The sequence below is a fragment of the Symmachiella dynata genome, assembly GCF_007747995.1.
Lineage (GTDB): Bacteria > Planctomycetota > Planctomycetia > Planctomycetales > Planctomycetaceae > Symmachiella > Symmachiella dynata.
The window spans coordinates 5,196,536-5,254,206 of sequence record NZ_CP036276.1; the positions used below are offsets into that span (position 1 = coordinate 5,196,536).

A 57,671-nucleotide genomic window follows, 5' to 3' on the forward strand; every position below is an offset into this window, starting at 1 on the left:
ACCGCTCGATCGGCACCGGGTTGGGGGTTTCAATCAATTTTTTGAGCGCATTGACCGGCATGGCAAATCCCAGGTTGGCCGTGTATTGCGCCTTCATCGTCAATAAGCCCAACACCCGCCCCCGCATGTCGAGCAACGGACCACCGCTATTACCGGTCTCGATCGGAATCGCCAATTGCAGCATGTTGCGGCCATCGATTTCACGCGTCCCGGAGATCACGCCGCTGACCACACTGTTGTTCAGTCCATAGGGATTGCCCAACGCGATCACTGGCTGGCCGTTTTCCACACTGTCGGAATCCCCCAGCGGCAGCGCGGGTAAATTCTCGGCTTTGATTTTGATCAACGCCAAATCGAGTTTGCGGTCCGACGCGTGCACAACCTCTGCAGGGTAAGAGTCCCCTTGGGAGGTCTTGACGGTGATCGGCCGCGCTTCGGCGATGACGTGCAGATTCGTTGCAATCAAGCCGTCCGGCTCAATCACAAATCCCGTCCCCAAACCCACGCGGTCTCCCCGCCGTCCCGTGACGGTGATTTCAACGACCGCTTTATCGGCAATTTTTGCTAGCTGTTGAACCGTCAGCGGCGATTCGCTGGGAAGGCGGATCTTTGAATCTGCGGCTGTTGGTTTTGCGGTCTCGATCTCCTCCGCCGAGAACAACGGCTCCGTGAGCAACGAGGCTAAGAGAAACCAACAGCAACAACATGCAACGCGCTTTCGCATTCCCATCAACAACTCCTCAAACCGGGGGAGGGTGCGTCCGTGAATTCGGAACTCGACCGTGGTTTCATCGTAGCTGGCAGCCAAGATCTCCGCAATCGCGCTCTCTGTTTTGAGTCGTTGTATGTATCGCGACGCACCTTTCGATGTAGGACAATTCGTTATCACCACGAATCAACATGCTGCACATACATTCGACAAATGGGTAAGCAAAGTTCTTTCGCGATTCGTCATGCACAGCATGACCTACCTGCTCGTACCGCGTTAAAACTCGATTTCGAGCGTGCTCGTATCGTCTGCGGCCACCGACTTGACGCCCGTCAATTCCTGCCGCTGGTCTCCTTCACCGACGCGAATCGTATACACGCCTTCCTTGAAGACTCCCGGGCGAAATTTTGTGCCATGGATGCGGAGCGTGTAGACGACTTCGTCCAATGCTTCGTCAACGACCTGCACCACCGGGTTCTCTTGGCCGCTGATGTTCAGCGTCGGGAGATACGCGAGCGGCTGGCGGTGATAGTTGTCTTGTTGAGTGATCGTGATCGGCCAACCGGGATGTTGCTTGGTGCCTGGTTCGGTCACATCCACATGCCGCGGCCAACATTCCATCACGATGTTCCGAGCAGGTTTTTGAAATCGCACGATGCCGTAACCGGCGGCGTTGTGGTTTTCCATCTTGGGATTGGCATAGGCCTGCATCGTGAGCTTGTTTCCCAACCCGTCGTAGTACCGCCCGGTGAAAGGGAGCGGATTGTCGGCCGGGTGATTTTCCGGTTTTTCCAGCGGCCACCACCAACGTCCATAAAAATTGACAATCGAGGGGACGCAAAACGACACGCCCGCATCTTCCCAGGAATTGATCCCGTGATGGATCACCGTCGCCAAGTGCTGATCACCAGCGATATGAAACGCAAAACTTCGTCGCATTTCCTCCAACGCTCGCGCGCGTCCTGCTTGCGGCCAGCCGTTGGAATCGAGATCGGCCAGCAACCGACCATTGTGACTACCATGAATGTGCGCGCCGCCGGCAAATATGGTTTGCGACAGTACCGCCTTCATCTCCGCACTACCCCACGACTGGCCCCACTCCCGCAAAAACTTCAACTGCCGGTCGCCCAACAACCGTGCTTCAGGAACATCGACTGAGGCGCGGTCGTAGCTGGGATTATTGATGTGGTCGGGACGCGGGCCTTGTTGCGGAATCAACCCCGCCGGTCCGGTCTTCCATTTGCGATCTTCGATGATGGCAAAATCGATGCCCCCCACGTTCAGCGATGTGTAATAGACCGTAATCCCCTGCCCGATCGGCGTCGCATCATACGGGTCGGGCAGATGGCTGGTTTGGGCCCGCTGCACCATGTTCACATACTCTGGCGACATGATATATCCACCATCCGCTCCGCCGCGGAGTTTCGACACCTTACCTGCTTCGCCCCACAGGTTCCCCTGCCCCACGTCGTGGTCGTCGGGGATCGTAATCGTCGGCCGGTCCTTGATGATCTCGCCAAACTGGCGGCCGAACAACAACCACGCCGCCGTGTGTGCGCGGTGGTCATAACTTTGATCGCCGGAGAAAAACAACAGGTCCGGATCCTGCGCTTTGACGTTCCGCACAATGTCTTCCCGCATGCCACGATCGCTGTTGGAATTGCCGGTGAAGGCGGCAACCACAATTTCGTCTTTGTCGCGGGGATCCTTACGAATGCGGCCTGCAAATTTCGCCCCGCCGGGATGCGTGACGCGATACTGGTGATCGCGGGAATGATCCCAATCTTCGATGCGAAACGTCGCCAACCAACCGGTCTCGTCGACGTTGGAGCGAGCAATCGTTTTCCAATTCGTGCCATCGTGAATCTGCAGCGTCACCTCGCGCGATTCGCCGTCACGGAGCGGATAAAGCTGCGCGGACAATTTGAGGATGTTGTCCTGCACCGTATACAGCGCAAAACAAATCGCCTCATCCCGCGGCACCTCGGGAATCGTTGGCTTGCCCCCTTTGCGATCAATCGTTATCGGCTCGGGAATGGAGTCCGAGGGGAACGCCGCAGTGGCCGTCGCCGTGATGGTGATCACTGTGGCGAATAAGGTGATGTATTTTCTGATGAGGCGTGAGTGGTTCATCGTGGCGCTCGTGTGGCTAGTGGTCGATGCTAACGGTTTGTGGTCATTGTACGAGGGTTGCGGTCGTTGTGCCAATACATCAGGCCGCACACCCATGAATGGATATTTTCTCCCTCTCCCTCTGGGAGAGGGCCGGGGTGAGGGGCAAGCCAAGTGTGACAAACCTTCACAGCAACCGCCAAGAATGCGAACGGCGAATCAATACCGCCATACAACCGTCAGCGAAGCCGCTACTTCGCCGCCACCTTCGGCAGCGCGTCGCACATTTGCAGCGCCAACAACGGATAGGCCGTTCCGCTGAACGTGATGAAATGCCATTTGTCGGTGTTCAGCGAACGGGTCCACCAGCGGCCCGATTCTCGCTGGTTGGCCAATAGCCAAGCGATGCCCTTTTGAATCCGCGGATCATCCGCTGCAAGGCCTGCTTCACGGAGTACGATGATTGCCAGGCCGGTTTGATGTCCGTCGCTGGGAGGATTGGCGAATTCCGGTTCGCTGCGGAGTTTCTCGGCGCGGTTGCCTTTGCCCCAACTCTCCGGAGCGGCGAACGTGCGAATCGACCAGCCACCATCCTCGCGTTGATGCGACAGTAACATTTCGATCAGCTCTTGTTTTTGCGTGGCATCGATCAGGTCCGGCATCCGTGTGGAGGCCCACAACAGTAACGCCTTGCCGTAATCGTGCGGCGGTGTTTCGCTGCGCAGAAACTTCTTGAGCTTGCTGATTCCCGTTTTCGCTTGTTCGTCCGGAGGATTTTTTAAATACCCAGGTGCCGTCGCCAGTGCCATGGCAGCGGCTGTGGCAACGTGGTAGGTGTCCGATTCATACGGCGGCCAGCAATCGGTATTTGCCCAGGTGCCGTTTTCGAGTTGAATTTCAAACAAAAACGAAAAGGCATCAATGGTCTCCGGCGACAACTGCCCCGTGATGTGTGCATCCCATTCCGCCAAGCCCCCGGCAGCGTAGACCACTTTGACAGGGTTCACGCCTTTAAGCAATGTTTCACGCCGCATCATCTTCAGGTCGATGATTTGCTCCAGCGCGAATTGTCGCAAGTTGTCATCCGGTTTTCCCAACGACGCGGAGAGTGCAGGCCGCGTGACCAAGTGCACCCCCGTTGTGTGGCAGGCGATGCACTTGCGTGTTCCGATCCAGGCCGCTGCGCTTTGCTGCAAATAGGTCGCCGCTTTGTCCGTCGAAAACGCCGCTGCAACCGGTTCGTCTGCCGAGGCCGCGGGAACCAGAATATCATCGTATTGGTACTGATAATCGGTCTGAGCAAGGGTCGTCGATGCTGACATCAGCACAACAACCACTGGTCCGGCAAAGGCAATAAAGCGGCTCGATATCATCGTCGATGCTCCGAAAGCTTTGGCACTTCCGCTGGTAGAATTCGCACCGCCAATGGACAATTCCACGCAAATCCCGACGGGATGGCTGTGCACAGAATTTTTCAACGTGGCAGGCGGAAATCGACGCTGCGGTCGTTTCACACGGGGTGGGTCAGTGGGTGGGAGCATCCATGCCTATGTAGTCCAGTGAGCGTCTAATCAGAATGGTACACTTTCGACACGTTGCAATCCAGCAAGCCAACTAAACAAAATCCATTTCGACACTGGATTTTAGGCAGTTTAACAGCACCCCTGTCGCCTCGCGCTGTCGCTCGCTGCGCGTCGAAGTCGCTAAGACAACCCGCTCGACGCTGGTGACCCGAACCGTCTGTGCTTGCCGCTGCGCCACGGCGACATAGACCACGCCATCGAGTTCCGCCGGTGCATCGGGCCCCAAGTGCCCGGTAATGGCGGCCGAAACGTCGGCCTCCACGGTGTTTTCCAACACACCGGCCGCCATTTGCCGCGCTACCGGTTCGCTGACCGCTGTAAACCGGGCCAAGTCCTCAGCTGATACTCTCAACCAGTCCTGCTTGGTTTGTTCACGATAGGTCACCGCTGAGCCGCACAAATACGCCGATATCCCCGGGACGGACGCCAACGTTGCCGCTGCCAATCCCGCGGTACAACTCTCAGCAAAGACCACCCGCAACTGCCGGTCGGCCAAAGTGCGGGCTAATGCTTGTGTGATTTCGTCCAGCGATTGCATACGATCCTCAATTCAAACGGCCCTGGGATTTTCAGCTTTTCGCATGATAACAGGTCATCCATACGACTGTCGTCGTCCAACACTTGACCGCGCCGCCGGAGCGACATACAAACAACTGCAGCGCTCGTCTCGAACCAGCGGCGGCATTTTATTACAAGGAGTCTCATCATCATGGCAATTGACCCGGCTGACTTGCGCGGCGTGCATTTGGTGCCGCTGACGGCATTTGATCAATCTGATCAAATCAACGAAACCCTGCAAGCGCAACATTCCCGCAATATGTACGACGCCGGTGTGCGTCTCTATTTGCCGGCAGCCGGCACCAGCGAATTTCAAAGTCTCTCGTTGGATGAAGTCGTCAAACTCGTGCAAATCACCCGCGAGAATACCGGGCCGGATGCACTGATCTTTGCGCCGGTGGGATTGCAACTACAGCACTCCATTGAAGTCGGCCGCCGCGCGCTGGAAGTCGGAGCGACAGGGATCATGTTCATGCCCTTCGTGCATCCCTATCTCAGCGACGAGGGTGCCCGCGATTATTATTTGCAGGTGATCCAAGCCACGCAATGCCCGACGTTGATCTACAAAAAAGCGGCCATCCCCAGTGACGCCCTGCTGTTGGAGTTATCCGACAACGAACACGTCGTCGGCATCAAGCATGCCACGAATGCGATGCACGAATTCCGCAAAGTGATCCAAGCCGACGGTGGACGCACGGAGTGGATTTGCGGTTCGGCGGAACGATTCGCGCCGTACTACATGTTGGCCGGCTCTCCAGGTTTTACCACCGGGGCGGGTAACTTGTGTCCCCATTTGAGTCTGGCCTGCCACGCAGCCTTTGCCGCTCAACAATGGGATGAAGGCATGCGACTGCAGTCGATCATTCAGCCCATCGAAGATTTCCGTGCCCGTAGCGGCGACAGTTACAACGTGAGCATGCTGAAGTACGCCATGAGCCTCATCGGCCCCGACTTCGGCCCCGCCCGCGCACCACAACGACAACTCACCGCGCAAGACCGCAGCGAAATCGATGCACTGATGCAACCGATTCTCGCCGCCGAAGCGGAAGTCAAAAACGAAGCCCAAAGCGTGGGTCTGTCGCGGTGAATGGAGGCTTGAGGCTTGGGGGGACAGGCTTGAGGGCAAGTAGACCGAAGGCTTTTGACCTTAGGCTGTCGGAGGGCATGGGAGATTATGTCTTGGCGAGTTGAGTCGTCTTGTTGGTCTCCAATGCGAGTCGTAGAATGGAGAGTACGACTGTTTCCCTCCTCGACTAAGTCGGATTCGCCATGGCCTCAGCTGCCGACAATTCCGCAAAAAACGGCCCCCTCTCGGATACGATTCCGCCGCTTGCTTCCGGTGATCGCCTGACGCGCCCCGAATTTGAACGCCGCTACGCTGCCGCGCGCAACGTACGGGCGGAGTTAGTAGAAGGGGTGGTCTACGTGCAAGCTGCGATTCGTCATCAACAACATGGGCAACCACATGCGCTCTTATCAGGGTGGTTGTCCTCTTATTTTATGGCCACACAGGGAACAGATGTCGGCGATGCCAGCACTTTGAGACTCGATGCGGACAACGAGCCGCAGCCCGATATCCTATTGCGCATCGATTCCGCATGTGGCGGCGCGTCGTCGATCGACGCGGAAGGCTACCTGACCGGGCCGCCGGAGTTGGTGGTGGAAATTGCGGCGAGCACGGCGAGTTATGACTTGCACGACAAACTCAACGCCTACCGCCGCAACGGGGTGCAGGAGTATCTGGTCTGGCGGGTTCTGGACGATGCCTTTGACTGGTTCGTGCTTCGCGAAGGACGCTACGAACGTTTACCGGTGACCGAAGCGGGTGTGATTCAGAGTGAACTCTTTCCCGGCCTGTGGTTGGACACCGCTGCACTGCTGCGTGGCGATTTAGCGGCGGCGATCGAGACGCTCAATCCGGGACTGGACTCCGCTGAGCATGCGGCGTTTTGCCAGCGGCTCGCGGAGTTGCGGACCAAAGAAAACAGCAAGGACGACCGATAACATTCGGCCGTCCTTGCTGCGTATCTTCAAGCGACATGCATCCGCGTTAGCGGGCCATCGCCAATTTTTCTTCCTTCTCCGCACGACGACGTTCCACCACTTCTTCTTGCACCGACTTCGGCGTTTGCTTGTAGTGTGAAAACTCCATGCTAAACGAGCCTTTGCCTTGCGTCATGCTCCGCAGTTCGTTGGCATAATCAAACATGCTAGCCAACGGAACCTCGGCCAAAATGAAGCAGCTTCCCGAACGGTCTTCGCTGGAGGTCATAATTCCCCGCAGGCCGGACAGATGTCCGACAACGGGTCCTTGGTACTCCGTGGGGATTTCGACGTCTAACTTCATGATCGGCTCTAACAATGCCATTTTGGAATTCTTCAGAGCATCTCGCATGCAGTTGAACGCCGCAATATTAAACGCCATGTCCGATGAGTCGACATCGTGGTAGCTACCATCTTGCAGCACCATCTGTACGCCCACCACTTCGCATTCGCACAGCGGTCCTTTGACCAATGCACGTTGAAAACCTTGGTTGACGGCCGGGATATATTCCTTGGGAATACGGCCACCGGTCACTTCATCAATAAACTCGTACGGCTCCGGGGCATCTTCCGGCAATGGAACCAGTTTGCCCACGATGTGTGCAAATTGTCCGGAACCACCCGTTTGCTTTTTATGCTTGTGATTGAACTCAACCGGCCTTGTCGGACTTTCTCGATAGGCCACCCGCGGCTCACCCACAAGGCATTCCACTTTGTATTCGCGGCGAATACGTTCGAGGTAAACCTCCAAGTGCAACTGGCCCATCCCTGCGATGATCGTTTGGGCCGATTCTTGGTCCGTTTCCACGCGGAACGTGGGATCTTCGCGGCGGAACCGCTGCAACGCCTTCGCCAGTTTGTCCGCACCGTCCCGCTTGATCGGTTCTACGGAAAGTCGAATGACCGGTTCGGGCACGAAAATGTTTTCCAACGCATAGTCGACACCGTCGCCGCAGAACGTATCACCCGACGCACAATCGACACCGATCACCGCGACAATATCGCCGGCTTCGGCCAAATCGACATCTTCGCGATCGTCAGCGTGCATCCGGACAATCCGGCCAAATCTCACGTTGTTCCCGGTCCGGGTGTTGCGGTAGGTTTGCCCTTTGACCAACGAACCTTGGTAGATTCGCATGTAGGTCAATTGACCGAACGTTTCGACAACCGTTTTGAAGGCCATCGCTACCAGCGGTTTTTCGGAATCCGATTCCAAGATGACCGACTCACCCTCTTCGCCTTCCTTGACGTTGGAAACATCCATCGCCGTGATTTCGCGATCCAACGGGCTGGGAAGATAATCATAAACAGCGTCGAGCAACGGCTGAACACCTTTGTTCTTAAATGCGGTCCCCATCATGACCGGCGTCAGATCTTGACGGAGGGTCACTTCGCGGATCAACGCTTTAATGGTGGCGACATCCACGTCGCCCTCTTCGAGCAACGTTTCCATCAACTCATCGCTGAACAGCGACAAAGTCTCCAGCATGTGTTCGCGATATTCGTTTGCCAAGTCGGCGACTTTCTCCGGGATCTCTTCGTAGCGAACAATCTCGCCGTCCGTGCCGTCGAAATAAATCGCCTTCATATTGACGAGATCAACGATGCCTTCGAGGTCCTGCTCTTTGCCGATCGGAATTTGCAAAGGCAGCGGGGTGCATCCCAACTTCTCTTCGATTTGCTGAATCACGCTGAACGGATCGGCACCGGTGCGGTCCATTTTGTTAATGAACGCAATCCGCGGGGTGTGATACCGTTTCATTTGGCGGTCCACGGTGAGCGACTGGCTTTGAACGCCACCCACAGCGCACAGCACGAGTATGGCCCCGTCAAGCACGCGCAACGAACGCTCGACTTCGACCGTGAAGTCCACGTGTCCCGGCGTATCGATGACGTTGATTGGATTCCCGTTCCACTCCACGCGTGTCGCGGCGGAGGTGATCGTAATCCCCCGTTCTTTTTCCAGTTCCATGTGGTCCATGGTCGCGCCGTCACCGCCACCTTTGACTTCATTCATGCGGTGGATACGGCCGCAATAAAACAACATCCGCTCGGTGAGCGTCGTCTTACCGGAGTCAATATGGGCCGAAATGCCGATGTTGCGAAGTTTTTCTAAGTTTTTCATGGAACGTTCTCAACGCATTCTCAAAGGAATGTACGTCGCGGTTTAAGTGAAACGGGCGTTCTCCGACGCTGGAGAATAGCGGACTCGATACGTAACGAACCCACCGCATGCTGCCCAAAAAAACTGGTTATTATCTCCTCAATCCTAAGGACTGAGGATGAATCTCCGATGAACCTTTTTCGCTGTGCCGGGATTTAGCCGCGTCAATTGATCCGCAAATCATACGTTGACCGGCCAGACTGGCGCCGCTCAACCATCTTATAGACACGCTTGTGCCCATTAAGTTCTGTCCCGCGACGGCTTAAAATGCCTAAAGGCAATTGCCACGTGCCGAGGTCGGGGTGCGGATCACTACGTGCTCTTCACGCGGAAGGGAAGGTCGTCGCCGACGTTCATGCCGATCACAAACGTCATCCGGCAATCTCCGCGCCAAGGAGGAAGGAACTGACGAATTCTATCTGCGATGCCGATCGTAGGGAAGAGAAACTTTCCCGCAAATCGGTCAAATTCCGCGAATTCCACAACCAAAAAGGTTCTCACCGCAGCTCGGTGGTCGTTTTTGGCCTTTGAAAAGTGCGAAAAACACGGGTGAGTTGCCATGGCTCCCCACCCGTGTGAATTCGATCAATTCGCGGCATTTTTTGCCCGTCACCCCTGCGAAACCGCAGCTTGGGCCGCTGCCAAACGGGCAATCGGCACGCGGAACGGCGAACAGCTGACGTAGTTCAACCCGATACTATGGCAGAACTTGACGCTGGCCGGGTCGCCGCCATGTTCGCCGCAAATCCCGATTTTGAGATCCTTGCGCGAGCTGCGGCCCCCTTCGACACCAATTTTCATCAAGCCCCCCACACCGTCGAAGTCGATCGTCTGGAACGGATCGTTGGGGACAATGTCGTGTTCGCGGTAGTAGCCAATAAATCCGCCGTAGTCGTCCCGGCTGATTCCCAGGGCGGTCTGCGTCAGGTCGTTGGTTCCGAAGCTGAAGAATTCCGCACCTGTGGCGATTTGATCGGCACAGACGGCGGCTCGTGGGACTTCGATCATCGTTCCAACCAGGTATTCGACCTTTTGGCCGGTTTCGGCCATCACGGCTTCGGCTTGTGCCCGCACGATCTTCTCTTGGTCCTTGAATTCGGCCAAGAATCCGACGAGCGGAATCATGATTTCCGGATGGACGTCAATGCCTTCTTTTTTCACCGCACAGGCGGCTTCCATGATGGCACGTGCTTGCATGGCTGTGATTTCCGGGTAAACGATGCCCAGGCGGCATCCCCGGTGACCCAGCATCGGGTTCGACTCATGCAGCCCTTCGACGCGGCGGTGGATCTCTTCTTCGGATTTGCCGGTCATCTTGGCCAATTGTCCAGCCAAGGCCGGGTCTTCTTCCAAATGCCGCTCTGAGAGGAATTCGTGCAGCGGCGGATCGAGCAAGCGAACCGTCACCGGCCGCCCTTCCATGGCCCGGAACAGCCCCTCGAAGTCGCTGCGTTGGTATGGCAACAACTTGTCGATCGCCTTTTGACGGACTTCCTTGGTCTCGGCGAGAATCATCTCCCGGATTTCATCGACATGGTGGAAGAACATGTGCTCGGTCCGGCACAGTCCAATTCCTTCGGCTCCGAAGGCAATCGCTTCGGCGGCTTGGTCCGGGCTGTCCGCGTTGGTGCGCACATTCAACGTGCGGTGCTCGTCGACCCACTCCATCAACTGAGCGTATCGCTTGTAGGTCTCTGATTTTTCCGGGTCACCCGCCTTGTGGATGACCACGTCCAAGACTTCGCTCGGTTTGGTCGTGACACTCCCTTCGAAGACTTCGCCGGTGAATCCGTCGATGCTGATGTAGTCCCCTTCATTGAAGGTCTTGTCTCCCACCGACATGGTTCCAGCTTGGTAGTCGATGTCCAATTCCGTGGCACCCACGATGCAGACCTTACCCATTTGCCGGCTCACCAGTGCGGCGTGGGAACTGGCTCCCCCGAAGGCGGTCAGAATGCCCTTGGCCGCTTGCATGCCCCGCAAGTCTTCTGGGCTGGTTTCGCGGCGGACAAGAATCAACTGCACGTCGTTGTCGGCATTGTATTGGGCTTCCGCATCTTCGGCGTGGAAGCAGATCTTGCCGTAGGTCGCACCGGGACCGGCGTTGATGCCTTTGGTCAGCAAGCGACCTTCAGCGTCTGCCGCTGCTTTGGCATCGGGATCGAAAATCGGCTGCAACAGTTGGTTGAGGTCGTCGGCCGGAATCCGCCGCGGATTCAGTGCTTCCTTCGGATCGATCAGGCCTTCATTCACCAAGTCGACCGCGATCCGCACAGCGGCAAAACCGGTCCGCTTGGCGTTACGTGTCTGCAGCATCCAGACTTTGCCATGTTGGACGGTGAACTCGATGTCCTGCACGTCTTTGTAGTGTTTCTCGAGGATTTTGCCGATTTCGTTCAACCGGTCAAAGGCCTCAGGCATATCGTCGTGCAGGCTTTCTTCGACCCGTTTGGTCGACCGGATTCCAGCCACCACGTCTTCGCCTTGAGCGTTGATCAGATAGTCGCCGCGGAATCCAGGATCTCCCAGCGAGCAGTCGCGGGTCAGCCCGACACCCGAAGCGCTGTCTTCGCTCAGGTTACCGAACACCATCGCCTGCACGTTGACGGCTGTGCCCCATTCGTGCGGAATACCGTATTGGCGGCGATAGACCATCGCCCGGTCATTCATCCAACTGGAGAAGACAGCTCCGATGGCGCCCCACAGTTGGTCGAGCGGTTCATCCGGAAAGTCGTTTCCGGTTCGCTCTTTGATGGCCGCTTTGAATTCCTTAACCAATTCCTTCAAGCCCGCAGCGCTCAAACCGGAATCAAACTCGACCCCTTCGGCCTCTTTTTTGGCTTCCAGCAGGTGTTCGAACGGGTCGATTTCCTTTTTGTCCAGCGTCTTCATTTCCAAGACGACGTCGCCGTACATTTGCACAAAGCGGCGATAGCTGTCCCAGGCGAATTGTTCGTTGCCCGACTTTTTGGCCAAGGCGGCAACGGTCGTGTCGTTCAGTCCGATATTGAGCACCGTGTCCATCATGCCCGGCATCGATTCGCGGGCACCACTACGGCAGGAAAGCAGCAAGGGATTTTCGGTGCAGCCGAATTTGGCCCCCATGGCTTTTTCAATTTTCTCCAGAGCAGCAGCCACATCATCGCGCAGTTGTTCGGGATAGGTTTCGCCGTTGTCGTAGTAGTAAGTACAGACACCGGTCGAGATTGTGAATCCAGCCGGAACCGGCAGACCGATGCTGGTCATTTCGGCCAAGTTGGCACCTTTGCCACCCAACTCATTTTTCATGGTGGCGCCGCCATCGGCTTTACCGTCACCAAACGAAAACACGTATTTCGTCGCTGTTGCAGTCGTCATTCCAAACGTTCCTTGATATGGCTCCGCGCGATTCTAATCTGAGCGGAACGAAAATAGAGGTTGTTAGTGATTCCGTCGGCGTCTCTGTCCCCACGCGAATCCCGGTGGGCGCAAGCCCTTATTGGGGGACGAGTACCGGTCAAAGGCCCTCGCACAACCCGCACGCTCACCTGGTTCGTCGGCAGGTCGTGGGTTGCGCGAAAAAGGTCCTGTCTGCAGCCGTTCTGGTTGAAACCGGACCTCCGGCGCAATTTCCCCTGAAGCAGACAGAAACCTATCATCGCCGCCGCCGACCGTCAACCCACCCGCCCCGACCCGATGGCTCCGAAACCCTCGGCTCACAGCCGGAATTTCTTTCCTGTACCAACCAGTGTCACGCCCGATTGGTTGTCATCACTGGCAAGAAAATACCCCGTCAGGGTGAAAAATCGGACGAACGATCCAAATCGCCGCACATGTTCTGCTATTTTTCGGGATGACATGTCCACGGAGTTGGGTACAATAATGGTGAGTGAACCGGTGTCAAAAGCGATTTGGCGGGTGGTACGAAACATTTTCAGGCGAGAACGGGCGACACCCGATTAACGACTCTGGATGAGAGTTGTCAATTTCGGCGACGCAGGTGGTGCAATGGACCAGAACACGGTCGGCAGGCCCATGGAAATCCTCTTGGTGGAGGACAGCCTCACCTTTGCGCGGATTGCGTTCGGCGCACTGAAAAAAGGGGCCGTTCAACACCGACTCACCTGGGTGACCGACGGCGAAGAGGCGATCGAATTCCTCTACCAACGCGGCAAGTTCTCCCGCGCTCCCCGCCCCGACTTGATTCTGCTTGATCTCGGCTTGCCCAAAAAAGACGGCCGCGAGGTCCTGACGGAGATCAAACATGACGAGGAATTGAAACAGATCCCCGTCGTGGTCATGACCGCCTCGACCAACGCCATCGACATCCAACGCAGCGAAGAACTGCAAGTTCAGAGCTACATGACCAAACCGCTGAATCTGAAAAAGTTCCGAAAACTGGTCAAGGAACTCGCCCGCTATTGGCAGAAAGACATGATTCTGCCGGCTGAGCCTGCCGTTGACTGACGCTACTTTGTCGTTTCAGCCTGTTTGCTGACCGAGACCTGCCACGGCCCACGGACCGCTTCACGTTTTCCAACGCGCACCAAGTCGAGTGTCAACCGCGCGTCCCCGGCGGTCAGCTCCACGTCACGAAACGTGTGCTCCGTGGAATCCGCCGCCACATCGGCCGTTAAGGTTTTGCCCCCCATTTTTAACGACAACGTCTCTTTATATGCACGCGGCTTATAGGTCACGGTCACGTCGTAACGCCCTGCTGTCGCTACGAACAATTCCCAGTAGCCGCGTGAATCGGGTTGCCAACCGCTGTCACGACTGGTGCGCCGCCAATCTTGGCGGGTGAGGACCACTGGGTTTTCGTGCGGCGTACCGAGATAAATGCGCGGCGGAGCATAGTTGTCCTCACGCGTGCTACTAACATCGTCGAACCAGGTTTCATATGCCTGCCGCATTTGCTTGGCGACATCAGCCTGCTCGGCAACAACGTTGTGCATTTGCAGTGGATCGGCCGTCATGTCATACAATTCAAACTTCGGAGGCCGCGGCAATTTTTCGCGGCCGAAACCAGAATCGTTTAATAGCGTCCAATCTTGATTGATGGCGACAAAATTATGAAAGCGGACCGGGACATCCCCGCGATGTGCCTGAATATAAATCGTGCGATCAGGCCAATCGTCTGCTTTGCCTTCCAACAACGGCAAAACGCTCCGCCCATCCAGTTGGACTCCCTCGGGCACCGGGACCTCACAGGCGTCCAGCAACGTTGGTAACACATCGATATGTGCCGCAATGCGGTCGGAGCTTTGCCCCGCTTTCAACCGCGCCGGCCAATGCACATAAAACGGCGAGCGGACGCCCCCTTCATGGACGCGTGATTTCATGCCCCGCATCCCAGCGACATAACGCATGCCGTTGGGGCCGTTGTCGACCATGAAAATCACCACTGTATTGTCGGTGATCTTGAGCGCGTCCAGTTTTTCAAACAAGCGGCCAACATTCGCATCGACATTGCTGATCATCGCAAATATCCGCGCTCGTTTGTCTTGGTTCGCTTTTTTCGGCAAACGGTGTCCCGTCTCCTGCGGAAATTGGTCGTTCCCTAGGTCGACTTTCTTGTACTGCGCGTACTCCGTTTCCGGGACGTCATCAAACGGTCCGTGGGGTGCGTTGGTCGGAATGTAAGCGAAAAACGGAGTACGGGAATCATGTTGCGTCTCGATCCAATTCATTGCTGCGTCGAAATAGAGGTCGGTGCAATACCCTGTTTGCGGCGCCTCTTGGCCGTTGTGAAACAGTATCGGATCGGTGTATTTGCCTTCGCCGCCTGGGGGATCAGAGGGTTGCCCAATCCCACCGCCACGGATCACGAATGATTCCTGAAATCCCTGGTCCATCGCGCGGATCGGATAGTTGTCTCCCAAATGCCATTTGCCGAAGATGCCTGTCGCGTATCCGGCGGCGCCGAGCATTTCGGCAATCGTCACCTCATCGGTCTCCATCATCGCCCGCCCAATGTAAGTATCGATCGCCCGCGTGCGGTAGTTGTAGCGGCCCGTCATCAAGCAGGCTCGCGTTGGGGCGCAGACCGGCGAGACATAAAACCGCTCCATCTGCGCACTGCGTTTGGCCATCGCATCGATATTCGGCGTGCGAATCAACGGATTGCCCGTTGCCCCCAAGTCGCCGTACCCCTGATCGTCGGTCATGATCAGAATCACATTCGGCCGATCCGCCGCCGCAACGGTCGCCGCATCCACGAATCCAACCAGACCGCACAACCCGACCAAGATTAGGAACGCTCTCATACCAGATACTCTCCAGTGACATAGTGCCGGTTTTACCGGCCGTTACGAATTGGACTTCATATGAACACGGTTTCGTCCGGCACAGCCGGAGCTTCGGATTCGACGAACATCGACAGTATTTACGTTACACGGAAACCGACGCTGAGGGGAGTCTCCACCGCAATTCGATCCCGTATCCCTGCAGGCCCAGCGGATGTTATTGGTATTTGAAACAGCGTCACCGGCATGAGCCCATTGATGTGCTAGAATTGGGCGAAATCCGCTCCCCACTCCGAGAATGCCACGCCATGTCCACTCCTGACGAAAACAGGGATCTTGCCCCCTCTGCTTCCGGCTCCAGTCCGATTTTGGCGTATGTGCTCCCGTTTGTGCTGTTCATGGTACTCGGTGCCGCGGAGGGTTGGGAACCGCTCAAACCGTATTATCCATTCGTTTACACCGCCAAGATCGCCATCGTACTGGGCTGTTGGTGCTATTTCCGTCGTCGCTACCCTGCCCCTTCGACCGCCGGCCTTGGCTGGGGCATCCTGGCGGGCATTGTTGGTGTTATTGTTTGGATTGGGCTGTGGAACCTCAATCTTGAACGACATATTGCTGACATCCTGCCGAGTTGGCTGTATTCCGCTGAGCGCATCGGCTACGACCCGTTCACGGCTATTACCTCGACCGGCGGCGCCTGGGCGTTCATCGCTGTCCGTCTGTGCGGCTTGGCGCTGGTCGTGCCGTTGATGGAAGAGGTTTTCTGGCGCGGGTTTTTGATTCGGTATCTGGTCAAAGATGACTTCGAATCGGTCCCGGTCGGCACGTTCACCCCTTGGAGTTTTTCCGCCGTGGTCGTGCTCTTTACATTAGCGCACCCGGAACTCCTAGCCGCCGCCATTTGGTGCGCCGGCATCAACTGGGTGTTGTACCGGACTAAAAACCTCTGGGCCTGTATCACTGCGCATGCGGTGACGAATCTGTTGCTCGGGGTCTATATCCTCGCCACTGGCTCCTGGGCGCTCTGGTAATCCGATCGCTGCGGTCTACTGGTTTCTCGATCAAGCACCAGGCTGTGGTCGGCACAACCGGCACACTCCCCCCCACCCCTCCTTGGTGGCCACGTTGCGAAACGGCATCACGCGTTTTCCCGACGCAACGTGATATTGCAAAGTAGAGTTGAATGTCTGAACGCAGAAGCTCCGAATAATGAGGAATCTAGAGATGGCGAATACCGATTTTGCATTGGATCAAAAAACCGAAACTCCCGGCTTGGAATACCTACGCTGGATGCAAGAGGCGACCGTGCAAGGCAAAGGCCTGGGTGGACTGGTTCGCGAAATCGCCGGCCTGATGTGGGGACCGGGCAAGTTGCAGCCGAACGAATACTTTATGTACAAGCTCTACGACGATCAGCGTTATGGGGCCGATGTCAAAAAAACCTTCTTGGGCGCTCAGCGGCACCACGAATTGCTCGCCGCTCTCGACATGCCCTGGCCCAAAATCGCCAACGACAAGCCGACTTTAACGGCGCTGTTGCGGGGCCACGAATTGCCGATCCCCGAAACACAAGCCATGCGGCACGCCGCTCGGACTTTTCCGGGAGCGAAACCGCTGTTCAGTCGTGAAGACGTACTGCGATTTCTCCGCGAAGAAGCCAACTATCCACTGTTCACAAAACCAACCGCCGGTGCCTGTAGTTTGGGCGTGGCCAATATCGAATCCTACGACGCCGACGCTGATTGCCTGTTGACCAGCGACGGACGGCAGGTCTCGGTCGAAGATTTCGCCGATCAAGCTGAACAATTCGCGGCCGATGGCTACTTGTTCCAATCACGACTCACGCCACACCCTCAGATGGCCGACATCGTCGGAAACCGCATCAGCACGGTGCGTATGTTCGTGCTGGTGGACGAGCAAGGTCCGGTGTTGTTGCGAGCTGCTTGGAAAATCCCGGGCGCCGAAACAGTGGCCGACAACTTTTGGCGCGCCGGCAACATGCTGGGTGGCGTCGATGTCGAGACGGGCGACGTCACGCGGGTGTTGATGCGAACGGCTGAAGGCACCGAACCAGTCGAGGAACATCCGGTGACCGGCACCAAATTCGACGGTCTGACATTCCCCGAATGGGATGCGATGAAAGATCTCGTCATGCGAGGCGCAGCGGCGGTTCCCTCGTGCCACCTGCAAGGTTGGGATGTGGCGCTGACCGATCAAGGCCCCGTGCTGATTGAACTGGAAGGCGACGGCGGCGATTCGATCATGGAACAACTCTGTTTCGATACCGGATTGCTGCAAGGCCGTTACTTGGACTTCCTGAACAAGGCCATGCTGCAACGCAAAGAAAACGCCAAGTCCGCCAAACGCCGCTCACGCAAAAAGCTGTGGGCCAATCTCTCGCAGTTGAACATGAACGCACAACGCAGCGGCGAAACGGAGAGTGAACCGACCACGACGCACAGTGCGTGAAACCACGGAAACCAACCGCGACTGGAAACGGACGTCTTACTTAGATTTGCATTGCACCAAAGAAGTACTCATGCATCCGAATACCAAAGCGCCGCTGGAAGAGCTTCTGGTTTCCGGCGGCGACAACCGTCTCAACCTGCTGGGCGGGGAACGGCTCAATAAATATGGATGCGGACCGCAACCACGGTCCGTCGTTCCATTTGGATCGTGCACGAGTTCTTCCACTTCGCTCCGCGGATACGCGAAAGCGATGCGGACATTGCGTATCCTGCAGGGACAAGATGATTTCGACACGGCTGTCGCCCAGTGCGCACAATCGATCCGCACACGGCTTGCTGAATTGCTTGAGTTGAACGCCGACGTCGACATTGCATTGGCCCCTTCGGGCACCGATGTCGAGTTTCTCGCTGTCGCATTGGCGGGTGGCAATTCCAAGAAACAGATCGTCAACATCGTTGTTGGCCCGGGCGAAGTCGGCAGCGGAACACCGTTGGCCGCCGGATGTTGTCACTATGACAATCAAACGCCCAACGGCCGCAGCAAGACACGCGGAACGCCGATTGACGCCGAACTCGCGTCGCGGGTCACCGTAAAAACCGTCGACATTCGCGGCGCCGGCGGACGACAGTTGGAAGAATCAGAAATCAACGCCGAAGTCACCCAACTGGTCGTCGATTCCAGCAACGATGATACGGTCGTGCTCTTGCACATTGTTGCCCACAGTAAAACCGGTGTCTTCGCCCCCAGCTTCGCCTGCGTCGAACGGTTGCGAGCGGCCTTTCCCGACTTAGTGGTCGTCATCGATGCCGCTCAAGGACGCATCAGCCGCGCGGGATTACGCGACGCGTTGGACCGCGGCTATTTGGTGATTTTTACGGGATCCAAATTCTACGGCGGCCCCCCCTTCTCCGGGGCGCTGCTCATCCCACACACGTTCGACGAAACCATCCAATCACTCGGCCAACTTCCGCAGGGATTCGGCGATTATTTTTCCGCCGCTGAAATGCCCGAACGTTGGACCGCTATCCGCAACGCGCTGCCTAAGAAATCCAACCTCGGCATCGTGCTCCGCTGGACAGCCGCGCTGGCGGAGATCGATGCCTACTACGCCGTGCCGGAATTGACGCGGGACTGGGTGCTGAACTGCTTCGAAACCCAGGCCCCTCAGATCCTCGGTGCGTCCTCCGTATTTAAACTACTGCCAACCACTCCGGCACCGCACGACGAAGAAGTCGACCGTCCACTCGAAGCGCGAACAACCGTTGTCGGCTTTTGGATCACTCCGCCGGGTGAACGAAATGCTCTAGAGAAAACGGACCTCGCACGGCTACATCACAACTTGAATCGCGACATCTCCCTTCTGTATCCCGACTGGGATACGGAGGTTACTTCGCAATGTTTCCATATCGGACAACCGGTCAACCTCGGTACTGCCGGATATATACTACGGGTCGCGATTGGTGGAGAGTTGGTCGTCCGTGTGGCGACCGACGCACGCTTGGGACGTACTTTCGACCAACGCTTGACTTGGTTGCAGCAGCAAATTATGAATCTGCGACGCAAGGTGGAATGCCTTGTTGGAGTGGAAGCTGACGCCGATTCGGTGATTTTCAATCCTGGCGTGGAGTTACCGCTCAAACTGCCTGCCGCCAACTTAAAATGAGTGCCTGAGTATTTGAAAGCGGACGGATGGATGCCTTCGGTCGCCGAATTTCATTGGACGAAGCGGCCGCTGTGGTGCAATCCGCGCAATTGCACGGCCCGCTCACTGACGCGCCGTCCGCCATCTTTCACAACCTGCATCTCATGCAGTCGAGGTTGGCCGAACTAAAATCGGCATTCCCCCCCAACACGTTGCACGCGATTGCCATAAAAGCCAATCCGGTGTTGGAGATCCTCCGCGCAGTTGTTCAAGAAGGCTGTGGGTTGGAAGCGGCCAGTATTGAAGAGGTCCAACTGGCCCTCGCCGCCGGATGCCCGCCGCAACGGGTGATCTTTGATTCGCCTGCAAAAACGACGGCGGAGATCCGCCAAGCCTTGAACGCGGGAATTTATCTGAACGTCGATAACTTCGAGGAACTTCATCGGATCGCCACCGAACTGCAGACGCGTGCCTCGAACTCCGTGGTCGGCTTGCGGGTCAATCCTCAAGTTGGCGGCGGTACGATCTCACTGACTAGTGTTGCCAACACCGACTCCAAATTTGGCATTCCGCTCTCCACAAATCGGGCGGCGATTTTGGAGGCATTTGCGAGCCACGCATGGCTCCGCGGCCTGCACATCCATGTCGGATCGCAAGGTTGTGCCATGGGGCTATTGACCGACGCCATTACGATCGCCGATACGTTGCGAAAAGAAATCGAACAGCACAGCGGCCAAGTAGTCACGCATCTCGACATTGGTGGTGGTTTGCCAACGGTGTACCAATCTGATTTGACTGCCCCCACGCCGGCCGAATACGTCGCTGAGATCCGCAAGCGCGCACCGGACGTGTTGTCCCCTGACCTACAACGCATCACCGAATTCGGCCGCGCGGTCCAAGCCAATTGCGGATTCGCTGCCAGCCGAGTGGAATACTACAAACCCGCACAACAGATGGCCGTGATCCACCTCGGCGCGGACTTCTTGCTACGCCCCGTCTATCGCCCAGAGGATTGGCCGCATGAATTTTTTGTGTTGGATGCACAAGGCTTTCCCAAAACCGGTGAGACGCGTCCGGTGACAATCGTGGGACCACTCTGTTTCGGCGGCGACATCGTCGCTCGTGACGTGCAACTTCCGCCAATCGAAGCAGGCGATTGGATCGTGATCCGCGACGTCGGCGCCTATACGCTGAGCATGTGGTCCCGGCATTGCAGCCGCGGCATTCCAGCGGTCATCGGTTATGAACCTGATCGCCTGGATACCATGCAAGTCCTGCGTCCGGCCGAATCGCCGGAGGATATTGTGCGGTATTGGGGTCATGGTGAACAGATCTGAGAGCACGGTTGAAATCGTTGGCCTGAGTATTGTGCTCTATTCCATGTTTTCTTCCGTACTTGACTCAATCCAGAAAGTCTGGTTAACTAACACCCCTTTCGGAAACCCCCTATTCGTCCAGGGGCAAGCAGACAACCAAAACGAGATCGATCCCCACACGTTTTGAGGAGTGAGAGTCCTGCTAAACCAGTTGTTGTTGGGCCAGACAACATACACGGCGGGTGCAATCCTTTCGCCGCAATTCTCTGTCTAATTATTCCGAGCAGCATCAGCGGGTTCTCTTTGACACGATGTCATTCATGAGACACCTTTGAATAGCAACAGCGTGTTGCCACTTTTGGGTAACGCGCTGCTGTCATAAATACCGCGGGCTGCTGCAACTCCTCCAGAGCCTTCGATAAAGGCAAACCCGTCGTGAGGCGGGGACGCAAAGCCATGGGTCTCGCTCCAGAGATTGCCAGGTTCCCGAAAAGGTCGATCCCAACTCAAACCAGTTTGGAGGAATGCAGCAATGCTTTTCCGCGCACGATCAACTTCCATGTCCACGCAACCCCCTGAAGCGGACATCTCCACGCTGTTCTCGCGCCTGATCGGCTGCGCACTTCCCAAGCAACCTCGGCCACGCAATTCTCGCTCCACCGATTCGCTAAAGTTCGAGACGCTGGAAAGCCGGCTCGTTATGTCCGGCAACCTCGAGTTGAATGGCGGAATCGAAGAGGACAATAACACAGGTCACCCTCAGTTATGCGGCTGTGGTTGCTGCGGCGCTGGATACCTCAACGAACTGAACACCCTCGAATTGAACTCGACCTCTGAGGAATCAGGAGACGGAGAACAATTCCCGCTGGAAAGTCTGCCGTTGCTCTCCAGCAATTCCAACGCATCAGTGAAATTGTATCTGGATTTTGACGGACACTTCGAATCCAATTGGGGCTCCTATAGCAATATCACAACGCCGGCCTTTAGCCTGGATGGAGATTACAGCTCGTTCAGTACCGCCGAAATCAATTCGATCACCGAAATCTGGCAACGCGTCTCTGAGGACTATGCCCCTTTTAACATCGACGTCACCACGATTGATCCCGGCGACTTCAGCAACGGAAATGCCCTACGAGTGGCCATTGGCGGCAACAGTAGTTGGTACAGCAGCGGTGCGGGTGGCGTGGCCTATATCAACACGTTCACCAACTCCATCGTGAACACGGTCTACGTGTTCCCCGACAATCTGGCCAAAAACGCCAAATACATCGCCGAGGCATCATCGCATGAAGCGGGGCATGGGTTCGGGCTGAGACATCAAAGCACTTATGACAACGGCACCAAGACCAACGAATACAATCCAGGCAGCGGCGACTGGGCGCCGATCATGGGGGTTTCGTATTACAAAGCGCGGACTACCTGGCACGACGGGACGACAACGTCGGCCAATACATACCAAGACGACATGGCGGTCATTGCACGTGCGACGAACGGCTTTGGTTATCGGACCGACGATCATGGCAACATCAACTCGGCAACGACCTTATCCTTCGCCGGCAATAATGCGACTGCATCGGGCATCATCGAACGCATGAGCGATGAAGACGCTTTCTCCTTTTCGACGACCGGGGGACAAGTGGACTTGTCCGTCAATGTCGCTGAAGTCGGTGCAAACTTGGACTCCGTCATCGAATTGCGGACCGCGTCCGGACAACTGATCGCCACTGCCGATCCATCGGGAAGTTATGGAGCCGTCATTTCGACCGATGTCGCAGCCGGTGATTATGTGCTAGTCGTCCGCAGCACAGGCGAATATGGCTCAGTAGGACAATACACCGTTTCGGCAACCCGCAGCGAATCCACTGCGACGAATGAAATCTTCATTGCAGGAAATACTTCGGTTGCTGCGGGTGGGTTGTACACATTGAACCTCAGCGAAACCAACACCCAATCCTCAACCATCAGTCGTTGGACCATCAATTGGGGCGATGGCAACATTCAGACCATCAATGGAAACCCCAATACCGTCACCCACATTTATGCCGAGGGTCCGAATGCGTTCAGTATTTCCGCAACCGCCACCGACGCTGCAGGCACCTACCAATCCAATACGCTGACCGTCGACGTATTCGATCCCGCACCGGAATTAGCGATATCCGGTTCGAGCATTGTGGCAGAGGGTTCAACCTACGTTCTGGGTCTCTCGGCCGACGGCAGTGGCGCAGCGACGATCACGCAGTGGACCATTAACTGGGGCGACGGCACGATCCAGACGATCAACGGCAATCCCAACTCCACCAGCCATGTCTACGCCGACGGCACTGCCGCCTTCACGATCCAAGCCACCGCCACAAACGCGGCCGGCACTTTTTCCGCCAACGCACTGGCCGTCACGGTGAACAACGTCGACGCCACGTTGAACATTTCAGGAAACAGCTCGGTTGCCGAAGGCAATACTTATACGCTAAGCCTTGCTGATACCGACCCCGGGGCGGATACAATTAGCAGTTGGACGATCAATTGGGGTGATGGCACGATCCAGACCATCAACGGTGATCCGACGTACGCGACACACGTTTATGCAGGTAGCGGTCAATATGCGATCTCTGCCACTGCTAGTGACGAGGACGGCAGTTATCAGTCCAATGCCGTGGCGGTCAATGTCCTCGAAGCGGCTCCGCAATTAAGCATCTCCGGCACGGGAAATACGGCAGAAGGTTCGTCTTACAACCTGACGCTCAATGCTGATGGCAGTGGTGCCGATACGATTACGCAGTGGACGATTAACTGGGGCGATGGCACGATCGAAACCGTCAACGGCAATCCCAACTCGGCCAGTCATGTTTACGCCGACGGTACTGCCGCTTACACGATCCAAGCCACCGCCACCAACGCGGCTGGCACTTTTTCCGCCAACAACCTGGGCGTCACGGTGAACAACGTCGCTGCGACGTTGAACATTTCCGGCGACAGTTCGGTCGACGAGGGTGAAACCTACACGCTGGACCTGTCCTCCACAGATCCCGGTGCGGACACAATCACCAGTTGGACGATCAATTGGGGTGACGGCACGATTGAGACGATTAACGGTGATCCCTCCTCCGCCACGCACGTCTACACCGGTGGCGGTCAATATGCGATCTCTGCCACCGCTAGTGACGAAGATGGTAGCTACCAGTCCAACGCGGTGGCCGTTAACGTTTTGGCGGGGCAGAACATTGCGTCTCCCAGCAATTTAGTCATCACTGGTAAGAGCGGCGCACAATTACAAGTGCAATGGCAGGACAATTCGACCGGCGAAACCGCATTTGTCATCGAGCGGGTCACGACGACATCAAGCGTGCGTTATACATCCGAGTGGGTGACCGTTGGTACAACAGAGGCCAACACGACCAGCTTTACCGATACGGTCCCCAGCGCGGGGCGGTACTTGTATCGCGTTCGTGCGGTGGCCGATGTGGATGGAGATGGGCAATCCGACCTCTTCTCCGGATACAGCAATGAAGTCTATGTCAAATTCAAACCCGGTGAGGTGCAGCAAGAAGTCCCTCAATTGAATATCTCCGGCGCGGGAAACACAGCGGAAGGCTCCTCCTACAACCTAACACTCAATGCTGATGGCAGTGGCGCGGATACGATCCAAAACTGGACGATCAATTGGGGAGATGGCACGGTCGAGACCATCAATGGCAATCCTAACTCCGCCAGTCATGTCTACGCCGATGGGACTGCCGCTTACACGATCCAAGCGACTGCTACCAACGCGACCGGCACATTCTCCGCCAACACGCTGGCCGTTACGGTGAATAACGTCGACGCGACGCTCAATATTGCCGGAAACAGTTCGATCGACGAGGGCGAAACCTACACGCTGAACCTCTCCTCCACTGACCCCGGAGCGGATACAATCACCAGTTGGACAATCAATTGGGGCGACGGCACGGTCCAGACCATTAACGGCGATCCGACCTACGCGACGCACGTTTATGCGGGCAGCGGACAATATGCCATCTCCGCCACCGCTAGCGACGAAGATGGCAGCTACCAGTCCAACGCCGTGGCGGTCAATGTCCACGAAGTCGCCCCGCAATTGAGTATCTCCGGCTCAGGAAATACGGCAGAAGGCTCGACTTACAACCTGACGCTCAATGCTGATGGCAGTGGCGCCGATACGATCACGCAGTGGACGATTAACTGGGGTGACGGCACGATTGAAACCATCAACGGTAATCCCAACTCCGCCAGTCATGTCTACGCCGACGGCTCCGCCGCCTTCATAATCCAAGCGACCGCCACCAACGGCGCCGGCACAGTTTCCGCAAATAACCTGGCTGTGACTGTGAACAATGTCGCCGCTGATTTGAACATCTCCGGCTTCAGTGCGGTTGGGGAAGGTGAAACCTACACGCTGAATCTCTCCTCCACTGACCCCGGTGCGGATACGATCAGCAGTTGGACGATCAACTGGGGTGACGGCACGATTCAAACGATCAACAGTGATCCCTCTACCGTTACACACGTTTACGGGGCTGGTGGACAGTTTACGATTTCAGCGACGGCCAGCGATGAAGATGGTACGTATCAATCCAACTCATTCGGTCTCAGCGTGATTGGAGCGGCTCCGCAATTGAGTATCTCCGGCTCGGGAAGCACCGCAGAAGGTTCGACCTACAACCTGACACTCAATGCCGACGGCAGTGGGGCCGATACGATTACGCAGTGGACCATCAACTGGGGGGATGGCACGATCGAAACCATCAATGGTAATCCCAATTCCACCAGCCATGTCTACGCCGACGGCTCTGCTGCCTTCACGATCCAAGCGACGGCAACCAACGCGGCCGGCACATTTTCCGCCAACGCACTGGCCGTCACGGTGAACAACGTCGACGCTACGTTGAACATTTCCGGCGACAGTTCGATCGGTGAAGGCGAGAACTACACGCTGGACCTCTCTTCCACCGATCCCGGTGCTGACACGATCACCGGCTGGACAATCAACTGGGGTGACGGCACGATCCAAACCATCAACGGCGATCCTTCCTCTGCCACACACGTCTACAACGGTGGCGGACAGTATACGATCTCTGCGACGGCTAGTGACGAAGATGGTAGCTACCAGTCCAACGCGGTGGCCGTTTCGGTTTTGGCGGGGCAGAACATTGCGTCTCCCAGCAATTTAGTCATCACTGGTAAGAGCGGCGCACAATTACAAGTGCAATGGCAGGACAATTCGACCGGCGAAACCGCCTTTGTCATCGAACGGGTCACGACATCTTACAGCGTGCGTTATACTTCTGAGTGGGTGACGGTTGGTACAACTGGGCCCAATGCAACCAGCTTTACTGACACGGTTCCCAGCGATGGTCGGTACTTGTATCGCGTCCGTGCAGTGGCCGATGTGGATGGAGATGGGCAATTCGACCTCTTCTCCGGATACAGCAATGAAGTCTATGTCAAATTCAAACCCGGTGAGGTGCAGCAAACCAGCAATAACGTGGCTGCATTTCAGAGTGATGTAACACCGCCAAGTTGGGAACATTGGGCCATGGCGGCTGAGTCGTCAACAAACTATCAGCCGCTCTTCTCGGCGTCACAGTCCAACGAAATTGATCCCAGAGAATTATTCTTCGCGGAATATGGCAAAGCTGTCCACTAAACGAACTCACCGTCGTACGTCGCTTCAAGCGGGGGGCGAGGTGAGTTGTTCGACGCGCACCTCCATACGCAATAGCTCCACGGGATCGCCGAATTGGGTGTATACGGCCACATCGGCCGCATCTCGGCCATAGGCGATGGCCACACGGCCGCCGTGCAAGCTTTGCTGCGTCGGGTCAAAGGTATACCACCTGCCGCCGACGTAGGCCTCAAACCAAGCATGCAGATCCATCGGCTGCAGCGTCGCTAGATAACCGACCACCATACGGGCCGGGATTGATAGTGCACGACAAAGAGCGATGCCCAGGTGCGCCATATCCCGGCAGACGGCTTGTGAATTTTCATTCACTTCGCAGGCGCTAATGATCTGTTGCCCCGCCCCCGGCGCGTATTGGATCGTCGTGCGTATGTAATCGACGATGGCCTGGCACTGATCGTATCCGGCCCAATGCCCCGCCACGATCTTTGACGCCATTTCTGCGAAGCGATCGGACTCGCAATATCGACTGGGTAACAAGAAGGGCAATGTCGAGTCCGGCAAGTCTTGCACTTCGACAAACGGAGCCCCCGGAGCGGCATCGGACTCCTCGGCCGATTCAATATCGGCGGTTGTACGAATCGAAAAGGGACCAGATGGCCCCACCAACCGTTGGCACAGGTTCCCAAACGGGTCGGTAAACTCGACCGCCGGCACGCTGGGGGAAAGCAGGTACTCTTCGCGGGCGATCCACTGCTGCGTCCCGCTGCGGGGCCGGAGCATCAACAAAAATGGTGTCGCCACCGGAAAGTCGAATTCGAGCAAACAAGATGCGCGCAACCACATGATTTGATCTTTGTTATAGAGCAGGGGCAATGGAGGGCAGGACGCAGGATTGTAGGGAGCAATGCGCTCACTCGACAAGCCCCTCTCTCGCAGCACCGGTGCTTAAAAAACGTGCACGAAATCGTTAGGCAACTGCTCCGGCCGTTATCAATACCACGTCATTCCCGACAAACTCCAATTCCGCATTCCATTGCCTAGCTAGCCAGCGAAAGGTCTCTCGGCAAAAGAAGCTGACATGGGTCGGGTCGTCTTTGTAATGCCAGCCGGCGAATGCGGCTTGGTCGAGCGACAGTTTGGTCATAATCCCCAACAGCCCGCCCGGCTTTACGCAGCTCCAAATCCGCGCCAAATCGACTGCCGGCCGGCAAAAGTGTTCGACGACTTCGCTGGCGGTGACAAATTCGTATTGCTCTGCCAGCGGAGCGTTGTCAGCGGCATATTGGGGGTCATAAATCGCCATCGTATGCCCCGCTTCCTCGAACATCACCGACAGCGTCGGCCCCGGCCCGGATCCAAAATCGAGTCCGCTGCTCGCCTCGGCGACCCTGGCATGAATTGGTTCAAAAACGCGGCTGAGAAACCGCCGATAACCCTCGTCCTCCGGCGAGTTCTGATGCAAATCATACTCCGCCTTCTCCTCTGCGCGCGAGAGATGGTAAAGGGGCGGGACGAAGATCAACTCACAATTCTCGCACCGCAAGTATTCGCGAAACGCATCGGTATGCCAGGGCACAATGCCTGCCGCAGCGCACAGGGGGCAGGTTGTCTGTTTCACAAACTGCAATTCTGTGTCGGTGGGGGGAATGGGCATGCGGCTTGGATCATCGTTAGTTTCTGGATCGGGGAGTTATCGAGCTGCGCGGAGCGCCCTATAGACGGCTGTTGAGAACCGGCCTGGGTTGGCATGGTTGCTGTTGCAGAGAATCACAACGCCATTCCTGGAAGACGGGTAAAGCACCATCCGGCTGCGGGCTTCTGTTTGTGATCCGTTGTGAGAAATCTTGGGTTGCCTATTTTGGACCTCGACGGTTACTCCCAATCCCTTTTTTGTTGCTTGACCATTGTTCGTCCGCTGCGCGGTCCACATGAGTTTGCGGGTCCTGGCTGAAATCAATTCATCGTTCATCACGGCCTGTGCCCACCGCGCGAAATCACGAATGTTCGATTTGTAACCGCCCGCGCCATGCTTCCAGTAATGTGCTTCTTCAGGGGCCGGCAGGACCTGGCCGTTTGAATTCCGATAATAGCCGACGGACCAATTGCGGTTATTCGACTCCGGCACATCCAACTCGAAGCTCGTGAGACGCAGCGGCTGAATGATTCGCTTCTCCAATTGTTGATCAATCGGCTCTTTGCCGGCTGCCTGCACCACGGCAGATAGCAAGACGTAGGCGTAGGAAGAATACGAATATTTCGCCCCTGGTTGAAACAGGAGTGGCGACTTGTCGAACTTGTGGAGTGCATTGACCGGATCGAGATAAGGCAGTTGCTCGCGAAATTTTCGAGGCGTCCCCACAACAGGACCATTCTTGTAGTGTGGGATTCCACTTTGGTGACAAAGCAATTGCCGTGTTGTGATTCGTGATGTCGTCGGTGGATAGTTTGGCAGGTAGTCATGAATATCGGCGCCGAGGTCGAGTTGGCCTTTTTCGATCAATTGCAGGGCCAAAATGGCCATCACCGGTTTGGAGTTGGAAGCCCAGTTCATGACCGTCGACTTGGAGAGCTGTTGTTTGTTAGCGAGGTCCGCATAGCCGTAGCCCTCGGCATGGACGACCTGCCCATTCTGCAGATACCCGACCGCCACACCAACTGCTCCTTGCTTCTTCAGCTCTTTCAGCATCGCCTGCCGAATCATTTGCTGCTGGCGGTTATTGAGTTCCCGTGCCTGCAATGGCAAAATGAACAAAAACAGCAGCGCAATCACGGCAAACGACAAGGCAGTTCTTCGCAAACAGTTCAGCATCATGAGTGTTCTTTTCACAGAGATATTAGGCATGCATGGTGAAGGGCATACCGCTTTCATCGGGGACATTTTTCGCTACTTCCAACCACCTTCAAGGCTTCGCCGGTTCCACCGGGGGGCGGTGGGGGGCGATTTGGGCTTTGAAGTCTCCCAGGCTGTGCCACAGCAGCGGTTGATTGAGGTCGACTTCGGCGACGGCGACGCTGCCCCACTCCTTGCCCTGCGCTAGCAGCTTGCCGTCTTGGCCGTAGACGGCCGAGACCATCCAGTTGGCGGCGACGTCGGTGTAGGTGCTGCTGATCACATAGACATGGTTTTCACAGGCGCGGGCGGCGCCTAACATCGGGTTGCAACCCCAGACCGGCCAGGCAATCACCTCGGCCCCGCGATTGCTCAACTCGCGGGCGACTTCCGGGAAAAATCCGTCGTAACAGACCATCATGCCCACTTTGCCGAAGCGCGTGTCGAAGACCGGATAGTCGTCACCCGGCGTGATCCCACCTTCGATCTCACCGCGGGGCAATGTCACCTTGCGGTATTTGCCAACCACTTTGCCATCGGGACCAATCAACACGGCGACGTTGTAGACAAGATGCTCGTCACGTTCCATCAGGCCCGCCACAATGTACAGATCATGTTGCTTGGCCAGTTTTCCAAAGTATTTCGTCGACGGGCCGGGAATCGGTTCCGCACTGTCGGCATAGGTGCCGCCGGTCCCATAGAAGGTCAGCGTTTCGGGCAAGACGACCAGATCGACGTCTTGCTGCGCCGCCTTTTCAATCAACGGCTGAAACAGTTGGCACTTCTGGGCACTGGTCGTGCCCTCTTTGGGCTGGTAGTGCACAGTTGCCAGTCGCACCTTGCGCGGTTTCGGCGCTGTTGTTGGTGTGAGCTGCACGTCGGACCATTCCACGCGGCCTTGAGGCGCCCAGCGGTAGGACAACTCGATCACCGCTTGCGTCGCTTCACTCGGAGTACGATACACGGCTGAGACGGTCGTCCAACCGTTTTCGTCGGTGCTGCGATTGGGAGGATATTCCGGTTCGGCGCGGGGACGCGTGCCGGGATTGTAGGAGGCTGTTGAAATCACATCGTGCTTAACCGGGCGGCCTTGTGAATTTTGCCACAACACGCGGGCCACAATCGCTCGCCGGGGATTCTCGATGCCATCCACCTGAAACCGTGCAGAGAATTCGTAATATTCGCCGCCGGTGACGTCTCGTGTGGTTTCCCACCAACCGAACAAACCTTTGCGCTGATCGGCGGTAATCACAAAACTGCCCTTGCCGCTTGGTCCTCCTTCAGCCAGATACGAAAACGCGGGGCGAATTTCCTCGCGCGGCGATTTCGCCGCCCACCCGTCTGGAATTGCATCATCCGCTGCCGAAAGAGATCCGGTGGTCAGTAACAACGCTCCGAGCAATCCCACGGCTAATCTGCAATGCATCGTCGTTTTCCTGTAAGAAGTTCAGGCGAGGTTTTCAGCGCGAGCGTGGCTGTCGGTTTCGTATTTCTTGAGAATAGCCGAATCTTGCCGGACGTTCCATGACGGTTTCGGTTTTCGACAATCCAAAGAATTCTGCCACGGAGAAGTATTTCTCGCACGCGTGATGTTACAATAATCGCCAGCGCCGCTCTGGGCTCGCGCGGTTTGCATCAACATCGACTCCTCACGAATCCTTCAGTTGGAATTTGACCTATGTTTCGTTGTTTTCTGTGCGTCGCTGCTTGCGTCTCTTTCATCACCATCACAACTGCGCACGCTGAAGAACCGGTTGATATCGGTTCGCGCCGCGAGCCGTTGGTGGATCGCGCGTTGATTGATTCACTGGATGGGAAAGCACAACTCAAACTGCATCACCCCCAGCCACGCGAGATCGCTATCACCTTCGACCAAGTCTGGGAAGGCAACGCCAGCGGATATCCGACCGTCTTTCAGGATGGCGACATCTACCGCATGTATTATCGCGGTCATAAATACCTGATCGACAAACCGCCGTTGCGTCAGGCGCAATCCGAGGCGGTCTGCTATGCCGAAAGCGATGACGGCATCCACTGGACAAAACCGAATCTCGGAATTCATAAATGGCCGGGAGTCGACGACGACAACAACATCATCTGGATGGGCTCACCCGAAGCGCATAACTTTGCGCCGTTCAAAGACACCAATCCCAACTGCCCCCCCGAGCAACGCTACAAGGCCATCGGCGGCACCGTCACCAGCAAAGGGCTGTGGACGTTTCAATCGGCTGATGGGATTCATTGGGAGCGGCTCAGCGACGGACCGGTCGTCACCAAGGGGGCGTTTGATTCGCACAACACCGCCTTCTGGGACCCGATTCATAACCGCTACACGATGTACGTCCGCTTTTTCAGTGAAGCAAAATTCAAAGGCTTGCGGCTGATCGGCGTGTGTCATTCCAAAGACTTTGCAAACTGGAGCGAGCCGGTCGGGTTGGAGTACCCCGGTTCGCCGCCGCAACAGATGTACACAAATCAAATCCTGCCCTACTATCGCGCGCCACACATCCTCGTCGGCTTCCCCACCCGCTACGTCGCCCGCCCGCTCACCGAGCACGTGCAACAACTCCCGCCGTTGGATCTGCGTAAGCAACTGATCAAGGTTTACGAACGTTGCGGAACGGATCTTACCGACGGGTTGTTCATGTCCAGCCGTGATGGGTTGGATTTCAAACGCTGGGACGAAGCGTTCCTCCGCCCCGGCCCGGAAGCCGAGGGGCGTTGGATCTATGGCGACAACTATCAAAGCTACGGGCTGTTCGAAACGAAATCCGAACACCCAGGGCTGCCAAATGAAATCTCCATGCACTTCGATGAAGGAGCCTGGCGCAATAAATCCCGCCGCATCCGCCGCTACACTATTCGCCTCGACGGCTTCGTCTCGCTGAATGCCCCGTACGCGGGCGGGCAAATGACGACCAAACCGCTGACTTTCACCGGCTCACAATTGATACTGAACTACGCCACCTCCGCCGCCGGTAGTTTGAAAGTTGAACTTCAAAACGCCGACGGCACGCCGATTCCTGGTTTTACCCTGGACGAATCGGCGGAGCTCTTTGGCGACTCCACAGTGCAGGTGGCGAGTTGGAAAAACGGTGCCGATGTGAGTTCTCTCGCCGGCAAGCCGGTACGGTTGCACCTTGAACTCATGGACGGGGACCTGTACTCGTTTCAATTCACAGACGGCGACCAACCGTGATTGTGGGAGGTCGCTGCGGACTTGGGAGTTCAACGTTTCACAACGAAGGATCATTACGCCAACTTCAAAACATCCTCGAAGCGATTCAGCGCTTCGTCGATCACCTCGTCCGTATCGGCCAACGACGTATACAGCCGGCTCCCGGCCAAGGTGATCAAACCGTGCGCGCAATACGCCGCGCCGAATTCTTCCATCGACCGTTTGCGCGACTCCGCTTCCCGGACCAGCTTTATCAATTTGAACGGATTCCGGGCGTCCATCAGCATCACGCCGGATGTCTGCAAGTGGACGATCGATCCCTGGTTGTAGGCGACATACGGCAGTCCCAAGCGGTCGATGATTTCCGTCAAACCCGCGCACAGTCGATCCCCGGCGCGGCCGGCGTGCTGCGCGGCTTGAGTTTTTTCCATCTCGAGGATCGAATAATAGCCGGCGACACATGACAGCGGATTGGCCGAGAGTGTTCCGCCAACGAGTACCTTTTTTTGACTGCCGCCCAGCCCCCCGGCGAGGTTCATCATGATATCGCGCTGTCCGCCCACGCCTCCTGACATGGGATATCCACCGGTCAGACATTTGCCAAACACGGTCAGATCGGGCCGCACGTCGAAGTAACCTTGCGCGCCCGAAAGCCCCGTGCGAAACCCGGTGACGACCTCGTCAAAAATAAGCAGCACCTCAAATTCGTCGCACAATGTCCGCAGCTCGCCGTTGAATTCCGCAGTGACCGGCCGCGTGCCGCTCTCGGGGCCAAACGGCTCGACAATCACCGCCGCTGTTCCGCCTCGCAATCGATTGAGTTGCAGACGTCTGCGCAGCGCATGGAGGTCGTGCGGAAAACCCTCCTGAATCCGCGCCGCCGCCGACCGCGGAATGCCCGCCGCATCCATCCGCCCTGTGCCCGGCACGCGAATTCCATACACCATTTGGTCCGACCATCCGTGGTATCCGCCCCCCATTTTGACAATCCACTTCCGGCCGGTATGCGCACGCGCCAAACGAATGGCGGCCATCACCGCTTCGGTCCCCGAACCGAGCATGCGAAACATCTCGACCGACGGAACATGCCGACAAACCAACTCGGCCAGTTTGACTTCATACTCGTGCAACAGGCCGGTCACTGGACCGCATTCGGCCAGCACGGCTTGAACGCGTTCGCGAACCGGCCGATAATTCGCCCCTAGCAGCGTCGCTCCACCCGCCTGCAAAAAATCGATGTAGCGATTGCCATCCAGGTCGCTCAGGTACGCCCCATCGGCGGCACGGATGGCTAAGGGGTGTGGATAGTTGAACGCCAAGTTGTGTTGCACGCCACCGGGAATGACATGCTCTGCCGCTGTAGCCACCAATTTCGATTGCCGGCAGTGCGTGTCAAAATATGACAACACCTGCGACATATTCTCAGGGCGAATCGGACGTATCGGCTGCTTAAGCAACGCGTCCAACCGCGCCAGGACATCCGCGGTATCGCACCAACGGGAGATCGAAAACTCCGACACAAATTGATCAGTCGTGGATGCCACAGTTGTCATGCGAAATTCTCCCCCTGGACATTCGCCAATCGTCCCGGTCGGCGGCAGTCCCAGCGCGTCTGCTTGTGAACATCTTCCCACCTATTCAGTTTTAACGAAATCTAGAAAACGTCGCTATGGGAGGAGACTCGGCCAGACTGTGAGTCTCAACAGCGCGATCGCACACCGCAAGGCGAACTCCATCGCTGAGCGCCCTTGCAGATATTGCCCGCGAACCGCAACCGTATGCATCCACAAACGCCCGGCGTTTGCTACAATGCCCCTTCCATTCGGTCAACGACCACAAATCAAAACCATCAGATAAACATTCGCAGGAAGCTAAACGGAATGACTTACGACGTGTACGGCGTGGGGAACGCCTTGTTGGATATTCAAGCTCGGGTCTCTGACGAGACTTTGGTCAAGCTGAACTACGCCAAGGGAATCATGACCCTCGTCGACGATGCCACGCAGGCCGACGTGTTGGGAGAACTGGACGGGCATCCTGTCAATCGCTGCGCGGGCGGATCAGCGGCCAATACGATTATCGGTATCGCCGACCTGGGTGGGACTGCTGCCTATGCCGGCAAAGTGGGCGCCGACGCTTTGGGAGAGTATTGCCTGGCTGATATGCGAAAAATGGGTGTGGCCATCGAAGTTCCTCCTGCCGACGGCCAAACCGGCACCTGCGTGATTCTGATCACCGAAGACGCCCAGCGGACCATGCTCACCAGTCTGGGCGTTTCGTCCACGCTGGGTCCGGACGACATCGACGAAGCGGAGATCCGCAAAGCGAATTACGTGTACGTCGAAGGGTATCTGTTCACCGGCGAATCGACGCGGGCGGCGGCCATGAAGACGATTGAGTTGGCCAAAGCCAACGACGTAAAAGTCGCGTTTACCGTGTCGGACCCGTTTTTGATCAACTTGTTCAAAGATGATTTCTGGAAATTGATCGAGGGGCCAGTCGATTTATTGTTCTGCAATCTTGACGAAGCCCGCAGCTTGACTGGCAAAGCGGATGCGATCGACTGTGCCCAGGAAATTCACCAGCATGCGGAGAATGTCGCACTCACGCTAGGTGGAGACGGTTCGCTGTTGATGCATGACGGAAAGGCGATCCCCATCGAAGGGGTTGAGGTCGATGCGATCGACACGACCGGAGCGGGTGACATGTACGCCGCCGGATTATTGTATGGCATCAACAACGGCATGACTTGGAAACAAGCCGGCCACCTGGCCTCACACGCCGCCGGCCGCATCGTCTCACAACTCGGCGCACGCCTGGAACGACGATTCACGAAAGAAGAAATTGCCCAGTTCATGTCTTAGCTTGAAATAAGAGCCACAGATAAACACGGATGAGACACGGATAAAAGAAAGATCCAAAGTCCAGGATAAGATCACATCCCAAACCGACGGCTTGCCGTCGTGCACGGCGCGGCAGACATCAAGACGGCGCTTCTCCAAAAGAGCGCCGCATATTTTTTGATTTCGATTCAATCGACAATAGACGCTCATCGATCTTTTAGGAGTCACACCCCATGCCGTTCAACCATTCACGACCTTTCACTGCGATTCTATCCGCTTGCTTGGTGATGACGTTCATGCCGGGTGCCGTACGTGCGGAGGAAGCGGCGGAGACGGAGAAAACCAAACTCCTGCTGTCAGCCGGCGAGGTCAAACAGCTGATCGACGCAGCTGATCAATCGGCGGTCATTCTGTTGGATATCCAAGACCGTGACGCTTTTTCCAAGGCGCATCTCCCCGGCGCTCGCTGGATCGACGTCGCAGAGTGGAAAGCCGCGGCAATGGCTGATAGCGGCGACGGCTTGACGAATCGGCAGCGTTGGATCGAGTTGGGGAGCGAACTGGGATTGGCACGCGACGGGCGAATCGTTGTTTATGGCGGCGCGCTTCCTAATGCTGCGCGGGTGTGGTGGTTACTCAAGTATCTCGGTTGTCAGCACGTGAGCTTGCTAAATGGGGGCATCGATTTTTGGCAGAAACAGGACTTGCCCGTTACCCATAAGCCGATCGATTTCAAAACATCCAAATTCCAGCCGACGTTTCAAAAACATCGCCTTGCCCGCATCGACAACGTCAAGCAGGCGGTCCAGGACGGAAGCTTATTTGTCTTCGACACCCGCAGCAAAGCCGAATTCGCAGCCGGTCGCGTGCCCGGTGCGGCGCATTTGGAATGGGTTCGCTTGCTGACCGACGATGGAACCTTTAAGTCCGCTGCAGAATTGCGACGCATGTTTCAAGCGCTCAATCTGAAACCCCAGCACACAGCGGTGACCTATTGCCGTAGCGGTGGTCGGGCTTCGGTCGAGGCCTTTGCGCTGGAGTTGGCAGGCTACGAAAACGTGCAGAACTACTTTTGCAGTTGGCAGGAGTACAGCAGCGATGCGGAGGCACCGGTGGAGAAGTGAGGACCGTCGGCCGTCCGCCGCGAGCTATTCATTTTCACCGTCACGAGAACGCGAGAGTGTGGGCAACTCGTCGAGACGCGCGCCGGCTTGGCTTCCGGTGGCGGTTCCGCTGGATGCGCGATTGGTAATCGTCGGATCAAGCCGCACGTTGTTGGGAGTCAGCATTGAGGCGGGCATATCGCGCCAACTTTTCTGCTGCCGTTCTTCCCAATAAATGAGTTCGTTGTAGGCATCGACCTCATTGACGGTTCGCCATTTCTGCCAGTCTTCAAAATCCAGCGTATCCAGGCCCTCATCGGTCGAGTCGGATTCGATTTGCCAAAAATCGGAGAAAAGGTCGTAGAAGTTGTACTTGCCGGACCATTGAATCAAATCACGAAAATCGTTCACCGGTGCGCGGCCGGACATTTCGACCAGCGGGCAATTTTCAAAACTGCTAATGATATTGTTTGTGGCGGTGACTTGCACGGGAATCAACTTGTGCGGCACGGTATCGCTGGACATGACCACCAAGCTGTGACTCAACAGCACCGTACAGTGCTTGAGCGTAAAATCGACATACTCATCATCATCGGGTTCATACATCCCGCCTAAAACACGCACGACGGTTCCGTTTGGCCAGAGCGCCAACAGCGTATTCTCAATGGTGAACTGCGATCCGGTCTGTTGATGGACCGTTAAAAAATCGCACCCGCCGCGAAACACACATCGAGAAATCATCACCTGCAAGGGCTTCAATGTGCCGTTGTCAGGCATGGGCATATCGCTGAAATTCGTGCGGGAGGAGAGATCGAACACCGCAATTTGGCGATGGCGATCGCGGTTTTCCACCGTGACGGTGACCCCCTCCATCTGCACCGACTCGGGTTGCTCTAACGAAAAAATCGCCCAACGATCCGACGGGAACCCTTCGTTGATCGTCAATAACAAATTGACATTGGCCATCTCTAAGGCGCCGCCGACGACGTTGATAAAATGATTGCGGTAGTCTGCGAGCGGACTCTGCGACGGGGCCAATTCCAGCGTCGGTCTAAAACCGAAACCCGCGCGAATCGTGATGCGTTTGCCTTCAATCCGAATCGGCGTCCGCTCTCGGCGAATGCCGTTGTACCGCAGCTCAATTTTGCCGCCATCCACCGCATCAGTACAGGCCGCTTCTAAGGAGCGATACTCGCGATTCTCAGCGCCATCAATCCCTAACACGATGAAGGGACGGTCTGCTATCGGCTCAGCGGTCACTGTTCGCGCCCGAGGTTGCTGCATCCGATTCCCAATTTCATCCGGCGTGGGTTGCGCAACGGGTTCGGCGGTCTCGATTGGCAGCGGCGGTAACAAAGCAGTCACATAGCTACCGTTGCCTTCGGGTCCCAGACGAAATTGTTCATTTTCCGACGGGCCGATGACAAACCTGCTGGGCAAATCTTGGTTGGTGCGCGTTGCGGGAGGAATTTTTGGATCGGTTGAACGCGTCTCCGCGACAGCCGGAGTTCGCTCGTCATCGAGAGAATGCGGTGTTTCGTCTCCCTTGCCAGCACTGCCTGGGACAGTTGCCTCCAAGTCGGGGTTTTGGTTTTTAGTAACTATGACCTCACGCTGTGGAGCACTTGGCAATTTAGCGATTTCAGTATCGGAAGCCTTCGCACCAGTTCCATTGTCGGCCTGTTCGGTTGTGGAATCGGCTGGTGAAATGCTTTCAGGACCATCCGCAACTCGACCTGGCAGAAAACTCGCGACCGTTACCAGGATAATTAATGCGGCAAATGTCGACATCCAGGGCAGATGACGTTCCCAAAATGGTGCCGACAACGGTCGGGAGGACATCCAGACCAATCCTTCGGGGTTCAGACTCCGCAGTCCCATTGCCCCAGCGACCAACATCAAATCCCGCAACAATTCGTCCGCCGTCTGGTACCGCCGCTTGGGGTCACTGGCCATCATTTTGCGGACAACCGCCGCCAAATCATCGGAGACGTACGGATTTTTAGCGGCCGGATCGGGCGCATCTTTGCCTTGGTGGTCCAGTAATTTTTGCAGCATCGTGCCGCCGGGATACGGCGCTTGGCCCGTGAGCATGTGGTACAACGTGCACCCCAGCGAATAGATGTCGCTACGAACGTCGACTGCGCGTGGGTCCTTGGCCTGCTCCGGCGAAATATAATCGAACGTGCCCAAGGTCGTCCCGGCAACCGTTAGGTCGGCACTGGCCTCGCGGTTTTCATTGCGGGCCAGCCCCATGTCGACCAATTTGGCCCGGCCTTTGGGGGTAATGATAATATTCGAGGGTTTGATATCGCGGTGCACCACGCCCCGTTCCGAAGTGTGCACCAATGCCGAGGCCACTTGTAACGTGTAGTTCAACGCATCGTCGACCGGCAACCGCCCCTGCTTAGAAATCATCTCGGCAATATTGATGCCAGTGACGAATTCAAAAGCAATAAAGTGCAGCCCCTTGTCTTCGCCCACGTAATACGCGCGGGCAATATTGTCATGATCGAGTTGTGCAGCCGCTTGTGCCTCGTTTTGAAATCGACGGACGGCCGCTGGGTTGAGAGTTTGACGCGGAGGCATCACCTTCAGCGCGACGCTGCGACCCATACGGATGTCCCGCGCGCGAAACACCGCTCCCATCCCTCCGGAGCGAATTCTCTCTTCAATAACAAAGTGGTCCAGTTCCACACCAATCGGACTGGCATCGACCGATTCGTTGTCATTGGCTGTGGGAAACAGATGATGCCATGCCGACGGATCAGTGACCGGAGTCGACGCCGCGGCTGCCGCCTGCACAGGTGGTGCATAATCAGGCCGTCCCTCGGGATTGACGACCGTTTCCGGTCCAGTCACCGGCGCCCCCCCGCTCGCCTCAGCGAACGAACTGCTCGGAGTCGATTCGCTCCGCGAGTCGGGTTGGTCAATCGGAAGGTTCATGAACTTTAAGTACGAAGAAAATTTATTGTTTGACGGAAGCTTTTAAAATCCGCTTCAAAGCAACTCGCTGTCAGACCGCACCTTTGCTGCAATGCTTCGTGGTCAACCCAGGCGTGAGAGAAGTCGCACGTCGCGCACATTCCAACAGCCGAATCGCCAGATGTCACCTCTGAGACAGCGGGCCCTCGCCGTCAAATTCGACGTTCACACATTGTTTTTTCAATGGAAGGACTATTGCAAAGCCGCGGTGCTCATCTTGTCATGGTCGATGCTGCTCGGGAATATTGTTTATGAGCCAAGTTCACGGGCGACATCGACGTCAATCGCCTTGAGGCAGTCGTCAAGTAGCCGGCTTTGTTCGTGCGTGAAGTCGTCGCTGGAGATGACATTTGCCGCATAGTTTCTCACGCGCAAATTGGTCACGTCCTCCTGTTGTCCCTGTGCATCGGGATTGGGACGTACCAGACGTTCCAAGTCGTTCACTTTGGGGAGAAATCCCCGTTCGATATGATCCATAATGGCCCGCGTTGTCTGGTCAGCTTGTTTAAACTTATCGACAAGTGTCAAATGTTCGATGGGTCGATTTGCCACGCGCTCACTCCAGATTTTTTGAGGGCCGATTTTGTCTATCTCATTAGACACGTTTCCCATATTCCAGGTCAAGATGGGTCTGTGAAGTTGCGATTCGATTGAGAAAAACTCTGTCGATTTTGTGCTAAAAATAAGGGTCAGTCCGCCCATGAAGACCAGCACCCTGCCTGCCGGTCGACAGTTTTGAGATAGCTGGACTCTTCTAAGTTCCTTGCTCCAATTTGCATTGTGGAATTCGACAGCCTAAAACGGACCTTACAAATTACGGCAGATGTGCGGCAAGCAGTGCCGGGCAGGACAACTCAAAGTGCAAACGGCGCTGGGTAATTTATGAAGATTCTTGTCGTTTCCGATATTCACGCCAATTGGCCCGCTCTCCAGGCGATTGAAGAATCATTCGATGCTTGTCTATTTTTGGGAGATTTGGTGGACTATGGCACGGACCCGCTCCCTTGCATCGACTGGGTGCAAAAAAATGCGACGCTTGCCGTGCGCGGCAATCATGACCACGCGGTCGCACAGCGCGTCGCCGTGCGCGGTGGGTCGCCGTTTCGCAGACTAACAGCCGCCACGCGTCAGGCCCAATACAACGCCATCACCCCCGATAAAATGCGGTACCTTTCCCGTTTGCCGGTGACTGCGTCGCAAACAATCGACGGACTTAAATTTCATCTGGTGCATGCGACTCCGCGTGATCCACTGGACGAATACCTGTACGAAGATCCCGAAGGCTGGTCTGCTCGCCTGAAGCACGTCGATGCCGATTTTGTCTGCGTCGGTCACACGCATCAACAGTTTCACATCAAACTCGATGGAGTTGAGATTCTTAACCCCGGCAGCGTTGGTCAACCCCGCGACGGCGACCCACGTGCTGCTTATGCGGTGATTGAGAATGGAAAAGTCGAATTGCGACGCGTGGCATACGATATCGACGCCAGCTTAGAACAGATGCGCAGCGCAGGGGTGGAGAGTTGGGTGCTGCAGATGGCTGAAGCCGTGTTACGCACCGGCGGTCGTTCGCGCGGCGAACATCCCGAGTGACCCGCGTCCTCGCTGAAATCAGAGCCGAAGAACTTACTCCATTCTGTGGGCCATTCTTACAATGAACGCCGCGGCGGTTCCGTTGTGGGAACGTCGTCGTATTTCGTGTCGTAACTCAATGCCACCAAGACCCATTCCCGGGTCGCATCATCACGATGAAACGTCAGCCGCCAGATGACGGGAAAACGCCGACAATGCAGGACGTAGACCGCACGAATGATCGAACCCCCGATTGGCTCGAGTTGCAATTTTTCGCTGCGTAGAAATTTGCCAAACTGTTGTTCGGATTGATCGATTTGAATTTTTAGTTGCGCAAGTTTCTCGCCATCCTGCTCCAGCGGGCTCCCTTCCAGCAAATCGTTGACTGCTTCATCGGTGCGCCCGTTGACCAATCCTCGCAAGAAGATCGACACCCGCGAACCAATCTCGGAGACGTCATCATCCAACGGGGTTCCCGGCGGGGGTTGGAAATTGTACATCTCGGCTGTGATATGAGGCTGAATGGCAAAACCCAGGCAAATCGCCACCAAGATCAACGCAAAAAGATAACGGCCCTGCATCGGATTGACTCTCACCCATCAGAGAATTGAGAACATTTTGCGACAGCACCATCTGCCGGTTGCCTAACGCCACATTAGTCGGTTTGTGACCAAAATTGTAGTGCGGATGGAGGCGTGAGGCGTGAGGAGACAGGCTTGAGGGTCGGCAAAACAAAGCCGACTGCCGACTGCCGACTGCCTACTGCCTACTGCCTACTGCCTACTGCCTACTGCCTACTGCCTACTGCCTACTGCCTACTGCTGACTCACCGCACAGACCTCTCCAACCCAACAGTCAACGGCGTCCGTGAAATTTCCTGCCAATGGCGAATATCGATTTCATAGGGGCCATCGGGCTTTTCGAAGTTTCCAAAGTGTTTCAAGTATTTACGAAGCCGTTGGATCTTTTGTTCAGCATCCGGTTCGCCGGGACGCGCTTCGGCCGGCGCGCAACCCCACATGATTCGGGAACCGCCGCGCGAAATCAATTCGAAAGCAGGTGTGCTGTCGGAGAGACCGGGGCGGCAATGGATTTTTTCCAGTTGAAATTCTTCCCAAGAGGACTCAAGCAGTGTTGCTAAATCAGCAGCGCCGTTGACTGCTGGATCCCCCCAATTCGTCCCTTCCGGTCCTTGGGGAGTCGATACGACTCCTTCCACCAATGGGTACCGCTGGGCATCGCTGACCGTAAAGTCAGCGGGAGGGAGTAAGGTGCCGTCGGGGTCAATTGGATAGACTCCGCGGGCAACTTCGACCATGGCAATAGGGCGACGATATTTCAAATCCGCCACAATCCGTCCCGGCGCCTGTTTCGAAACACGGGAAACTTCCGCGACCCAGGGGTGGCGCTGTAGCGCATCGTGTACGCGTTGAGTGACCGACTCATCCAACAGTGACATCTGCTCCGGCATGTCGGATCGCTCGAACGCCTGCTGGACAAAATTCGGCGGAACCATCCGTGGCGGCGACGTCACCTCCACGGTCGTTGCATTGACGATGTATTCATCACGTTCCGCCAGATCCGGCAGCCAGCCGACGGTGATTCGTATGACTATTGCCGTCACGATCGCAGCGGCAAGAACCAGTAAGCGTCCGGGTTGAAACAATCCTTTCACCAACGCAGATCCCCATCCGGAGTCCGGCGACGGTTTGGACCGGGTCCGCGTTTTGGTTCGTGACTTCTTCGCCATAATATTCCGCGTGGTCAATGCAGGAGGTTTTCCAGGGACGTACGCACGCCCCACATCCTTGATATCGACCTTCGCTGCCAGCCGGTTGACAGCGATCTCAAAACCAATTGCTATCGCTGCGATCGTGCCCACCGGTGAAGTTTCCGCAAACAGATTTGCGGGAGGATCAGCAGCATGGCGACCAGATAATCGGCATAAAACTCAGGGTTTCACCGCAGGCTTGTCCCAGCAGTGCAATCAACACGACGCACCACAACACCGCCGGACAAATCGTCAGCGAATGCGATCGCCGTATTGCACGTGAAAGCCTTTGCTCTTCAGCGGAATGCGGTACAGGCTCAGATCGGTCGTGACATACAACACGTTGATCTCGTCGCCAATCCCAAACTCCGCATTGCTGGGGATGCCCACCGGGGGATGATTCGGGTCCCGTTTTTGATTCGGCGGACCCGTGGGAATAAAGGCAACTTCCTCGCCATCGGGATTCACGACCAACACGCCGGGACGTTTGAGGCTCCGTGCGGTCAGATAAATATTTCCCTCCGCATCAATCGTCATCCCGTCACACCCCGCTTGATCGCCGAAGTCAACAATCGTCCGCCGTTCGACATCGACGATTCCCGCTTCATTCAGCGGAAAGGCATAGATCTTCATAGGACCGGGCAACGGGGGTGGATTGGTATTCGCGCCGATTCGGTCTTCACCGTTATCGTGGTCGGCGACATACAGCGTTCTCCCATCTGGGCTGAGAGCAATGCCATTGGGTTTGAGGGTGTCGCGAGTGATCTCAATCACGCTGCCATCGGGGTCGATGCGATACACAGCGCGGTATTCAATCTCGCGCGGTTCGGATCCCAAATACCGAGGGTCGGTGAAATAAATGCGGCCCTGGGCGTCGACGCAGAGGTCATTGGGCGCATTGAATTTTTTACCGCGAAAACGGTCGGCAATCGTTTTGGACTCCCCCGTTTTGACATCCCAACGCGACACGCGCCGTCCACCGTCGTCGGAGCCTTCGCAAGCCAACAGAAAGCCGTCCGCGTCAAAGATCAGACCGTTCGCCTTACCGCTCTTTGCGGTAAAGAGCGTCGTCTTTTTCGTCTTCGGATCAAACCGCATGATCATGCCGCGATCCGGCGCCAGCGGAATATCGGTGAAATAAATACTGCCATCGGGCGCAACCGCGGGGCCCTCGGTCAGTCCCCCTTGGACATCGGCGGACCGCGTAAACAGCAATTCCCATTTGGCATCAGGGTCCACGATGGCCGCGCCTGTGGGCTTGGGCAGTTCCTCAGCGTGCAATGTCGACAGTCCGCAAACGCAAATCGTGATTGCAATCAGCAGGCGCATGGTCGGTTCCTTTCGTGGAAATTGGAGCATGCCCGTCCTATTCGGCTCGGGAATTCGGTTTCCCATGATACTCTGATAAGTATCGCCGCAGGACATGCGACCTTGCAAATTTTGCCAAGTGCGGCAAACTTTTCCACGTTGAATTCGACGCCATGACCGGCCCAATCAGGCCGATTGAGAGTAGGTTTCGAGGCTTACCAATGCCGGTTGGTTTTCGGTTCGCCAACAAAACCATATCCACCGTATCGACCAAAGCCACCGTATCGGCCATACCCCCCATAACCACCGTAGGTGGGAAATTGGTAACTTCTCTGGGCTTGGTTATAACGACTGCGTTGTTGGCGGCGGGCGGTGTAGCTGCTCCCGGCGCCAAATGTGGGTTCCTTGCTGCGTGACATATATCCGGTCGAGCCCAATTGCGATCCACCTGCCGGTGCCAGCGATTGAAACGCCAAGCGAACACTATCTTTGGAGAGAGACATGCCGCTTAGGTCCTCGATCTTCCAGGCATCGCTCCACGCTGGGTGCGTGACGTGTCCGACGGCCGGTGGACCAATCAAACTTGGCGATTGGGTATCGATGGTGGCGATATGCAACACGAGTAAAACGCAGACGCTCATTGTCTTGACCTGACTAGCTGATCACGTTTAATTTTGAGAAGACTGTGGTTGTCGCATCCTGGTGTTGTTAATCAAAATCGATCGACAATTGCGGTTCCTCGAATGTCGGAATCCGCACGACCGCATCATCAGTGATGCCCCGGTTTTGGCCCAGGTCTTCTTTTTCTTTCGCAGCTCCACGCTTGCCAGGTCTCTGGCCGCCGGCGTTTTCAAACCGCTCCATGATTTCCCGCCAATTGGTAAAGATCACATCCTGTTTCTTCAGAAAGTCATGAACGGCTTTGTCGTTCAACAATTGGTTTTCCCAAACGCGTTGTTGCCAATGTGGGGCAATCGCTTCGAGTGCCAGTGACTTATCCGCAGGACCAGCAGTGATCTGCGTCAGCCCTGGAGGCAGCCCTTTGACCAGTTCATAGAATTGATCGCGTTTCTTTTCATAGCTGTCCGCTTCGGGAACGAAATGCGCGTCGTCGAGTTTGGGCAACCGGTATTTGTGGACCGTGGCAATCATCTCATCCGACAGCGCTACTCCGTTGTCACGAAAATGCTGAATCTTTTCAGGAGTCAGTTCCAAAACCACAGCCGGAATCCAATTTTTCTCTGCGGTTTCTAAATAGATTTTCAACAGATCTTCACGCATGAACAACACGCCCATAAAGGGATGCAAGTGCGTGGGTTGGATCCCCGCGGCGCGGACTTTGGCGATCTGGGCCTCAATCTCGCGACGAATCTCCTCAGGATCAGCCATCAACCCCAATTGCAGTTCCGTTCCCCACATATATCCTTTGGGGTCAACCAACGTGGAGGTCTTGCTATTCAATCCCGTGAGCGGACGCCAGCGATACAGTTGTCCCGGGCTATTGAGCGTCAAGCAGACACCAATGTCATGCTGCGGATTTTCGCGGGACCAGTTGGCGAATTCCTCGAACCACGGGCAGGGAGACATGACGCTGACCGAATTCAAACGTCCTTTGGCCAATAGTTCCTGGCCGGGACGGCTAAATTCATACGAGGCCCCCATCGTGTCGGCATACAGAATCACAACGCGTTTCCCGGCGGGATATCCCAAACGTTCCGCCCAAGTCTCTTGGCTGTGAGCCGTCTGTGAAACGGCCACGAGGATCGTTATCCCTGCCACCAATGCACGCATCATCTGTTCTCTCCGTGTCGGGAATGTCGTGAAGCTACAACTCTCACCACGTTAGTTCGCAGCCGCTGGATGTGCAAATTTTCCCAGTCCAGATCCGCCACGATTGGGGACAATCCCGTCGGAGTCTACAAATTGAACGGCGAAATGCCGTTAATCCGAAATCCCGCTGCGATCACGTCCCTCGGCAGCATCGTCACCACACGTGCTCAGTGCATATTGCCGTTGCGACTCGCGAAATCGGTCAAAATCGCGCATTATGGAGACGATGAGCGCTCCCATACCGCGCCAAAAACCACATGACGCAACCCTTCGAGACAAGGCCTGCATGATGAACACGACGATGACCAATCAGACTGAACACGGATCACGAATCTGCAAGAACAACAAACCAAGCCGTTGCAGTTGGAGCATGACCATGCTGTTGATCGGTGCGGCGCTTGTTGCGACGTTTTTCAACAACAACACAGCCCAAGCGGCGACATTGCAAGCTGGAGTTGGCAAAGTCGACGTGACCCACCCCGATGGCTTGGTGAACGACCGGTCTTATGTCCGGGCGCTGGTGCTGAAAAACGAATCCACGACCGTCGCCATAGTCACGATCGACGTCGTCGCCATCGGTGAGATTGGCTCGATTGGCAACGACTATCTTGACAAGGTGCGGGCGCGGATCGAAAAGGAACTCGGCATTCCTCCCACGCATGTGATCATCAACGCCAGCCATTGTCATAGCATCATTTGCGACGACATCGGCGAGCGGACTTTCCAAGCGGTCAAACAAGCGGCCGACAATTTGGTCCCCGCCCGTGTCGGTGTCGGCCACGGCCGTGAAGACCGCGTCTCGGAGAATCGTCGGCTGATCATGAAAGACGGCACGCAAATCGATGTGCGACACGCCTACTCTCTGCCCCCCGACGAAGAGGTCGCCAAAGTCGGGCCGATCGATCCGGAAATCGGCGTGCTCCGCGTCGATCGCGAGGACGGACGCACCTTGGCCGTGGTTTACAACTTCGCCTGCCATCCGATTCAGGGGGCGCAAAATGGGGGGAACACTGCCGACATGACCGGCTTCTCCTCGAAAGTCATTGAAGAAAACCTCGACCCGGGAACCGTCGCCCTGTTCGTGCAAGGTTGCGGCGGCGACATCAATCCCGTGTTCTATAAAGACGTCGATCATCCCCGCAACGCCGAACCGCTGGGGAATATGCTGGGCCTCAGCACACTGAAAGCCGTTCGCGCGATCGAAACTAAACCGGACGACCGGCTGAAAGTCGTCAGCGAGAATATCGCCCTACCCCGCTCCGATCTGGCGACGCGCATCTTTGATATGGAAGCCGAACAACTACGCCTAGCCGGCTCACTGGGCGGGACGAGCTTGAATCTGAAAACGTTTATCCCGTTGGTCGTCAAATACAACGTTGCTGAAGAGTTCCCCTCGTATTACTCGCACGCTTACCTGCTCGACAAAGCCCGCGGTCGCAATGACTTGAGCAAGCTCGACGCCGAAAACCGCCGCAACATGCAAAACTACATCCGCAACATCCACACCATGGAAAAACTAACGCGGCTGAACACCAACCTGCGTCTGTTACGCAAACACCACGCCCGCGGCTACGCTTCCGGCAACCGCACCATCGACGTCGAACTGGCCGGCCTCCGCATTGGCGATTTTGTGCTGACGACCTTCCCGGGAGAATTGACCGTCCAAATCGGCCTGAACCTCAAAAAAGTCTCCCCCCACAAACACACCTTCGTCGCCGGCTATACCAACGGCTACATCTACTACTGCCCCACCGCCGAACAGCTAAAAAACGTCGGCAACGCCCAAGAAGACAGCGACTGTCTGGTGGCCCCGGAATGGCAGAAGATGTACGAGGATAAGGCGGCGGAGTTGTTGCAGGCGCTCTGATGAGTTTGAAGTTGAAACTGGGTGCCACTGGCGGCTTGCCCGCCAGTGTGTATTGCGGGGCCGTTAACAACACTGCTGGACAAGCTAGCAGTTGTTCCCGGCGAGACCAGTCCGTGGACGCAATCAAACCAGACACAGGGAGATTTGGAGAACTTTTTAAAATGATCAACTTTTGACGGTACGCGCGTAGTAGTCCTCACGGCCATATTACTGGATTGAAAGGCCAATACGTTCATCGTGCTTATCGTAGAAGAAGAGACACAATGAAGAACAATCACACAAAACGTGCCGGCAGACAGTGGAAAGCCTTTGAATATATGGTTGTGTTTTTCGTTGTGGGAATCGTTGCAGGTGACTATATCATTCCGCATTTCGGTCATCCAAGTGGCAGGCCGAATGCGGCAATTGGCGGACTACTTGGGCTGGTCGTTGGTGCGAGCATTGCTGCTTACGTTCGACTTGTACATAGGCGTCGTTCAAAATAACTACCGCGGGTGGCCCCGAAAGCATCTTTCGCGGCGGCGCAGCCGCAGGAGAGATTTGCGGATTGCCAGCAACTGTGCGACCAGACCACCTGTCGACCTTGACGTCTAGGAAGTACATGATGAAATGGCTACAAAGCAGTGATCTCTTTAACGACGTGGCAGAATTGGATGAAAGGACGGGCGTTTGGAGGGTTAGAAGCAAATCTTCGGAAGGCGGGGAGATTCCTTCAGAGATAGACGGATCCTACTCGATTCTGTCCGGCGTATTTTGCGCTATCTATCGCTCAAATGGTGAGTTGGTCGTGCGGATCGGCGAAGCTCAGATCAAGTTTTCCGACAAAGTCGAGATAACGGTCGGTGGACCACCAAAGAAGCGTTGTCTCTCGCTGATGGAGAATGGCATAGAACGTGTGAAACACGAATATGCCGTAAATTCTGAACCCATCGAAAACGACCCGACGCCATTTGTTGAAGACGAAGACTTTGACTTCGGTCTTTTCCTGTCAAACATTGCCCACGATCCGAATCGTCAAGCCCGTTTTAAACGGGAATTATAGTCACGGCAGTGTGACTGACAGGAGTTGTTGGATTGCCCGCCAGTGTGAATCGCGTGACCGTTAACAACACTGCTGGACAAGCCAGCAGTGGCACCCGGCGTTCACGATAGGAGAAGACATGAAGCGTATAGTGCCGACATCCTGCATGATTGTGGTGATTGCTTTTGCATGTGGATGTGGCGGAGGGAGTACGTCGGAGACTCCTTCGAGCGCTGTCGCAACGAACGAAGATAGGCTTGACGGCGAACATCATTCACTTGCGACTGATCCAAATAGGGAATATTTCATCAATGCCGTTGGTGGTCCGCCGCATCTTAAATTTGTTTGTATTGGTGAATTGCTCTCCAGTGATGGAAACGGCAATCGAACGTATCAGTATTATCTGGACAAAGAACTTTATGAAATCATGGCTAGGCATGATTTTGTCGGAAGTCAAAGCGTTGTTTGTGATGGGGTAACGCTCAAGGGTGAGGGGTATCCAAAAACGCGATTGTCCTCATTAGCAGAACTAGTGCCGAACGGATTAACGGATCAAAATGCTGATCTGGCAATCATTTATGCGGGACAACAAGAAATCATTGATGGAATACCTGCCGTGCGTGCGGTGAATCAGTATCGGGTACTAATCGAGAAACTTCGCCGCATCGATCCAGAAATGCAGTTTTTTGTCGGGCAAATTGTTGTGTCGCCGGAATCGCCTTTGCATGAACGTGCGCAGAAATTCAACAAAGGGCTGGCGGAACTAGCCTCCGAATTGTCTAACGAAAAATCAATAGTCGTTGCTGTGGACCACACGAAAGGCTTTGACGCGAAAACCATGCTCAATCCCGATGCGCAAAGCTTTAGCGTTGAGGGGATCAAACATATCGCCAAGGGGTGTGCACAGACAATGTTCCGAACATTCTGGGACAAAAATGGAACTGGCGGGTATTAAGTGGTGCGTGCGCGGGTGACCCCGAAAGATTCTTTCGGGGCGTCGCAGCCGCAGGAGAGGTTTGCGATTTGTCAGCAACTGTGCAGCCAAACCACCGCCCCCTACCAAACGGAATGAGAAACGATGCGTCTCCTTTTACTGCTTCTCACTTTCTTACTCGCGTTCATCATGGTGTCTTGCCAATCCCACATGCCGCCCGCTGCAGAGATTCCCCCAGCCGCTTCGATCAAAGCCATGCAGGCCAAGCTCGCAGAATTTCCTGAGGGTTCTCCACCGCTCGAAGAGTTCTCGGTACCGGCGGAGTATTTTGAGGAGATCTGTTTGGCCTTATTGGCCGCAGAGCCTGATCCCGAGCCGAGCAAATGGGCAGTGTTGGGCTACATTGAAATTACGACGAATTCCGGAGAGCGATTGTTCTTTAGCCTCTACACGACTGAAGCATTCACGACAGAAAACGGTGAACAACACATCAGTTTGGCTTTTCGAACAAGCAAAACAGACTATTACCGAGGAGGCGATGCTACCGAACTCGCTCGACTGCTTAGACAGGCGTTTGAGTTGCAATAAACATACGGCGGGCACAGCCAGTACGATTGATGTACAGAATCGCATGAGTAATTTCCCGCCGAACAATGGTTCTTGGCGGTCCACATTTGCGCGCATTCGGCAGATGCTTATGAATCAATTGCCATAGTTCATCAGCTAGATCCGTGTCATACTTCGCACGACTCGTTGCTATGGGGACCGCTCCCTCCTTGGCAACTTCCCAAAACGGGAGCGGTGGCTTTTTTTGACATTTTAGTCAATTTGAAAACATGCTCCAAGGAGAAAATAGCATGCACCGCGCATTGATATTCATTATGTTCTTTTCCGTTTTGATGAACAAAGTGTATGCACAAATGCCAATTGTGCTTAAGGTCGGAAAGGGGGCAATTCAAGATGTTGCGGCCACCTCCGACGGCAGTTTCGTAGTCTCCTTCTGCGGCGATCGCGGCGTGCGCGTTTGGGATGTGAATCGTCAAAAGGAGATTCATCAGTTCCCGTCGGATGGCAAAACGCGATGCGTTGATATCTCTCCTGATGGAACCCATTTTATTGCAGGCGGAGATCGTGCTAATGTCGTCCTTCGCGATGTTTCAACAGGAAAGGAAGTTAGGCAATGGTCGCAGATAGCTGTCGCGTTGAGTTTTTCAAGCGATAGTAAAAATGTTTGCCTGGTGGACAGCTCGGGAAATGTCAAGATAATCCGTTTATCCGATGGAGCAATTACCAAAAACACGAAGATCCCTTCACCCTTTGTCGCAGCATTTTCGCATGATGGTCAACGAATCGCTTCAATCGGCTACGGCGATGTCGAACAAAAGGTTGTGCGAATTTGGGATATCGCATCAGGTGCAGAAGTTGTAGCCATGCCTGGGAAGGCACACCAAATAAAAAGCATTGCGTGGGCGCCCTCGGACCGCCAAATAATGACAGGCGGGAGCAACGGGAATGCCGTCATCTGGGACGTGGCAACCGGGACTGTTGATCGGACGATCGCCCTCAACCACGAAGTATTTTCTGTTCAGTTTTCGCCTGATGCGAAGTCCGCACTTATCGGAATCGGAACTACATCTATTTTCAAGCAGCGGAAGTCTACTGGAGTCATCCATCTTGTCGAAGTATCTTCCGGGAAATCAATTTTTGAATATCGAACAAAAACCGACGCCGTCTTTAGCGTGGCATTTTCTGAGAATGGTGAGTTGATGATTGCTGGTGGACAAGGCGGCAAAATTTATCTTTGGAAGAAACACGATACGAAAGACGGTAGGTAGGGCGCATTCTACTTTGAATTGCAACACGCCACGGCATGTACTCGAAGGTGGGGGCGCGGTCCAAAAACAATAACGGACGCGGGTGGCCCCGAAAGATTCTTTCGGGGCGGCGCAGCCGCAGGAGAAGTTTACGAAACGTCAGCAGCCGTACCCCACGGCAGTGGGTGACAAGAATCGACATCAAACATTCGCCAACCACTTCTCCAACAGCAGCGGGCTACTTTTGTTTTAGTTCTTCGAATTGGTTTGTGAGAGGCACGAATTCATGGTTCGCTGTTTGAAGTGATTCCACGGTCCACAGTCGAAATCCCAGGGGGCGTTTGTCAAAACTTTTGCTGGTGACTTCACCATTCACCAATTGCATGCCGTCATAGTCGTTGATGATCGTGGTGTGTGTATGACCGGCCAGGACTGCCAGCACGCCATTTTGTTTGTAGAGGTCCAACAATTGATGTCGTGTCTCTAATGGAAGATTGTAATACGTTTCCTTTTCGTCCGGTTTTTTCACAAACAACGGAAAGTGCCCCACCATCATGACGGGCGATTGGTTTTGTTTGGCCTCGGACAAGGTCTGCGCCACCCAGGCAGCATGCTTTTCAGATTCTCCTTTGAGCGGTGCTTTCCAAAGTTGAGTGTTGGTGAACACAAACGTGTAGCCTTTATGCTTGAGACTGAAATAGTCTTCACCGATCGTCTCGCGATAACGTTTCAGAGCCTTGGAATCTGGTTTGCCTACATCATGATTTCCCGGAGCACAGTAACAGGCGACCGTCAAATCACTCTTAATGGTCTTAAAATCCACGAATGAAGTATCATTCGCCGTATTGACCAGATCGCCGCAAATCACGACAAAATCGGGATCCATTTCATTGATCTGCTTCACCGCTTGCCTGAATGTCTGGATATCATGCTCGTATCCCCCCATCCCCAATTGCGTGTCGCAAAGCTGCACAAACGTAAATGGCTCGAATTTCGCATCGTCTTCAGCAAAAACGGGAGTCACGAAAGAACAGAGAATGGCGCCAATGAGAGTGGCCCGAATCCAGAAGGTTTTGAAAGCGCACAGGTTGTTGAGGACTGTCATGTATGAAACCAAGCCGTAATGAATTCCACTGAAATTTCCCATTGGGACAAACCTGAAACCGCTCCAGGTTCGAATGTCGACTAGCGTAACAGAATTATGCAGGGTCGGCGCAGCCCGCCGGGTGCCACTGCTGGCTTGTCCAGCAGGGTAATTGCCGGTCACGCTGTTTGCACTGGCGGACAAGCCGCCAGTGGCACCCTTTTTGGGGCGGGCTGCTATGCTGCCAACCGTCGTTGTCGAATCTGATCAATCGCTACCGCTGCGACAATGATTGCTCCCAGGATCATGTCCTGCACGGGGTTTTTGAGTCCCAGTTGCGTGCAGCCGCTGGTGATGACCGCCATGATGGCTGCTCCGGTGAGTGTGCCGACCACCGAACCGCGGCCGCCGCTTAGGCTGCCGCCGCCGATGACCACGGCGGCGATCACGTTGAGTTCCAAGCCGATGCCCGAAGTAGGGTTGCCCACCGACAGCAGCGAGAATTGATACAGCCCGGCGATGCCGAAAAAGAGGCCGGCTAGCCCATACAGGGCGATTTTGTTCCGCTCGACATTGATTCCACACAACCGCGCCGTCGACTCATTCGATCCCAGGGCAAACACGTAACGCCCGAACACTGTATACCGCAACACGGCCGCCAAGATGATGGCCAAGACGAAAATCAACCAGACGCCCAGCGGAAATCCCAGCCAGCGCGCGTCTTGTTGCAGGCTGAGAAAACTCCCCAGCCAGTGCGGAATTTGGTCATTCAGATCGGGCCGCACGGTGGTCTCGTCGGCAACTTCCTTGGCCATCCCCAAATACAACCGCATCGTTCCCAGCGTGACAATGAACGGCACCACGCGCAAATAGCTGACCAGCATCCCATTGAGCAGACCTGCCAGACATCCAGTTCCAATCCCGGCAATCACAGCCAGCGCCGGGGTATAGGGCGAGATGTTCGGCGCTGCCTCCTGGATCGTCTTCGAGGTTTCCTGCAGTTTCGGCAACTGTTCTTGCAGCGATTTTTGTTCCGCCTCGAGCTGGGCGATTTTTCCCGGATCCGCGTTCTTACGCCGCTGTGCGCGCTGGATCTCGTTAGGAATGCGGTCCAAGCGTTCCTGAGCATCATCGATCTTTTGTTGTATTCCGGCGACATTGTCGCCATGCACGATCAACAGCGCCGCGTCTTCCTTTAAGCACCAAGCCAGCACCGTCGCGCATAGCGCCAGACTGGTCCCCGCGGAAAGATCGATCCCGCCGGCGATCACGATGATCGTCATCCCCAAGGCAGCGACGGCCACTGTCGCGGTTTGGACGGAAATGGAGCGCATATTCCTCAAGGACAAGAAATTGCCGCCCCCTTCTTGCAGACCATCGGCAAAACCGAACAGTATGATGACCAGAGCCAATGCCAAAAACGGTCCCAGCGCGCTGCCCAGCATGCTCCACCGCGAGCGTGTCAGAACGGGAGTTTCATTTTGATTCGGCGGCGATTTCGGCATAGCAGGTCAAGAGATCCGTACGACGTTTTGAAAATCAAATTGCGGCCCGCTCTGGGCGGACCAGACGGAATCGTCCTACCACTGTAGCGGCGCGGCGCTGCGATATCATCCGCACGCAGGGAGAAAGCGGGGCAAAAATCGACGGCGCCGTCTCGGCGACCAAGAATCCCACGAATTGCGACCTAGGCGTTTGCCGGTTGGTCAAACGATCGTCAATCGGTGGTCGGCGGCGGTTCGAATTCAAAGGCTTGCCATTTCATCGCCCGGTCGAGCGGTTCGATGCGGAGCATGACAATGCCGTCCTGAAACAGTCGCACCGTTCCGGTCGATTCGGAGACGGTGATGGCGATCCCCTTGGTCGCTTTGGAAATGGCAGCGGCCGCCCAATGCCGCGAACCTAGGCCTTTGGAGAGCGTCAATCCATGCGCGGGAGCGTCCAGGTATCGCCCGGCTGATTCAACATACCCATCGGCGGAAATCACAAATGCGCAGTCGATTTGCGCAAATTCCTTGATACTTTCCCGCGTACGCGCGTCGCGAAACTGGCGTTCCTTTTTGGCATACCCCCGAAACGGATTGTGGATTGTGGGGTGCGACAACCTGAGCACCTTCCGATGATCCCCTACCACAAACGTGGTCCCCACCGGTTTGCCTTCTCGGCCTTCGCGGCCGATTTCGCAGGCCAAGTCGACCACCATCCGCAACGTTTCCAAGGGAACTTGCGTTTCGAGTCGCTGTAGATCACGGGCAGTCAAGCGGACCAAATGCTCGGTCAGATTCACGACGCTGATCGTATCGATCGCATTGACTTCGAATCCGGGATAGAGCGCCACGACTTTCACGCCCGGCCGTAGTAAATCGTCGGCGATCGCCTCGAGCAATGCCTGGCTGAGCTGCATTTGAACCGTTTCCGGTTCATTGATCAGCGGAACCATGGCGATTTCATCTTCGACTGCACAGCGCTGCACGTCCGGTTTGTCGCTGGCAACCAGCAACAGAGATTTGCCGGCGGCGCGTTTGACGGCTGTGAAATCATAGGGCAAATCGGCCAGCAGCACGATTGCCTCTGCCTCGATTCGCTGCGCGAGGCGTCGCGCGGAAACTAAAACCGCTTCAAATTGTTCAGTGATCGCAGTTCGTTTCATCGGTCAGCGGCCAACGTCCCAATGCATATTTCGGAGGATTCATTCGTGCGATTATTATGAACGGCATCGTAGTCGGGACGTGCCTGAAACCAATGGTCATCCTGCCCCGTAAAACCTAACAAGGGCGGAAATGTCTCCAGCAAGGGAAAATCGGCAAGACGGTTCCGCATTCCCAGTTTAGGCGAATTGCGAGCAAGGTCAACGCACGAATACCTTCCCGCAGCGGACCGCTGCTTCGGGAAGGTCGAATTCCCCCAGCATGTGCGTTACTTCGTTTCAGTGGCGGCCGGCTTTTCGTTTTTTGCGACGACGTTTTCCGGCACGGTCGACTCTGTCAGTTTTGTGACCGCTTGCATGAAAGTCCCCGGACCGAACGCGTTGACCACTGACTCATTGACCGTGATCAGCTTCTCCACGATCAGCCCTTGCTTCATATCAAAGACGATGGTCCCCTCAGTTTGCCGCTGAATCAGTTGCACTAAGATTTCCTTGTTGTTCACCGGCGTCAAAATCACCGTTTTGAATTCGATCGTCGCTAAGTCCCCATCGACCGATTTCAATTCGTAAACCCGCAGCATGTCGATAATGCGGGACAAACCACCCTTGATTCCCACCGACTGCTGATACGGGTCCTTCCAGGTTTCACCAACTGAGACCGGCTTACTGGGCAGCGGAATCAAAAAGCCTTGGTGGTCCTGCGGCGGCCGTTTGCGGGCAGCGACCTTTTTCGTCCCAGCGGGGTCAACGACTTTCAGCAGTTTTCCTTGCGCCGAGTAGTCGATGAGAGCGGTCGGACGGCCGATCTTTTTCAAGGTGTCGCGAAATTTGCGATGATGGAATTTCGGATCATCGCTTTTGAAAACCTCTGGCGGATGCTCACCGAATTGCGCTTCCTGGTGCGCCTTGTCCAGTTGCAACTCCAACGTCCCCGCCCCATCTTCTGAAACAGCCACCACCGTGTAATGTTTCCAAAGCTTACTCTTATTTTTGTCGATCTGTTTCGCTTGTTTGAATTTGACCGTCATCTTAGCGTGATAATCCGACTGCAAATGCACCACTTGGCCCGGCGTAAAGATGTAGGTCAATTCATATCGAGGAGCTTCATCCGCCTGCTCTGCAGTCTCCTGCGAGGCTGTGGTCTCTCCCGAATCGGACTGCTCCGTCTTTGTTGCGGCAGCTGTGTCCGCTGCTGAGGCGGTTGACTCGTCCGCAACAGCTGGAGCCGTCACTTCCGGTTTTTCGTCAGCTGAAAGCGGCGACGTCCCAATTGCACAGGCAATCAAAATCACAAGTGATCGGCAGACCAAACAACGATGCATCGTGCGGTTCCTTCCATGAAACGCAACCGGCGTAGTTTTGGCCGGAAAATGAGATGCGGGGCGGGTGGTTCTGTCGTGCGTCCGGCACAAAAAGACCCCGGCCCAGGATTTCAAGGTGGCGGATGCTAGCAGAAACCCCGCAGGAGGTGGAGATGAGATTCACCAAATCCCGCTTACCGCGCATAAACCGACCACTGCCTGAAATCGCAGGAGTGCTCGGGGCCGGTTCAGTCTGCTGTGGCAGCGGTTTCGCAACTTTCCACCGCGATTTCGCCACCCGCCAACACGATCTCAAAACCGAGATCTTCGATCATGGAGACATCTTCTTGGGGCGGTTGACCGGTCGTTGTTAAATAATCGCTAACAAACAACGAATTTGCCGCATACAACGCCTGGGACTGCAGGCTTTTGAGATGCAGTTCCCGGCCGCCGGCGATGCGAAGTTCCGTCTGGGGATTGGTGAAGCGGAACATGCACAGCGCCCGCAGACAATCCAATGGACTCAAATCCCGTTTTCCCGCCAACGGCGTACCATCGATGGGATGCAGGAAATTCACCGGAATCGACTCGACTTGGAATTCCCGTAATGACAGCGCCATATCCACCACGTCGCTGTTTTGTTCGCCCATGCCGATAATTCCACCGCTACACAATTCCAAACCGACATCACGGGCCGCTTTCAACGTGGCGACTCGGTCGGCATAGGTATGCGTTGTGACGATTTCTTCATGGTACGTTTCGCTGGTATTCAGATTGTGGTTAATCCGATCCACTCCCGCGTCCTTCAGTACCCGCGCGTCCTCAGGTTCCAACAAACCGAGACAGGCGCAAATGTGGAGCGGATAGGCCTCTTTGATTTTCCGCACAGTCGACGCCACGTGCTGCAACTCCCGCTGCGTCGGTCCGCGACCGCTCGCCACGATACAATATGTTTTCGCCTTGGATTCGTAGGCCCGTTGAGCGCCCGCCATCAGCGTTGCTTCGTCGCTCATCACGTATTTGGGAATGGCCGCTTCAGAGATTTTGGACTGCGAACAATATCCACAATCTTCCGGACACAGCCCGCTCTTGGCGTTCTGCAGGAAATAGAGTTGCACCTTGCGA

The 57,671-nt window shown here is 55.6% G+C and carries 43 protein-coding genes and 1 riboswitch (2 of these 44 running past the window's edge); of the genes, 18 read left to right on the forward strand and 25 right to left on the reverse strand.

Features of this window, described 5'->3' with window-relative positions:
* The 4 genes from Mal52_RS19695 to Mal52_RS19710 all read right to left on the reverse strand — a co-directional run.
* Positions 1 to 730: the start of a transglutaminase family protein gene (locus tag Mal52_RS19695; protein WP_145378216.1), read on the reverse strand. 1,538 nt of this gene lie to the left of the window's left edge; the window shows 730 of its 2,268 coding nt (coding positions 1–730); the start codon lies at positions 728 to 730; its stop codon lies off the left edge, out of view.
* Positions 731 to 985: 255 nt separating this feature from the next.
* Positions 986 to 2,842, reverse strand: coding sequence for a hypothetical protein (locus tag Mal52_RS19700; RefSeq protein ID WP_145378218.1), 1,857 nt, complete (start codon positions 2,840 to 2,842; stop codon positions 986 to 988).
* Between the two features lie 230 nt (positions 2,843 to 3,072).
* Positions 3,073 to 4,260, reverse strand: a complete 1,188-nt coding sequence (locus Mal52_RS19705; protein WP_197534342.1) for a prenyltransferase/squalene oxidase repeat-containing protein — start codon at positions 4,258 to 4,260, stop codon at positions 3,073 to 3,075.
* 175 nt (positions 4,261 to 4,435) lie between these two features.
* Positions 4,436 to 4,942, reverse strand: a complete 507-nt coding sequence (locus Mal52_RS19710; RefSeq protein WP_145378222.1) for a CinA family protein — start codon at positions 4,940 to 4,942, stop codon at positions 4,436 to 4,438.
* Between the two features lie 171 nt (positions 4,943 to 5,113).
* On the opposite strand from Mal52_RS19710, the gene Mal52_RS19715 reads away from it, so the two are divergent.
* Positions 5,114 to 6,049: a dihydrodipicolinate synthase family protein gene (locus Mal52_RS19715; protein WP_145378224.1), complete on the forward strand. Its 936-nt coding sequence runs from the start codon at positions 5,114 to 5,116 to the stop codon at positions 6,047 to 6,049.
* Positions 6,050 to 6,231: 182 nt separating this feature from the next.
* Complete coding sequence (locus tag Mal52_RS19720) at positions 6,232 to 6,966, forward strand: Uma2 family endonuclease (RefSeq protein WP_145378226.1); 735 nt, start codon at positions 6,232 to 6,234, stop codon at positions 6,964 to 6,966.
* 46 nt (positions 6,967 to 7,012) lie between these two features.
* Here Mal52_RS19720 and fusA read toward each other — a convergent pair whose 3' ends face one another.
* Positions 7,013 to 9,130: an elongation factor G gene (fusA, locus tag Mal52_RS19725; RefSeq protein WP_145378227.1), complete on the reverse strand. Its 2,118-nt coding sequence runs from the start codon at positions 9,128 to 9,130 to the stop codon at positions 7,013 to 7,015.
* Between the two features lie 648 nt (positions 9,131 to 9,778).
* Entirely contained in the window at positions 9,779 to 12,526 is a 2,748-nt protein-coding gene (gene ppdK / locus Mal52_RS19730; protein ID WP_145378229.1) for a pyruvate, phosphate dikinase, read from the reverse strand.
* A 594-nt stretch (positions 12,527 to 13,120) separates the two neighbouring features.
* Between ppdK and Mal52_RS19735 the strand changes: the two genes are divergently transcribed.
* Positions 13,121 to 13,615 (forward strand): response regulator, encoded by a 495-nt coding sequence (locus Mal52_RS19735; RefSeq protein ID WP_231961921.1) that lies wholly within the window; start codon positions 13,121 to 13,123, stop codon positions 13,613 to 13,615.
* 2 nt (positions 13,616 to 13,617) lie between these two features.
* Here Mal52_RS19735 and Mal52_RS19740 read toward each other — a convergent pair whose 3' ends face one another.
* Positions 13,618 to 15,414, reverse strand: a complete 1,797-nt coding sequence (locus tag Mal52_RS19740; protein ID WP_145378231.1) for an arylsulfatase — start codon at positions 15,412 to 15,414, stop codon at positions 13,618 to 13,620.
* A gap of 287 nt (positions 15,415 to 15,701) precedes the next feature.
* Between Mal52_RS19740 and Mal52_RS19745 the strand changes: the two genes are divergently transcribed.
* From Mal52_RS19745 to Mal52_RS19765, 5 genes are all read left to right on the forward strand, one after another.
* The gene (locus Mal52_RS19745) at positions 15,702 to 16,424 is read left to right on the forward strand and encodes a CAAX prenyl protease-related protein (RefSeq protein ID WP_145378233.1); all 723 of its coding nucleotides are present in this window, start codon (positions 15,702 to 15,704) and stop codon (positions 16,422 to 16,424) included.
* A 193-nt stretch (positions 16,425 to 16,617) separates the two neighbouring features.
* Positions 16,618 to 17,862, forward strand: coding sequence for a sugar-transfer associated ATP-grasp domain-containing protein (locus Mal52_RS19750; protein WP_197534343.1), 1,245 nt, complete (start codon positions 16,618 to 16,620; stop codon positions 17,860 to 17,862).
* Positions 17,834 to 19,525 carry a hypothetical protein gene (locus Mal52_RS19755; protein WP_145378237.1) on the forward strand — a complete coding sequence of 564 codons (1,692 nt, stop codon included), beginning with the start codon at positions 17,834 to 17,836 and terminating at the stop codon, positions 19,523 to 19,525. The genes Mal52_RS19750 and Mal52_RS19755 overlap by 29 nt, the downstream gene beginning before the upstream one ends.
* 26 nt (positions 19,526 to 19,551) lie before the next feature.
* Entirely contained in the window at positions 19,552 to 20,841 is a 1,290-nt protein-coding gene (locus Mal52_RS19760) for a type III PLP-dependent enzyme domain-containing protein (protein ID WP_145378240.1), read from the forward strand.
* Between the two features lie 392 nt (positions 20,842 to 21,233).
* Positions 21,234 to 21,311, forward strand: a riboswitch (cyclic di-GMP riboswitch).
* Positions 21,312 to 21,379: 68 nt separating this feature from the next.
* Positions 21,380 to 26,479 (forward strand): PKD domain-containing protein, encoded by a 5,100-nt coding sequence (locus Mal52_RS19765; protein ID WP_145378242.1) that lies wholly within the window; start codon positions 21,380 to 21,382, stop codon positions 26,477 to 26,479.
* Between the two features lie 24 nt (positions 26,480 to 26,503).
* Here Mal52_RS19765 and Mal52_RS19770 read toward each other — a convergent pair whose 3' ends face one another.
* From Mal52_RS19770 to Mal52_RS19785, 4 genes are all read right to left on the reverse strand, one after another.
* A complete protein-coding gene (locus Mal52_RS19770) occupies positions 26,504 to 27,301 on the reverse strand; it encodes a transglutaminase domain-containing protein (RefSeq protein WP_145378244.1) in 798 nt (265 codons plus the stop codon).
* 124 nt (positions 27,302 to 27,425) lie between these two features.
* Positions 27,426 to 28,112, reverse strand: a complete 687-nt coding sequence (locus Mal52_RS19775; RefSeq protein ID WP_145378246.1) for a class I SAM-dependent methyltransferase — start codon at positions 28,110 to 28,112, stop codon at positions 27,426 to 27,428.
* A gap of 36 nt (positions 28,113 to 28,148) precedes the next feature.
* Positions 28,149 to 29,270, reverse strand: a complete 1,122-nt coding sequence (locus tag Mal52_RS19780) for a serine hydrolase domain-containing protein (RefSeq protein ID WP_197534344.1) — start codon at positions 29,268 to 29,270, stop codon at positions 28,149 to 28,151.
* A gap of 88 nt (positions 29,271 to 29,358) precedes the next feature.
* Positions 29,359 to 30,714, reverse strand: coding sequence for a carbon-nitrogen hydrolase family protein (locus Mal52_RS19785; RefSeq protein ID WP_145378250.1), 1,356 nt, complete (start codon positions 30,712 to 30,714; stop codon positions 29,359 to 29,361).
* 252 nt (positions 30,715 to 30,966) lie between these two features.
* Between Mal52_RS19785 and Mal52_RS19790 the strand changes: the two genes are divergently transcribed.
* Positions 30,967 to 32,487: a glycoside hydrolase family protein gene (locus Mal52_RS19790; RefSeq protein WP_145378251.1), complete on the forward strand. Its 1,521-nt coding sequence runs from the start codon at positions 30,967 to 30,969 to the stop codon at positions 32,485 to 32,487.
* Positions 32,488 to 32,540: 53 nt separating this feature from the next.
* Here the strand turns inward: Mal52_RS19790 and Mal52_RS19795 are convergent, their stop codons facing one another.
* Positions 32,541 to 34,019 carry an aspartate aminotransferase family protein gene (locus Mal52_RS19795; protein ID WP_145378252.1) on the reverse strand — a complete coding sequence of 493 codons (1,479 nt, stop codon included), beginning with the start codon at positions 34,017 to 34,019 and terminating at the stop codon, positions 32,541 to 32,543.
* Between the two features lie 327 nt (positions 34,020 to 34,346).
* Between Mal52_RS19795 and Mal52_RS19800 the strand changes: the two genes are divergently transcribed.
* Positions 34,347 to 35,330 (forward strand): adenosine kinase, encoded by a 984-nt coding sequence (locus Mal52_RS19800; RefSeq protein ID WP_145378253.1) that lies wholly within the window; start codon positions 34,347 to 34,349, stop codon positions 35,328 to 35,330.
* 212 nt (positions 35,331 to 35,542) lie between these two features.
* On the forward strand, positions 35,543 to 36,433 hold the full coding sequence (locus tag Mal52_RS19805; protein WP_145378254.1) for a sulfurtransferase: 891 nt from the start codon (positions 35,543 to 35,545) through the stop codon (positions 36,431 to 36,433).
* 24 nt (positions 36,434 to 36,457) lie between these two features.
* Here the strand turns inward: Mal52_RS19805 and Mal52_RS19810 are convergent, their stop codons facing one another.
* Complete coding sequence (locus Mal52_RS19810; protein ID WP_145378255.1) at positions 36,458 to 39,358, reverse strand: serine/threonine protein kinase; 2,901 nt, start codon at positions 39,356 to 39,358, stop codon at positions 36,458 to 36,460.
* 288 nt (positions 39,359 to 39,646) lie between these two features.
* On the reverse strand, positions 39,647 to 39,949 hold the full coding sequence (locus tag Mal52_RS19815; protein ID WP_145378256.1) for a hypothetical protein: 303 nt from the start codon (positions 39,947 to 39,949) through the stop codon (positions 39,647 to 39,649).
* A 330-nt stretch (positions 39,950 to 40,279) separates the two neighbouring features.
* Here Mal52_RS19815 and Mal52_RS19820 point away from each other — a divergent pair, with 330 nt between their 5' ends.
* Positions 40,280 to 40,990 (forward strand): metallophosphoesterase family protein, encoded by a 711-nt coding sequence (locus tag Mal52_RS19820; RefSeq protein ID WP_145378257.1) that lies wholly within the window; start codon positions 40,280 to 40,282, stop codon positions 40,988 to 40,990.
* A gap of 56 nt (positions 40,991 to 41,046) precedes the next feature.
* Here Mal52_RS19820 and Mal52_RS19825 read toward each other — a convergent pair whose 3' ends face one another.
* The 5 genes from Mal52_RS19825 to Mal52_RS19845 all read right to left on the reverse strand — a co-directional run bounded on the left by Mal52_RS19825 (position 41,047) and on the right by Mal52_RS19845 (position 45,842).
* Entirely contained in the window at positions 41,047 to 41,550 is a 504-nt protein-coding gene (locus Mal52_RS19825; RefSeq protein WP_145378258.1) for a hypothetical protein, read from the reverse strand.
* A 245-nt stretch (positions 41,551 to 41,795) separates the two neighbouring features.
* The gene (locus tag Mal52_RS19830) at positions 41,796 to 42,851 is read right to left on the reverse strand and encodes a cell division protein FtsQ/DivIB (protein WP_145378259.1); all 1,056 of its coding nucleotides are present in this window, start codon (positions 42,849 to 42,851) and stop codon (positions 41,796 to 41,798) included.
* A 141-nt stretch (positions 42,852 to 42,992) separates the two neighbouring features.
* On the reverse strand, positions 42,993 to 44,069 hold the full coding sequence (locus Mal52_RS19835; RefSeq protein ID WP_145378260.1) for an SMP-30/gluconolactonase/LRE family protein: 1,077 nt from the start codon (positions 44,067 to 44,069) through the stop codon (positions 42,993 to 42,995).
* Between the two features lie 194 nt (positions 44,070 to 44,263).
* The gene (locus tag Mal52_RS29905; RefSeq protein ID WP_197534345.1) at positions 44,264 to 44,689 is read right to left on the reverse strand and encodes a hypothetical protein; all 426 of its coding nucleotides are present in this window, start codon (positions 44,687 to 44,689) and stop codon (positions 44,264 to 44,266) included.
* A gap of 67 nt (positions 44,690 to 44,756) precedes the next feature.
* Positions 44,757 to 45,842, reverse strand: coding sequence for a polysaccharide deacetylase family protein (locus Mal52_RS19845; RefSeq protein WP_145378261.1), 1,086 nt, complete (start codon positions 45,840 to 45,842; stop codon positions 44,757 to 44,759).
* A gap of 337 nt (positions 45,843 to 46,179) precedes the next feature.
* Between Mal52_RS19845 and Mal52_RS19850 the strand changes: the two genes are divergently transcribed.
* From Mal52_RS19850 to Mal52_RS19870, 5 genes are all read left to right on the forward strand, one after another.
* Positions 46,180 to 47,745 (forward strand): hypothetical protein, encoded by a 1,566-nt coding sequence (locus tag Mal52_RS19850; RefSeq protein ID WP_197534346.1) that lies wholly within the window; start codon positions 46,180 to 46,182, stop codon positions 47,743 to 47,745.
* 263 nt (positions 47,746 to 48,008) lie between these two features.
* Positions 48,009 to 48,230 carry a hypothetical protein gene (locus tag Mal52_RS19855; RefSeq protein ID WP_145378262.1) on the forward strand — a complete coding sequence of 74 codons (222 nt, stop codon included), beginning with the start codon at positions 48,009 to 48,011 and terminating at the stop codon, positions 48,228 to 48,230.
* Between the two features lie 116 nt (positions 48,231 to 48,346).
* Positions 48,347 to 48,787 carry a hypothetical protein gene (locus tag Mal52_RS19860; protein ID WP_145378263.1) on the forward strand — a complete coding sequence of 147 codons (441 nt, stop codon included), beginning with the start codon at positions 48,347 to 48,349 and terminating at the stop codon, positions 48,785 to 48,787.
* Between the two features lie 118 nt (positions 48,788 to 48,905).
* On the forward strand, positions 48,906 to 49,721 hold the full coding sequence (locus Mal52_RS19865) for an SGNH/GDSL hydrolase family protein (protein ID WP_145378264.1): 816 nt from the start codon (positions 48,906 to 48,908) through the stop codon (positions 49,719 to 49,721).
* Between the two features lie 123 nt (positions 49,722 to 49,844).
* Positions 49,845 to 50,288 carry a hypothetical protein gene (locus Mal52_RS19870; RefSeq protein ID WP_145378265.1) on the forward strand — a complete coding sequence of 148 codons (444 nt, stop codon included), beginning with the start codon at positions 49,845 to 49,847 and terminating at the stop codon, positions 50,286 to 50,288.
* Here the strand turns inward: Mal52_RS19870 and Mal52_RS30580 are convergent.
* Complete coding sequence (locus tag Mal52_RS30580) at positions 50,263 to 50,460, reverse strand: transposase (protein WP_145380728.1); 198 nt, start codon at positions 50,458 to 50,460, stop codon at positions 50,263 to 50,265. The genes Mal52_RS19870 and Mal52_RS30580 overlap by 26 nt on opposite strands.
* 97 nt (positions 50,461 to 50,557) lie before the next feature.
* On the opposite strand from Mal52_RS30580, the gene Mal52_RS19880 reads away from it, so the two are divergent.
* On the forward strand, positions 50,558 to 51,535 hold the full coding sequence (locus Mal52_RS19880; protein ID WP_197534348.1) for a WD40 repeat domain-containing protein: 978 nt from the start codon (positions 50,558 to 50,560) through the stop codon (positions 51,533 to 51,535).
* Positions 51,536 to 51,752: 217 nt separating this feature from the next.
* Here the strand turns inward: Mal52_RS19880 and Mal52_RS19885 are convergent, their stop codons facing one another.
* From Mal52_RS19885 to bioB, 5 genes are all read right to left on the reverse strand, one after another.
* Positions 51,753 to 52,661, reverse strand: a complete 909-nt coding sequence (locus Mal52_RS19885) for a metallophosphoesterase (RefSeq protein WP_145378267.1) — start codon at positions 52,659 to 52,661, stop codon at positions 51,753 to 51,755.
* Between the two features lie 173 nt (positions 52,662 to 52,834).
* Entirely contained in the window at positions 52,835 to 54,103 is a 1,269-nt protein-coding gene (locus Mal52_RS19890; protein ID WP_145378268.1) for an ABC transporter permease, read from the reverse strand.
* Positions 54,104 to 54,315: 212 nt separating this feature from the next.
* Positions 54,316 to 55,248, reverse strand: coding sequence for a DNA integrity scanning protein DisA nucleotide-binding domain protein (locus Mal52_RS19895; RefSeq protein WP_145378269.1), 933 nt, complete (start codon positions 55,246 to 55,248; stop codon positions 54,316 to 54,318).
* Between the two features lie 266 nt (positions 55,249 to 55,514).
* Positions 55,515 to 56,567 (reverse strand): DUF6263 family protein, encoded by a 1,053-nt coding sequence (locus tag Mal52_RS19900; RefSeq protein ID WP_145378270.1) that lies wholly within the window; start codon positions 56,565 to 56,567, stop codon positions 55,515 to 55,517.
* Positions 56,568 to 56,794: 227 nt separating this feature from the next.
* Positions 56,795 to 57,671, reverse strand: the 3' portion of a protein-coding gene (gene bioB, locus Mal52_RS19905) for a biotin synthase BioB (protein WP_145378271.1). The gene runs 167 nt beyond the window's last position; only the last 877 of its 1,044 coding nucleotides appear in the window; the start codon falls outside the window, past its right edge; it ends in the stop codon at positions 56,795 to 56,797.

Bases quoted from the DNA above. Each gene is read 5' to 3' on its own strand.
- Mal52_RS19700 (WP_145378218.1), bottom strand. From the start codon at position 2,842: ATGAACCACTCACGCCTCATCAGAAAATACATCACCTTATTCGCCACA.
- Mal52_RS19710 (WP_145378222.1), bottom strand. From the start codon at position 4,942: ATGCAATCGCTGGACGAAATCACACAAGCATTAGCCCGCACTTTGGCC.
- Mal52_RS19715 (WP_145378224.1), top strand. From the start codon at position 5,114: ATGGCAATTGACCCGGCTGACTTGCGCGGCGTGCATTTGGTGCCGCTG.
- Mal52_RS19720 (WP_145378226.1), top strand. From the start codon at position 6,232: ATGGCCTCAGCTGCCGACAATTCCGCAAAAAACGGCCCCCTCTCGGAT.
- fusA (WP_145378227.1), bottom strand. From the start codon at position 9,130: ATGAAAAACTTAGAAAAACTTCGCAACATCGGCATTTCGGCCCATATT.
- ppdK (WP_145378229.1), bottom strand. From the start codon at position 12,526: ATGACGACTGCAACAGCGACGAAATACGTGTTTTCGTTTGGTGACGGT.
- Mal52_RS19735 (WP_231961921.1), top strand. From the start codon at position 13,121: ATGAGAGTTGTCAATTTCGGCGACGCAGGTGGTGCAATGGACCAGAAC.
- Mal52_RS19740 (WP_145378231.1), bottom strand. From the start codon at position 15,414: ATGAGAGCGTTCCTAATCTTGGTCGGGTTGTGCGGTCTGGTTGGATTC.
- Mal52_RS19745 (WP_145378233.1), top strand. From the start codon at position 15,702: ATGTCCACTCCTGACGAAAACAGGGATCTTGCCCCCTCTGCTTCCGGC.
- Mal52_RS19750 (WP_197534343.1), top strand. From the start codon at position 16,618: ATGGCGAATACCGATTTTGCATTGGATCAAAAAACCGAAACTCCCGGC.
- Mal52_RS19760 (WP_145378240.1), top strand. From the start codon at position 19,552: ATGGATGCCTTCGGTCGCCGAATTTCATTGGACGAAGCGGCCGCTGTG.
- Mal52_RS19765 (WP_145378242.1), top strand. From the start codon at position 21,380: ATGTCCACGCAACCCCCTGAAGCGGACATCTCCACGCTGTTCTCGCGC.
- Mal52_RS19770 (WP_145378244.1), bottom strand. From the start codon at position 27,301: ATGTGGTTGCGCGCATCTTGTTTGCTCGAATTCGACTTTCCGGTGGCG.
- Mal52_RS19775 (WP_145378246.1), bottom strand. From the start codon at position 28,112: ATGCCCATTCCCCCCACCGACACAGAATTGCAGTTTGTGAAACAGACA.
- Mal52_RS19780 (WP_197534344.1), bottom strand. From the start codon at position 29,270: ATGATGCTGAACTGTTTGCGAAGAACTGCCTTGTCGTTTGCCGTGATT.
- Mal52_RS19785 (WP_145378250.1), bottom strand. From the start codon at position 30,714: ATGCATTGCAGATTAGCCGTGGGATTGCTCGGAGCGTTGTTACTGACC.
- Mal52_RS19790 (WP_145378251.1), top strand. From the start codon at position 30,967: ATGTTTCGTTGTTTTCTGTGCGTCGCTGCTTGCGTCTCTTTCATCACC.
- Mal52_RS19795 (WP_145378252.1), bottom strand. From the start codon at position 34,019: ATGACAACTGTGGCATCCACGACTGATCAATTTGTGTCGGAGTTTTCG.
- Mal52_RS19800 (WP_145378253.1), top strand. From the start codon at position 34,347: ATGACTTACGACGTGTACGGCGTGGGGAACGCCTTGTTGGATATTCAA.
- Mal52_RS19805 (WP_145378254.1), top strand. From the start codon at position 35,543: ATGCCGTTCAACCATTCACGACCTTTCACTGCGATTCTATCCGCTTGC.
- Mal52_RS19810 (WP_145378255.1), bottom strand. From the start codon at position 39,358: ATGAACCTTCCGATTGACCAACCCGACTCGCGGAGCGAATCGACTCCG.
- Mal52_RS19820 (WP_145378257.1), top strand. From the start codon at position 40,280: ATGAAGATTCTTGTCGTTTCCGATATTCACGCCAATTGGCCCGCTCTC.
- Mal52_RS19825 (WP_145378258.1), bottom strand. From the start codon at position 41,550: ATGCAGGGCCGTTATCTTTTTGCGTTGATCTTGGTGGCGATTTGCCTG.
- Mal52_RS19835 (WP_145378260.1), bottom strand. From the start codon at position 44,069: ATGCGCCTGCTGATTGCAATCACGATTTGCGTTTGCGGACTGTCGACA.
- Mal52_RS29905 (WP_197534345.1), bottom strand. From the start codon at position 44,689: ATGAGCGTCTGCGTTTTACTCGTGTTGCATATCGCCACCATCGATACC.
- Mal52_RS19845 (WP_145378261.1), bottom strand. From the start codon at position 45,842: ATGATGCGTGCATTGGTGGCAGGGATAACGATCCTCGTGGCCGTTTCA.
- Mal52_RS19850 (WP_197534346.1), top strand. From the start codon at position 46,180: ATGACCAATCAGACTGAACACGGATCACGAATCTGCAAGAACAACAAA.
- Mal52_RS19855 (WP_145378262.1), top strand. From the start codon at position 48,009: ATGAAGAACAATCACACAAAACGTGCCGGCAGACAGTGGAAAGCCTTT.
- Mal52_RS19860 (WP_145378263.1), top strand. From the start codon at position 48,347: ATGATGAAATGGCTACAAAGCAGTGATCTCTTTAACGACGTGGCAGAA.
- Mal52_RS19865 (WP_145378264.1), top strand. From the start codon at position 48,906: ATGAAGCGTATAGTGCCGACATCCTGCATGATTGTGGTGATTGCTTTT.
- Mal52_RS19870 (WP_145378265.1), top strand. From the start codon at position 49,845: ATGCGTCTCCTTTTACTGCTTCTCACTTTCTTACTCGCGTTCATCATG.
- Mal52_RS19880 (WP_197534348.1), top strand. From the start codon at position 50,558: ATGCACCGCGCATTGATATTCATTATGTTCTTTTCCGTTTTGATGAAC.
- Mal52_RS19885 (WP_145378267.1), bottom strand. From the start codon at position 52,661: ATGGGAAATTTCAGTGGAATTCATTACGGCTTGGTTTCATACATGACA.
- Mal52_RS19890 (WP_145378268.1), bottom strand. From the start codon at position 54,103: ATGCCGAAATCGCCGCCGAATCAAAATGAAACTCCCGTTCTGACACGC.
- Mal52_RS19895 (WP_145378269.1), bottom strand. From the start codon at position 55,248: ATGAAACGAACTGCGATCACTGAACAATTTGAAGCGGTTTTAGTTTCC.
- Mal52_RS19900 (WP_145378270.1), bottom strand. From the start codon at position 56,567: ATGCATCGTTGTTTGGTCTGCCGATCACTTGTGATTTTGATTGCCTGT.